The 57,671-nt window shown below is 55.3% G+C and carries 50 protein-coding genes (2 of these 50 running past the window's edge); 22 read left to right on the forward strand and 28 right to left on the reverse strand.

The window, feature by feature from the left end:
- Positions 1-366: the 3' portion of a J domain-containing protein gene (locus D6851_RS01050; protein ID WP_120323468.1), read on the forward strand. The gene continues 216 nt to the left of window position 1, outside the view; 366 of the gene's 582 nt are visible here — the last part of the coding sequence; the start codon falls outside the window, past its left edge; its stop codon occupies positions 364-366.
- A gap of 101 nt (positions 367-467) precedes the next feature.
- A complete protein-coding gene (gene cobS / locus D6851_RS01055) occupies positions 468-1,457 on the forward strand; it encodes a cobaltochelatase subunit CobS (RefSeq protein WP_420797082.1) in 990 nt (329 codons plus the stop codon).
- 45 nt (positions 1,458-1,502) lie between these two features.
- Here cobS and truA read toward each other — a convergent pair whose 3' ends face one another.
- Together truA and fmt are read right to left on the reverse strand one after the other, a co-directional pair.
- Positions 1,503-2,252, reverse strand: a complete 750-nt coding sequence (gene truA, locus D6851_RS01060) for a tRNA pseudouridine(38-40) synthase TruA (protein ID WP_120323020.1) — start codon at positions 2,250-2,252, stop codon at positions 1,503-1,505.
- Between the two features lie 55 nt (positions 2,253-2,307).
- Positions 2,308-3,213 (reverse strand): methionyl-tRNA formyltransferase, encoded by a 906-nt coding sequence (fmt, locus tag D6851_RS01065; RefSeq protein WP_120323021.1) that lies wholly within the window; start codon positions 3,211-3,213, stop codon positions 2,308-2,310.
- A 53-nt stretch (positions 3,214-3,266) separates the two neighbouring features.
- Here fmt and recR point away from each other — a divergent pair, with 53 nt between their 5' ends.
- Entirely contained in the window at positions 3,267-3,863 is a 597-nt protein-coding gene (recR, locus tag D6851_RS01070; protein ID WP_120323022.1) for a recombination mediator RecR, read from the forward strand.
- 96 nt (positions 3,864-3,959) lie between these two features.
- A complete protein-coding gene (locus D6851_RS01075; RefSeq protein ID WP_120323023.1) occupies positions 3,960-4,136 on the forward strand; it encodes a YegP family protein in 177 nt (58 codons plus the stop codon).
- A gap of 5 nt (positions 4,137-4,141) precedes the next feature.
- Here D6851_RS01075 and D6851_RS01080 read toward each other — a convergent pair whose 3' ends face one another.
- Positions 4,142-4,759 carry a DJ-1/PfpI family protein gene (locus D6851_RS01080; RefSeq protein WP_120323024.1) on the reverse strand — a complete coding sequence of 206 codons (618 nt, stop codon included), beginning with the start codon at positions 4,757-4,759 and terminating at the stop codon, positions 4,142-4,144.
- A gap of 141 nt (positions 4,760-4,900) precedes the next feature.
- On the opposite strand from D6851_RS01080, the gene D6851_RS01085 reads away from it, so the two are divergent.
- The 6 genes from D6851_RS01085 to D6851_RS01110 all read left to right on the forward strand — a co-directional run bounded on the left by D6851_RS01085 (position 4,901) and on the right by D6851_RS01110 (position 12,620).
- Positions 4,901-5,467: a peptide deformylase gene (locus D6851_RS01085; protein ID WP_120323025.1), complete on the forward strand. Its 567-nt coding sequence runs from the start codon at positions 4,901-4,903 to the stop codon at positions 5,465-5,467.
- 251 nt (positions 5,468-5,718) lie between these two features.
- Complete coding sequence (locus tag D6851_RS01090) at positions 5,719-6,960, forward strand: lipoprotein-releasing ABC transporter permease subunit (protein ID WP_120323026.1); 1,242 nt, start codon at positions 5,719-5,721, stop codon at positions 6,958-6,960.
- A complete protein-coding gene (locus D6851_RS01095) occupies positions 6,953-7,651 on the forward strand; it encodes an ABC transporter ATP-binding protein (RefSeq protein WP_120323027.1) in 699 nt (232 codons plus the stop codon). Before D6851_RS01090 ends, D6851_RS01095 begins: the two co-directional genes overlap by 8 nt.
- A gap of 76 nt (positions 7,652-7,727) precedes the next feature.
- Positions 7,728-8,003, forward strand: coding sequence for a hypothetical protein (locus D6851_RS01100; protein ID WP_120323028.1), 276 nt, complete (start codon positions 7,728-7,730; stop codon positions 8,001-8,003).
- A 165-nt stretch (positions 8,004-8,168) separates the two neighbouring features.
- The gene (gene dnaE, locus D6851_RS01105; RefSeq protein ID WP_120323029.1) at positions 8,169-11,636 is read left to right on the forward strand and encodes a DNA polymerase III subunit alpha; all 3,468 of its coding nucleotides are present in this window, start codon (positions 8,169-8,171) and stop codon (positions 11,634-11,636) included.
- An 84-nt stretch (positions 11,637-11,720) separates the two neighbouring features.
- Entirely contained in the window at positions 11,721-12,620 is a 900-nt protein-coding gene (locus D6851_RS01110; protein WP_120323030.1) for a CHAD domain-containing protein, read from the forward strand.
- Positions 12,621-12,658: 38 nt separating this feature from the next.
- Here D6851_RS01110 and D6851_RS01115 read toward each other — a convergent pair whose 3' ends face one another.
- Positions 12,659-13,729, reverse strand: coding sequence for a PA0069 family radical SAM protein (locus tag D6851_RS01115; RefSeq protein ID WP_120323470.1), 1,071 nt, complete (start codon positions 13,727-13,729; stop codon positions 12,659-12,661).
- Positions 13,730-13,771: 42 nt separating this feature from the next.
- The gene (locus D6851_RS01120; RefSeq protein WP_238473875.1) at positions 13,772-15,016 is read right to left on the reverse strand and encodes an Nramp family divalent metal transporter; all 1,245 of its coding nucleotides are present in this window, start codon (positions 15,014-15,016) and stop codon (positions 13,772-13,774) included.
- Between the two features lie 199 nt (positions 15,017-15,215).
- On the opposite strand from D6851_RS01120, the gene D6851_RS01125 reads away from it, so the two are divergent.
- Positions 15,216-16,025, forward strand: coding sequence for a hypothetical protein (locus tag D6851_RS01125; RefSeq protein WP_147395400.1), 810 nt, complete (start codon positions 15,216-15,218; stop codon positions 16,023-16,025).
- 58 nt (positions 16,026-16,083) lie between these two features.
- On the opposite strand, the gene D6851_RS01130 is transcribed toward D6851_RS01125, so the two are convergent.
- The gene (locus D6851_RS01130) at positions 16,084-18,498 is read right to left on the reverse strand and encodes a TonB-dependent receptor (protein WP_120323033.1); all 2,415 of its coding nucleotides are present in this window, start codon (positions 18,496-18,498) and stop codon (positions 16,084-16,086) included.
- 311 nt (positions 18,499-18,809) lie between these two features.
- On the opposite strand from D6851_RS01130, the gene D6851_RS01135 reads away from it, so the two are divergent.
- Positions 18,810-19,889 carry a TauD/TfdA family dioxygenase gene (locus D6851_RS01135; protein WP_120323034.1) on the forward strand — a complete coding sequence of 360 codons (1,080 nt, stop codon included), beginning with the start codon at positions 18,810-18,812 and terminating at the stop codon, positions 19,887-19,889.
- Positions 19,890-19,973: 84 nt separating this feature from the next.
- On the opposite strand, the gene D6851_RS01140 is transcribed toward D6851_RS01135, so the two are convergent.
- On the reverse strand, positions 19,974-20,570 hold the full coding sequence (locus tag D6851_RS01140) for a nitroreductase family protein (RefSeq protein ID WP_120323035.1): 597 nt from the start codon (positions 20,568-20,570) through the stop codon (positions 19,974-19,976).
- Positions 20,571-20,722: 152 nt separating this feature from the next.
- Positions 20,723-21,559 carry an oxidoreductase gene (locus D6851_RS01145; RefSeq protein ID WP_120323036.1) on the reverse strand — a complete coding sequence of 279 codons (837 nt, stop codon included), beginning with the start codon at positions 21,557-21,559 and terminating at the stop codon, positions 20,723-20,725.
- Positions 21,560-21,726: 167 nt separating this feature from the next.
- Here D6851_RS01145 and D6851_RS01150 point away from each other — a divergent pair, with 167 nt between their 5' ends.
- The 7 genes from D6851_RS01150 (at position 21,727) to D6851_RS01180 (ending at position 30,993) form a co-directional block, all read left to right on the forward strand.
- Positions 21,727-22,647 carry a ribokinase gene (locus D6851_RS01150; RefSeq protein WP_183029937.1) on the forward strand — a complete coding sequence of 307 codons (921 nt, stop codon included), beginning with the start codon at positions 21,727-21,729 and terminating at the stop codon, positions 22,645-22,647.
- A gap of 81 nt (positions 22,648-22,728) precedes the next feature.
- Positions 22,729-23,853 carry an LLM class flavin-dependent oxidoreductase gene (locus D6851_RS01155; RefSeq protein WP_120323038.1) on the forward strand — a complete coding sequence of 375 codons (1,125 nt, stop codon included), beginning with the start codon at positions 22,729-22,731 and terminating at the stop codon, positions 23,851-23,853.
- On the forward strand, positions 23,846-24,502 hold the full coding sequence (locus tag D6851_RS01160; RefSeq protein WP_120323039.1) for a cysteine hydrolase family protein: 657 nt from the start codon (positions 23,846-23,848) through the stop codon (positions 24,500-24,502). Before D6851_RS01155 ends, D6851_RS01160 begins: the two co-directional genes overlap by 8 nt.
- On the forward strand, positions 24,490-25,776 hold the full coding sequence (locus D6851_RS01165) for an MFS transporter (RefSeq protein WP_238473876.1): 1,287 nt from the start codon (positions 24,490-24,492) through the stop codon (positions 25,774-25,776). Before D6851_RS01160 ends, D6851_RS01165 begins: the two co-directional genes overlap by 13 nt.
- Positions 25,777-25,873: 97 nt before the next feature.
- Positions 25,874-27,145, forward strand: a complete 1,272-nt coding sequence (locus tag D6851_RS01170) for an MFS transporter (RefSeq protein WP_120323040.1) — start codon at positions 25,874-25,876, stop codon at positions 27,143-27,145.
- 2 nt (positions 27,146-27,147) lie between these two features.
- Positions 27,148-28,548, forward strand: a complete 1,401-nt coding sequence (locus tag D6851_RS01175; protein ID WP_120323041.1) for a zinc-binding metallopeptidase family protein — start codon at positions 27,148-27,150, stop codon at positions 28,546-28,548.
- Between the two features lie 117 nt (positions 28,549-28,665).
- Positions 28,666-30,993: an acetamidase/formamidase family protein gene (locus D6851_RS01180; protein ID WP_120323042.1), complete on the forward strand. Its 2,328-nt coding sequence runs from the start codon at positions 28,666-28,668 to the stop codon at positions 30,991-30,993.
- A gap of 19 nt (positions 30,994-31,012) precedes the next feature.
- Here D6851_RS01180 and D6851_RS01185 read toward each other — a convergent pair whose 3' ends face one another.
- The 9 genes from D6851_RS01185 to D6851_RS01225 form a co-directional block, all read right to left on the reverse strand.
- Positions 31,013-31,825 carry a TauD/TfdA dioxygenase family protein gene (locus tag D6851_RS01185; protein WP_120323043.1) on the reverse strand — a complete coding sequence of 271 codons (813 nt, stop codon included), beginning with the start codon at positions 31,823-31,825 and terminating at the stop codon, positions 31,013-31,015.
- Entirely contained in the window at positions 31,818-32,819 is a 1,002-nt protein-coding gene (locus tag D6851_RS01190; protein WP_120323044.1) for a bile acid:sodium symporter family protein, read from the reverse strand. Before D6851_RS01190 ends, D6851_RS01185 begins: the two co-directional genes overlap by 8 nt.
- Positions 32,820-32,894: 75 nt before the next feature.
- Entirely contained in the window at positions 32,895-33,803 is a 909-nt protein-coding gene (locus D6851_RS01195; RefSeq protein ID WP_183029938.1) for a helix-turn-helix domain-containing protein, read from the reverse strand.
- A gap of 97 nt (positions 33,804-33,900) precedes the next feature.
- A complete protein-coding gene (locus D6851_RS01200) occupies positions 33,901-34,992 on the reverse strand; it encodes an acetamidase/formamidase family protein (RefSeq protein ID WP_120323046.1) in 1,092 nt (363 codons plus the stop codon).
- A 49-nt stretch (positions 34,993-35,041) separates the two neighbouring features.
- Positions 35,042-35,824: a 4,5-DOPA-extradiol-dioxygenase gene (ygiD, locus tag D6851_RS01205; RefSeq protein WP_120323047.1), complete on the reverse strand. Its 783-nt coding sequence runs from the start codon at positions 35,822-35,824 to the stop codon at positions 35,042-35,044.
- Between the two features lie 147 nt (positions 35,825-35,971).
- Positions 35,972-36,457: a VOC family protein gene (locus D6851_RS01210; protein WP_120323048.1), complete on the reverse strand. Its 486-nt coding sequence runs from the start codon at positions 36,455-36,457 to the stop codon at positions 35,972-35,974.
- Between the two features lie 191 nt (positions 36,458-36,648).
- A complete protein-coding gene (locus tag D6851_RS01215; RefSeq protein ID WP_120323049.1) occupies positions 36,649-37,845 on the reverse strand; it encodes an aromatic ring-hydroxylating oxygenase subunit alpha in 1,197 nt (398 codons plus the stop codon).
- Between the two features lie 382 nt (positions 37,846-38,227).
- Positions 38,228-39,844, reverse strand: a complete 1,617-nt coding sequence (locus D6851_RS01220) for a GMC family oxidoreductase (protein WP_120323050.1) — start codon at positions 39,842-39,844, stop codon at positions 38,228-38,230.
- Between the two features lie 101 nt (positions 39,845-39,945).
- Positions 39,946-40,833: a M48 family metalloprotease gene (locus tag D6851_RS01225; RefSeq protein ID WP_120323051.1), complete on the reverse strand. Its 888-nt coding sequence runs from the start codon at positions 40,831-40,833 to the stop codon at positions 39,946-39,948.
- Positions 40,834-40,951: 118 nt separating this feature from the next.
- On the opposite strand from D6851_RS01225, the gene D6851_RS01230 reads away from it, so the two are divergent.
- Positions 40,952-41,233 (forward strand): hypothetical protein, encoded by a 282-nt coding sequence (locus D6851_RS01230; protein WP_120323472.1) that lies wholly within the window; start codon positions 40,952-40,954, stop codon positions 41,231-41,233.
- Between the two features lie 134 nt (positions 41,234-41,367).
- Here the strand turns inward: D6851_RS01230 and D6851_RS01235 are convergent, their stop codons facing one another.
- The 11 genes from D6851_RS01235 to D6851_RS01285 form a co-directional block, all read right to left on the reverse strand.
- The gene (locus D6851_RS01235; protein WP_120323052.1) at positions 41,368-42,876 is read right to left on the reverse strand and encodes a Ppx/GppA family phosphatase; all 1,509 of its coding nucleotides are present in this window, start codon (positions 42,874-42,876) and stop codon (positions 41,368-41,370) included.
- On the reverse strand, positions 42,873-45,020 hold the full coding sequence (locus D6851_RS01240) for an RNA degradosome polyphosphate kinase (protein WP_183029939.1): 2,148 nt from the start codon (positions 45,018-45,020) through the stop codon (positions 42,873-42,875). The genes D6851_RS01235 and D6851_RS01240 overlap by 4 nt, the downstream gene beginning before the upstream one ends.
- Before the next feature lie 123 nt (positions 45,021-45,143).
- On the reverse strand, positions 45,144-46,136 hold the full coding sequence (gene virB11 / locus D6851_RS01245) for a P-type DNA transfer ATPase VirB11 (protein ID WP_420797083.1): 993 nt from the start codon (positions 46,134-46,136) through the stop codon (positions 45,144-45,146).
- Positions 46,137-46,206: 70 nt separating this feature from the next.
- On the reverse strand, positions 46,207-47,322 hold the full coding sequence (locus D6851_RS01250; RefSeq protein ID WP_238473879.1) for a TrbI/VirB10 family protein: 1,116 nt from the start codon (positions 47,320-47,322) through the stop codon (positions 46,207-46,209).
- The gene (locus D6851_RS01255) at positions 47,322-48,095 is read right to left on the reverse strand and encodes a TrbG/VirB9 family P-type conjugative transfer protein (RefSeq protein WP_120323475.1); all 774 of its coding nucleotides are present in this window, start codon (positions 48,093-48,095) and stop codon (positions 47,322-47,324) included. The genes D6851_RS01250 and D6851_RS01255 overlap by 1 nt, the downstream gene beginning before the upstream one ends.
- Positions 48,096-48,109: 14 nt before the next feature.
- Positions 48,110-49,285, reverse strand: coding sequence for a TrbL/VirB6 family protein (locus D6851_RS01260; RefSeq protein ID WP_120323054.1), 1,176 nt, complete (start codon positions 49,283-49,285; stop codon positions 48,110-48,112).
- Positions 49,282-51,705: a VirB4 family type IV secretion/conjugal transfer ATPase gene (locus D6851_RS01265; protein ID WP_120323055.1), complete on the reverse strand. Its 2,424-nt coding sequence runs from the start codon at positions 51,703-51,705 to the stop codon at positions 49,282-49,284. Before D6851_RS01265 ends, D6851_RS01260 begins: the two co-directional genes overlap by 4 nt.
- 22 nt (positions 51,706-51,727) lie before the next feature.
- The gene (locus D6851_RS01270) at positions 51,728-52,012 is read right to left on the reverse strand and encodes a VirB3 family type IV secretion system protein (RefSeq protein ID WP_120323056.1); all 285 of its coding nucleotides are present in this window, start codon (positions 52,010-52,012) and stop codon (positions 51,728-51,730) included.
- A 12-nt stretch (positions 52,013-52,024) separates the two neighbouring features.
- On the reverse strand, positions 52,025-52,342 hold the full coding sequence (locus D6851_RS01275) for a TrbC/VirB2 family protein (RefSeq protein WP_120323057.1): 318 nt from the start codon (positions 52,340-52,342) through the stop codon (positions 52,025-52,027).
- Positions 52,342-52,953, reverse strand: a complete 612-nt coding sequence (locus D6851_RS01280) for a lytic transglycosylase domain-containing protein (RefSeq protein WP_420797071.1) — start codon at positions 52,951-52,953, stop codon at positions 52,342-52,344. The genes D6851_RS01275 and D6851_RS01280 overlap by 1 nt, the downstream gene beginning before the upstream one ends.
- A 169-nt stretch (positions 52,954-53,122) precedes the next feature.
- Positions 53,123-53,494: a tetratricopeptide repeat protein gene (locus D6851_RS01285; RefSeq protein WP_120323059.1), complete on the reverse strand. Its 372-nt coding sequence runs from the start codon at positions 53,492-53,494 to the stop codon at positions 53,123-53,125.
- Between the two features lie 288 nt (positions 53,495-53,782).
- Between D6851_RS01285 and D6851_RS01290 the strand changes: the two genes are divergently transcribed.
- Positions 53,783-55,402, forward strand: a complete 1,620-nt coding sequence (locus tag D6851_RS01290; RefSeq protein WP_238473880.1) for a hypothetical protein — start codon at positions 53,783-53,785, stop codon at positions 55,400-55,402.
- An 80-nt stretch (positions 55,403-55,482) separates the two neighbouring features.
- On the forward strand, positions 55,483-57,671 hold the 5' portion of the coding sequence (locus D6851_RS01295; RefSeq protein ID WP_120323061.1) for a TonB-dependent receptor domain-containing protein. It continues 496 nt past the right edge of the window; the window shows 2,189 of its 2,685 coding nt (coding positions 1-2,189); it begins with the start codon at positions 55,483-55,485; its stop codon lies off the right edge, out of view.

Consider the following 57,671-nt stretch of genomic DNA (forward strand, 5'->3'; position numbering starts at 1 on the left):
GCGCAGTCCCCGGCTTCGGGCTGGCGGACGCAGAACCGTGTCTATTCGGGCATGGGTGGCGATATGCCGCGCTGGGCCGATTACGATGATCCGCTCGATGCGATCAATAACCGGGCGCGCGATATCAAGCGCCGTGCGGCGGGCGCACAGGCCGAATATAACCGTTTCACGCCGCATGAACGCGAAGCGCTCAATGTCATGGGGCTGGGCGCCGATGCCGACCGGCAGGGCCTCCGCCGACGCTATTCTGAACTGGTGCGCCGCTACCACCCCGATCGCAATGGCGGTGACCGGCAGCATGAAACCCGGCTTCAGCGGGTGGTCGAGGCCTATCAGCTCTTGCGCCGCGCGACGGCTTTTGCCTGAATGCGGGGATGGCAGATACCAATCGAGCCGGGCCGGGACCGGATCATTTGCGCGCTTTCCATGTTGCAGCCGCTCGTCTGCACGTCTACGCAAGCGCTGCGATGAATGATATGACCGATACGAAATCCGACCAAGCCGACACCACCGTCCTTGCCGCTCCCGACATCGAAGTCGATGTCCGGCAGACTTTCGGCATCGATATCGACATGAAAGTCCCGGCTTTTTCCAAAGCCGATGACCGCGTGCCCGATACGGACGACAATTATGTCTTCGACCCGGATACCACGCTGGCGATTCTCGCCGGCTTTGCGCATAATCGCCGGGTGATGGTGCAGGGCTATCACGGTACGGGTAAATCGACTCATATCGAACAGGTCGCCGCGCGGCTTAACTGGCCCTGCGTGCGGATCAATCTCGACGCGCATATTAGTCGTATCGATCTGGTCGGGCGCGATGCGATCGTACTGCGCGACGGTTTGCAGGTTACCGAATTTCGCGAAGGTCTGCTGCCCTGGGCGCTCCAGCATCCGGTGGCGCTGGTATTCGATGAATATGATGCGGGCCGCCCCGATGTGATGTTCGTGATTCAGCGCGTTCTGGAAACGGCGGGCAAGCTGACGCTGCTCGATCAGAACCGGGTGATCCGCCCGAATCCCTATTTCCGCCTCTTTGCGACCTCCAACACGGTTGGCCTTGGCGATACGAGCGGGCTGTATCACGGCACGCAGGCGATCAATCAGGGCCAGATGGACCGCTGGAACATGGTCGTCGGGCTCAACTATCTGCCCGCCGAGACCGAGCTGAACATCGTCTCGGCCAAGACCAGCCTCGACAAGGAAACGGTCGCCAATATGATCCGTGTGGCCGATCTGTCGCGGCAGGGCTTCATCAATGGCGATATTTCCACCGTGATGAGCCCGCGTACGGTGATTAGCTGGGCGCAGAACACTGAAATTCTCGGCGATCTGGGCTTCGCTTTCCGCCTGTCCTTCCTCAATAAATGCGATGAGGCGGAACGGATGCTGGTAGCCGAATATTATCAGCGCGTCTTCGGTCAGGATCTGCCCGAAAGCGTGGTCGGACGGGCCTGAAACACAATATCGTCATTCCCGCCACGGCGGCGGGAATGACGCATTTTAGCTTTCTTGCGGATAGATGGCTTTCACGAAATAGAGCCCGTCGGGCGGGGCATTGAGCCCCAGTGCCTGACGGTCACGCGCGGCGAGTGCTTTGCCGACCTGCGCGACATCCCACTGGCCCTGGCCGACAAGCGCGAGGCAGCCGACCATCGAGCGCACCTGATGATGCAGAAAACTGCGCGCTTCGGCTTCGATAATCACCCATTCACCGGCGCGCCGGACACAGAGCCGGTCGAGCGTCTTTTCGGGGCTCGCCGCCTGACAATGGACCGAGCGGAAAGTGGTGAAATCATGTTTGCCGACCAGCGCCTGCGCGGCTTCGTGCATGGCCCCGGCATCGAGCGGGCGTGACACCTGCCAGGCTTTGCCCCGGTCGAGTGTAAGCGGCGCGCGGCGGTTGCAAATGCGATATTCATAAGCCCGGCCGATGCAGGAAAAGCGGGCATGCCAGTCATCGGGCTTTACCTCGCAGGCGGTCACCGCCACCGGATCGGGGCGCAGTTTTGCATTGAGCGCTTCCATCAGCCGGAATGCGGTGATGTCTTTCGCTATATCCATATGGCTGCGCATGGCGAGGGCGTGAACGCCCGAATCGGTCCGTCCGGCGCTATGCAGAATGACCTCTTCGCCAGTAATGGCATAAGCGGCGTCTTCCAGCGATTGCTGGACACTCGGCCCATGCGCCTGCCTTTGCAGACCCATAAAGGGGGCGCCGTCAAATTCCACGGTGAGGGCGAAACGGGTCATGCGCAACGTCGCCTTGCGGTCCGGTGCTGGAACGATGAAACCAGAAAACCGGGCATCACAGAAGCACGGTTCCCACCGGAATTTTTCTGCCGCGCAGAAAAGCCGCTGCATCCATAGCCGGCTTGCCTGCCCGCTGAATGCGGGTAGGGCGCAGCGCGGCATTGCCGCAGGCGATGGTGAAATCCTCATCCAGCACGGTGCCCGGTGCGCCGTTTACGCCGATTACATGGGCGGAGAGGACCTTGATCCGCTCCCCGTCGAGCTGAAACCATGCGCCGGGGAAGGGGGCAAAGGCGCGCACTTCGCGTTCGAGCTGTTCGGCCGGTCTGGTGAAATCCATCCGCGCTTCGTTCTTGTCGATCTTGGCCGCATAGGTCGCTTCCTTATCGTCCTGCGGCACTGGATGGAGCGCATCGAGATCGATCAGCGTGCCGACCATCAGTTGCGCGCCCAGTTCGGCCAGTTCCTCGGTCAGTTCGCCCGCCGTCTTGTCTTCGATCGGAGTGCGCACCGTGGCAATCATATCGCCGGTATCGAGACCCTGTTCCATCTGCATGATGGTGATGCCGGTGACCGGGTCGCCCGCCAGAATGGCGCGCTGGATCGGTGCCGCCCCGCGCCAGTGCGGCAGCAGTGAGGCATGGACATTGAGGCAGCCATGAGCGGGCGCGTCGAGAATCGGCTGCGGCAGGATCAGGCCATAGGCCGCAACCACTGCCAGATCGGCTTCGAGCGCCAGAAATTCGGCCTGCGCGGCGACATCTTTCAGCGATACCGGATGGCGCACTTCGATCCCCAGCCTTTCGGCTTCCACCTGCACAGGGGAAGGCTGCAATTTCTTGCCCCTTCCCGCGCGGCGCGGGGGCTGGGTGTAAACGGCCAGAATCGTATGGTTCGCTTCGGCCAGAGCGGTGAGGGTGGGCACCGCAAAATCGGGCGTTCCCATGAAGATGATGCGCATATGCTGTGGCGAGGCCCTTCCTAAAATGCTTTGAACGCCCTATCTGCCGCTCCATGGCATCGCAAGAGATCGAGGCGCTTTCCGCTGTATTGTCCCGTCTGCCGGGGCTTGGCCCGCGTTCCGCAAGGCGGGCTGTTTTGTGGCTGGTCAAACGGCGTGAAACCGCGCTTCCGCAATTGCTCGATGCGCTGGCGGCGGTCCGCGATACGCTGGTCGAATGCGATATTTGCGGCAATATCGATACGCAGAATCCATGCGGTATCTGTGCCGATCCGCGCCGCGACCAGCGCCAGATCTGCGTGGTGGAGGATGTTTCCGATCTCTGGGCGCTCGACCGGGCGCGGCTGTTTACCGGGCGCTATCACGTGCTGGGCGGGCGGCTTTCGGCGCTGGAAGGCGTCCGGCCCGAGGATCTTGCCATCGGTTCGCTGATCGAGCGTGTACGGGCCGGCGGTATCGATGAAATTGTTCTGGCGATGAATGCCACGCTCGAAGGGCAGACCACCGCCCATTATATTGCCGAGCGGCTGGAAGACTTGCCGGTGCGTATCACCCAGCTCGCCCATGGCCTGCCGGTGGGTGGCGAACTGGACTATCTCGACGAAGGCACGCTGGCGCAGGCCCTGCGGGCGCGGCGCCCGCTCGGCTGAACGGGCTTTGTCCGCCTGCGGTTGAACTGTGCCCGCCTGCTGTTGACAGGGGCGGTCCCCCCGGCAAATCTGCATTCTCCAGCAAAGGAGGATGATATGGCGCATAAATTCGAAATCTATAAGGACAAGGCAGGCGAATTCCGCGTGCGGTTCAAATATAATTCCGAAATCATGTTTTCGACCGAAGGCTACTCTTCCAAGGCATCGGCGCAGAATGCCATCGATTCCATCAAGACAAACGGCCCCGACGCTCCGGTCGAGGACAATAGCTGAAGGGGTCAGGCGGCCAGCTCGCCGGATGGCAGAAAGGGCCCGATCGCAGCCATAGCGCGGTCGATAAAGACCTGCTTTTCGCCTACCGGCGCGACATAATGGATGGCGTCGGCGGCCTCCTGCCGTCCGGCTTTGCGGGCGATCATCCAGCAGGCGAGATATTGCGCTGCAAGGCAGCCGCCCGCGCTGGCGACATTACCATGCGCGACGAAGGGCGTGTCGAGCACATCGACTCCGGCTTCGATAACCCAGGGTTTCGTGGTGAGATCGGTGCAGGCGGGCAAATCGCCTGTCAGGCCCAGTTTTGCCAGCAATAATGTGCCCGAACATTGCGCACCGATAAGCTGGCTCGAAGGATCGAGCCGGAGGCGGGAGAGCAGCCTGTCATCCTGTGCAATCTCGCGGGTTTTGATACCGCTGCCGATAATCACGGCATCGGCATCCTGCGCGAATTCCAGCGGTTCCTGCCGTTTGATGGTGACGCCGTTCATCGATGTGACCTCCGGTTCCGGGCAGGTGATGCGCGCTTCCCAGCCTTTGGCGCGCAACCGGTTGAGGATGGCGGCGGCGACGAAAGAATCCAGCTCGTTGAAACCATCGAATGTCAAAACGGCGATTTTCATGCGGAATTCCTTTCAGTTTCGCGGCCGGGCGCAATAGTATGAAAGCCGTTCGGGCAGCAAGTCGGTTTCCGGCCAGGCTGATCGAAAATCCGGCGCACACAGCCGCTTGCGCCCGGCGCAGGAGGGTCTTATCTTAGAGCCATGGCTATTCGTGAAATCCTGGAAGTGCCGGACCCCCGGCTCAAGACCGTGTCCAAACCCGTCGAGACTTTCGATGAGGAGCTGAAAGTGCTCGTCGACGATATGTTCGAGACGATGTATGATGCCCCCGGTATCGGCCTTGCCGCGATCCAGGTTGGTGTGCCGCTGCGCGTGCTGGTGATCGATCTGCAGGAACCCGATCCCGAGGCGGAGCCCGAACAGTGCGATCATGACGGTTGCGGGCATGACCACCGGCCGGTGGTGAAAAACCCGCGGGTTTTCATCAATCCCGAAATTCTCGATCCGAGCGAGGATCAGGCGACCTATCAGGAAGGCTGCCTGTCGGTCCCCGATGTTTTTGCCGAAGTGGATCGTCCCGCCACCTGCCGGGTGCGCTGGCACGATCTCGACGGGAATGTTCAGGAAGAGGATATGGAAGGGCTGATGGCCACATGCATTCAGCATGAGATGGATCATCTCGAAGGCATTCTCTTCATAGACCATCTTTCACGGCTCAAGCGCAATATGGCGCTTCGGAAGCTGAGCAAGGCACGCAAGGCCGCCTGACTTTCCAACAGGTTTTCGACTGATCGAAAAGCGGAGGGACACGATTTCCTCCGCTTTTTCGTTTGGGGTGTGGGCGCGGTTGCCGGCCTGGCCATGTTTTGGGCCGTTCTGGCCCCGTTCAAAAGCCTTCTGGCCCTGTTCGGTGCCGTTCTGGCTCCGTTCAGCCGGTGGGCGTCAAAGCGGTTGCCTCGCTGCGATCCGCCCCCTAAACACCGGCGCGAAATGTCCCAAACCAACGCAAAGCCAGTCGTTTGATCCTCTCTCCCTTCGAATGGACCATAGCCAAGCGATATATGCTTCCTGGACGCGGCGAAGCATTCATCACACTGGTTGCCGGTATCAGTCTCGCCGCCGTCATGCTGGGGGTTGCCGCCCTCGTCATCGTGATGAGTGTGATGAATGGATTTCGAGCGGAACTCCTTGATAAGATTGTCGGTTTAAACGGTCATGCGATCATTCAGGCCTATGGCGGACGGCTGAATGACTGGGAGGATGTGCTGGAAGATGTCCGCAAGACGCCCGGTGTGGTCCGCGCTTCTCCCCTCATCGAACAACCGTTACTCGGCAGCTTCAACGGAAGGGTTGAAGCGGTGCTGATCCGCGGCAATACGCAGGACGATATCGACCGGCTGAGCGACAATGTGGTGAGCGGGGATATGTCCACGCTGAAGCCCGATGTAAACAATGTCGCCATCGGTTCGCGGCTTGCCATGAATCTCGGTGCCAGAGTGGGGGACACGATCACCATCATCAATCCGATGGGCCGTTCGACTCCGTTCGGAACTGCGCCGCGGCAGATCGGCTATACGATTACCGCGATTTTCGAAATCGGTGTCTACGACTACGACCAGTCCTTTGTCGTCATGCCGATTCCTAACGCGCAAACCCTTCTTTTAAGCGGAAATTCCATCGGTATGATCGAGGTTCAGACGGTCAATCCGGACACGGTCGACAAGACACTGGCTCCGCTGAAAAACACGCTGGCCGGGCAGGCTGTCGTTTCCGACTGGAAGGAAATCAACGCCTCATTGTTCGAAGCGCTGGAAGTCGAACGGGTGGCGATGTTCTTTGTCCTGTCGATCATCGTGCTGGTGGCAGTGTTCAATATCCTCTCCTCTCTCATCATGCTGGTTCGTGCGAAAACCCGCGATATCGCGATCCTGCGCACCATGGGCGCAACACGACGATCCTTGCTCAAGATTTTCGTAACCACCGGTTTTGTGATCGGAGCAATCGGCACTGTAGCTGGCCTTATACTGGGCTTTATAGTGCTCTATTTCCGTCAGGGCATTGTCCATTTCATGGAAATCGTAACCGGGCAGAGTCTGTGGAACCCGGAAATCCGTTTTCTCACCACCCTGCCATCCAGAACCGACCCGACGGAAATTATTGCGATTACCGCGATGGCGCTGATCCTCAGTTTTCTCGCGACGCTTTATCCGGCCCTGAAAGCGGCCAGCACCGACCCCGTTCAGGTATTGCGCTATGAGTGATAATCCCGTGTTTTCCGGTGCAGAGCCGGTGGTTCGCCTGAGCAACCTCACGCGCAGTTTCGAGCAGGGTGGCGTGCGTATCGATGTGCTGCGCGGCATTGACCTGACCATTGCACCCGGTGAAATCGTGGCACTGCTGGGGCCATCGGGTTCGGGCAAATCGACTATGCTGCAGGCCGTTGGTCTACTGGAAGGCGGTTTCGGCGGAACGATTGAGCTTGTTGGCACCGATGCCAGCAAATTGTCGGGTGATGAGCGCACCGCCTTGCGGCGCAATCATCTCGGTTTCGTCTATCAGTTTCACCATTTGCTGAGCGACTTTTCCGCCATAGAAAATGTCGTGCTTCCGCAATTGGTAGCCGATATCGGCCGTGCGGACGCCGATGAACGCGCGGCAAACCTGTTGAGCAAGCTGGGGCTGGCAGAGCGTCTCGACCATCGCCCGAGCCAGCTTTCAGGCGGAGAACAGCAGCGCGTGGCAGTGGCTCGTGCTCTGGCAAACCGCCCGCACCTTGTGCTGGCGGATGAACCTACGGGCAATCTGGACGAAGCCACGGCGGATAAGGTGCTGGAACAGTTTCTGGACCTTGTGCGCGGACAGGGAAGCGCGGCATTGATCGCCACCCATAATGAACGTCTCGCACGGCGTATGGATCGTGTGGTAAGATTACATGAAGGCGTGCTGACCTGAAACGGTCCTGAAGATTTAATAAACAAATTCAGTTTGATGCCTTTGGGGGCATGGAAAAGGTAGAAGGAGATAAACGATGACCGACCATCCCAGCACTTATAATGGTGGTGCCGGTGCAACGGGCGAAATCGACTGGGACGATCGTGCCTCGATCCACCTGAAGGATGACGGTCGTGGGTTACTGGACAGCATGAAGGGCCTTTATCGCGGCACACTTGCGGAAATGGTCCGGCATGTGATGCAAATGCCTGAAACCGAAAGGGGCAATTATGTGATCCAGAAGGCCGGCGATCACCGGCTGGATCTTCATGAAATCGCGGCGCTTGCGGCCCGGCCGGATTTTCCTGGCTGATCCGGGTATCTGGCCGTTGAACGGGAAGGGCGATGCAGGAGATGCGTCGCCTTTTTTGTATTTTCCAGACATTGAGGTTCATGAGAGGGAAGAACTCACAAGGTTTTCCCCAATCGTGCTCCTTCCTCACTTGATCGCAGGGGCAGAGGGCAGCAAATTACTGGTATGGCTCATGCACCTTTTGTCCCCCTTCGCATTCTCTCCTCCTATTCGATGCTGGAGGGAGCTATCGATCCGAAAGACATTGCGAAGCTTGCAAGGGAGCATGGATTTCCGGCCATCGCCATCTGTGACCGAAATGGCCTTTACGGAGCGCCGATTTTCGCCGGGGCCTGCAAAAAGGAAGGCATTCAGCCGATTATAGGCACGCTCCTAGGTGTTTCACGAGGCGATGGCTTTGCAATCGATTATCTGCCGCTTTATGCGCAGAACGAAACGGGCTGGAATAATCTATGTTATCTGGTCAGCAAGGCGCATCTTGAACGTCCTCTCGAACTCGAACCCCATGTCCTTTATTCTGAGCTGGAGGGGCATACAGAGGGTGTAATCGCGCTTACCGGAGCGAGTGAAGGCGCAATCACCAAGCTGTATGCCGAAGGGCAGAGAGATCACGCCGAAGAAATTGCCGAAAAGCTGATCTCTTATTTTCCCGATCGTCTTTATGTCGAGATTGCGCGCCGCGGACATCCGGTGTCGGATGCAGCCGAAGATGCGCTGATTGCGCTCGCTTACAGCCGTAATCTTCCGCTTGTAGCGACCAATCCGGCTAATTTTGCCGAGCCTTATATGCATGCCGCGCATGATGCCATGCTGTGCATTGCTCATTCGACACATCTCGATACGGAAGATCGATTGCATTCGGAACCGGAAGCCTTCGTCAAAAGTGCTCAGCAGATGGAAGAGGACTTTTCCGACCTGCCCGAGGCTTTGATGAATACGCTGGTCATCGCTCAGCGTTGTGCTTTCGCTCCCCCGAAGCGCAAACCGCTTCTGCCCAGTCTGGCCGGAGACCGGGAAGGGGAAGAACGTATGCTCGCCGAAGATGCTCGCCGGGGCCTTGCCAAACGGCTCGAAGTCTATCCTGAGCTGAGCGATGAAGACCGCAAAATGTATGAAGAACGGCTCGAATATGAGTTGGGTATCATCATTCGGATGGGTTTTCCGGGTTATTTCCTGATCGTTGCTGACTTTATCAAATGGGCAAAGGAACAGGGCATCCCTGTCGGACCGGGGCGCGGTTCCGGGGCCGGTTCGCTGGTGGCATGGTCACTGACGATTACCGATCTCGACCCGATCAGTCTGGGGCTGCTGTTCGAACGGTTTCTTAATCCCGAGCGTGTGTCTATGCCGGATTTCGATATCGACTTCTGCGAAACGCGGCGTGGCGAAGTAATCCGCTATGTGCAGAATAAATATGGCCACGATCACGTGGCGCAGATCATTACCTTCGGTAAGCTGAAAGCGCGCGCTGTGCTGCGCGATACAGGCCGTATTCTACAAATGCCCTATGGTCAGGTGGACCGTTTAACCAAGATGGTACCCAATCACCCGACCGATCCGTGGACTCTTGAGCGTGCGCTTAACGGAGCGGCCGATTTCCGGCGTGAATATGACAATGATAATGAGGTGAAACGCCTCATCGATCTGGCCAAGCAATTAGAGGGTTTTCCACGCAATTCGTCGACACATGCAGCTGGTGTGGTAATTGGAGACCGGCCGCTTAATCAGCTTGTGCCGCTTTATCGCGATCCACGTTCGGATATGCCGGTGACCCAGTTCGACATGAAGTTTGTCGAAGACACAGGTCTGATTAAATTCGACTTTCTTGGCCTGAAGACATTGTCGGTTCTGCGCAAAGCTGTCGATCTGCTCAAGCGGCGGGGGATCGATGTCGATCTGTCGCATATCCCGATGGACGATTCCGATGTTTTCGAGCTGCTGAAACGTGGCGATACGGTTGGTGTATTCCAGCTGGAATCTGAAGGAATGCGCCGTACACTGGCAGCGGTAAAGCCGACCAAATTCGAAGATATTATTGCGCTCGTATCTCTCTATCGGCCCGGCCCGATGGATAATATTCCGCTATTCGGAAAACGTAAAAATGGCGAAGTGACTATTGAATATCCGCACGAAAAACTGGCGGGTATTCTCGAAGAAACATACGGAATCTTCGTGTATCAGGAACAGGTGATGCAGGCTGCGCAGATTCTGGCCGGTTATTCACTGGGGGACGCCGATTTGCTTCGTCGCGCCATGGGCAAAAAGATACAGGCGGAGATGGATGCGCAACGCATTCGTTTTTGTGAGGGCTGCAAAGAAACTTCCGGAATTGAGAAGAATAAGGCGAATGAGCTGTTCGACTTGATCGATAAGTTCGCTGGTTATGGTTTCAACAAATCCCATGCTGCAGCTTACGCCTTGCTCTCCTATCAGACCGCCTGGCTAAAAACGCATTATCCCGAGGAATTTTATGCTGCGGCAATGTGCTTCGACATGCATCAGTCGGAGAAACTAGCTGTGTTTGTCGATGATATGCGCAAGAACGACGTTATTATCCTCGGACCTGACATGAACGCCTCCGAGGCGGAATATATAGTTGAGCAGACGCAGGACGGATATGCCGTCCGCTATGGCTTGGCAGGCCTGCGCAATGTGGGCGAAAAGGCAATGGATGCTGTGGTCGCCGAAAGGGAGAAAAACGGGCCTTTCGCGTCGCTTGAGGATATTTTCCGTCGTATGCCGCCAGGAGCGATGAACCGTCGCCAGCTGGAAGGTCTTGCAGGAGGCGGGGCGTTTGACAGTCTCGAACCCAACCGGGCCAAGGTTCTTGCGAATGCCGATATGCTTCTGGCCGTTGCAGAAGCTTCTGAGCGTGATCGCAGCAGCGGTCAGGGCGGATTGTTCGGCGGCGATGATCATATCGAGCCGGATTTGCGACTGGTCGATGCCGAACCATGGAGCCGCAACGATCAGATGGCGAATGAGAAAGATGTTTTCGGTTTCTATTTTGCTGCCCATCCAGTGGAACAATATCGCGCGGTTGCCTCCGGAAATGGCGCGCGGTCTTATGCCAGCCTGATGGATGGGGGTGCCATTGGCGGACGTTCGCAGGCAGTGATGGCGGCAATGGTTGAAGGCGCCAGCAAGGGGAAAACACGGCGTGGCAAGGATTTCGTGAGAGTGGATTTCTCCGATAGTTCCGGGCAATTCAGTGCTGCCTGCTTCGAAGAAACCCTGGTTGAATCTTTCCAGAAATGGGCTGCCGATGGTATGTGCGTTCTCCTGAACGTGGAGCTTGACAGTCCCAGCCCGGAAGAACCTCCCCGTGTGACTATTCGCGGCGCGCGGCCTTTGGATCAGGTAACCAGCAGTGCCAGGATGCGATTAACGCTTGAAGTTTCCAGCCTGGAAGCCCTGCAGGAATTGCGGCTGGCTTTGCGGGAAGGGGATACCGGGCGCGGAGAAGTTCTGGCCCGGCTCAAGCTTGGCTTGGGGCAAACACCTCTGATGCGTCTCGGTAAAGACTTCGCGATTGACGGCAATCTGGCGGAAAAGCTCGCAGATATTCCGGGTCTGGCGAATATATCGCTGACAACACGGCAAGGGGCAGGTTCTCTCCGTCTGGTTGCCTGACGGCTCTGCCCTTGCACATTGCCCTTTTTATGGCGAGTATTATGGTTCCGGGGTTATCCCGTCATTACAGGGAACTGTCATTCGATGGCCTATCGATTTCGCCGCAAGGACAAAACGGTCGAAACAGGTATACGTCGCATAGCTCGTGAGCAGATCGATAAGGCTATCGCATCGATCGACAGTGAGGATGATGATGCAGAAATCATTCATGCCATCCGCAAAAGGTGCAAGAAATTACGGGCATTATTGAGGCTCGTTGGACCCTCTTTCCCTAAATTTCAGAAGGAGAATCGTATATTCGCCGATACGTCCGATCTGGTCGGTGATTTGCGCCATCCGGATCTGATGGAGCGGACCTACAGGCAGTTGGTGAAGACTTACAACAAGGAACTGAATTGTAAGTCTTTCCTTTTGATCGGTGAGAATATCAAGGCGCAGCGCGAGGCCGATCTCAGCCGGATGGATATCGATGCAAGGCTGGCAGCATGTCGCAATCGTTTCCGTGAAGCGAGCAAGCGCGTCGCCTATTGGCATCTCGAAGAAGAAGGCTGGGAAGCGCTGTCGGCTGGTGTTTTGGGGGTGTATGAGCGGGCTTGCGCGGCTCTTGATGCAACGAAGTCTGATAATGGGAATGCCTATTACGAATTGCGCAAATGGATGAAATATCATCGCCACCATATGCGTATTCTCAGGCCAATTGCGCCGACCGTCTTTGCCGAAAGAGCAAAACACGCCCGAAAACTGACGAAGCTGTTGGCGGGACATAACAACTTGCTGCTGTTCGAAGATCGTCTGCGGTCCGAGCCAGCGACCTATGGTGCCGATGAGGATATCGAGGCCATTCTTATTCTCGCCCGGCGTCAGCGCATCGTACAGGATGCGGAAATCAGCCGCGCGGCGCATAAGCTGCTGCAATACGAACCGGATGACTTGTCCCGCAAATGGGGAAAAATGTGGGCTGAATGGGCGGACAAATCCCAATAATATCTGCTTTTGCCAGCTGGTGTTTCGCAATCGCCTTCTCAAAAGAGCGACATTTGTCCTTCCAGTGCAGCGGGTTGAAAAAGACTGCAATCGAGGCCGAATTGCGGTTTCCCAAGGCCAGCACGTTTGCAGGCAAGCCGGAAACGGGTTCGAAACAGGTCCGCCCAGACACCGTTTGGGCGCATTCTCGTTCCAAAATCAGGATCATTGTCGCGGCCTTGTCGCATCGAGCGGATAATGCTCATGACTTTGCCTGCTCGATCAGGAAAATGGGTTTGCAGCCATTCGCGGAATAATGGGGCGACTTCATGCGGCAGACGCAAGGCTATCCAGCCTGCCGATGCTGCGCCTGTTTCGGCGGCTTTGGTAATGATCGCTTCGAGATACTGATCTGTAATGCAGGGAATGACCGGTGCGACTGAACAATGTGCCGGGATACCTGCTTCTGCCAGTTTGTTTAAGGCTGCAAGTCTCTTGCCAGGGGAGGCAGCGCGCGGTTCCAGCAGCCTTGAAAGACGAGAATCGAGGCTTGTCACTGAAATCGCCACGGCGGTCAGTTTATGGGTTGCGAGTTCACTGAGCAGATCCAGATCGCGGAGCACACGGTCGGATTTCGTGGTTATCGTCACCGGATGACGGGCCACCAGACAGGTTTCCAGAATTTGTCTTGTGATCCGATAACTCGCTTCGATGGGCTGATAGGGATCCGTATTGGTGCCCATTGCGATCGGGCGAGGACTATAGCGCTTATTGGTGAAGGCCGTTTGTAAAAGCCTTGCTGCATCGGGTTTAGCGAAGAGCTTGGTTTCAAAATCCAGGCCGGGTGACAAATCGTGCCAAGCGTGACTGGGTCGGGCAAAGCAATAGATGCAGCCATGCTCGCAGCCACGATAGGCATTGATCGAACGGTCGAAGCCGATATCGGGCGATGCGTTGAAACTGATGATAGAGCGCGGAAATTCTTCCGTCACTTCAGTACGAAGCTTAGGGGCCGGGCCGTCTATAGTGTCATGCGCATCCAGCCAGTCTCCATCCAGCTCGGTTTCAGGGAGAGAAAAACGAGCGCTTTTGCGATTATTCGTTGAGGCGCGGCCACGTTGAATCGGCATGTTCGAATAGGAACATAAAAAGAACAAAAGAGCAAGCTGTGTTCAGTGAAGAAGCTGCCAAAGTTGTTGCCCGGCAAGCAAAATGAACAGAATGGAGGAGCCGCCCAGAACCAGATTGGCCATCCAGCCATTGCGAGCCGGTTCAGGTACTGTACGTGAATTAAGCAGAAGAATCAAAGTGATAGCTAGAAAAGGCATAAACAGCGCCCCGAAAGCGCCATAAGCTACCACCAGAAGGAAAGGCCGGTCGGCAAAAAGCAGTGCCATAGGTGGAAAGGTAAGCCACAGAAGATAGGCACGAAAGGCAGGTGTTTGTTCTCTTGTTGACGACATATCATCGCTGTCGCCTTTGGCGTGATAATACCAGTCTGCAAAAAACAGGCTCATACCATGCCATACACCGAAGACGGAGGAGAGCGCAGTTGCCGCAAAGCCGATCAGGAAAACGGTGGCTACCACAAGGCCGAACCGCTCTTCCAGTATGCGCGACAGATCGAGAAGCCCATCTTCGCCAGATTGTAACGCAATACCTGCCGAATAGAGCAATTCGGCTCCCACGATCAGCATGGCAACCACAAAAATGCCGGTAACGATATAGGCTGCAGCATTGTCGATCCGCATTAAGGGTATCCAGCTTGCCCCTTTCCACCCTTTGACTTGTACCCAATAGCCATAGGCAGCCGTAGTCACTGTGCCTCCAACCCCGCCTATCAGGCCCAGCGTGTAAAAGAGTGCGCCGTCAGGGAGAGAAAAAGTGAGTCCAGACAAAAGGTCGGGCAGATCTGGGGTCACAAGAATGGCCAGTCCGACCATGACCACGAACATGACACCGACCATGATCTTCATCACGGTTTCGAAGGTCTCGTACCGATTGAACAAAACAAAAGTAAAACCGGTCAGTCCGGTCAGGATTGCCCATATTGGGAAAGGCAAAACAGGAAACAGTGCAGCCAAAGGCAGGGCGATCGCTGTTGCGCCATAGAGGAAACCCCAGAGAATGACATATATGCCGAAATACCAGCCAGTCCAGCGACCGAGACTTTTCCAGCCTGCCAGTATGGTTGAGCCGGTAGCCAGATGGTATCGGGCCGAGCCTTCCGACAGCGCAATCTTGACTATGCAGCCGAGAATAGCGGCCCAGAGAAGCGTATAACCAAAACGCGAACCGGCAATCAACGTAGCTACAAGATCGCCGGCACCCACACCCGTTGCCGCCACAACGATGCCAGGCCCGATCTGGCGCCAGTTCGGGCGAACCTGCTGCATGGCGGATGCCTGATTGTTCATCGTTTGCTTTCCCATCCAGTCTGCGTTCCTGCCCTGCACCGGTCTGTTCCACAAGCCCGACCATGATCGAAACGTTAACCATTCGAGGCGTCATCACTCGTAGCAATACGAGAGGGTATGTGAGGCTGCTGCTTATAGTTAATATCGCATTCCCTGTTCTGCACATCATTCCCGGTGTGCGCCGAGAACAGGGAATATCATGTCGAAAAACTCCATCTTATGGTGCACTGGGCAATGCGCTGATCAACGTCTGTCCTTTGGCAGGGCCGTCCTGTTGACGGCGGGTTCTGCGCTTTGCACGATGGCACAACCCGCGCTGGCCGCCAGCGGGAAGCAAATTGCTAATTTGCAACAAACTGTTTTCTATTCATCTGCTTCTACACCAGCATCGATGCGCGATGTAGGGTCCGCCAGTGAAGGGGACCGGATCGTCTTTGTTCCGTCCGCACCGAATTTCCCAATGATGTCAGCGATGCAGGATATTGCCGGGTTTGATCTTGCAAAAACACTCGATCACCCTTCATCGCCTGCTTTTTCTTACAGTTCCGCGCGTTTCCGCCAGGAGGAGCGTATGATGCTTTCGATGCAGGTGCTGGATAGTCTGCCAGAGCGCATCGCCTACGCAATGCCGGATAATCAGCAGGAAAAACTTGCTGAATTGCCCGAAGCGGCAAAGCCTGAAGTGGTTGTGGAGGGGAAAGGTGATGAACGGGTACGCTGGAAGGACATCAAGACTTATGAATACGCCTATCAGACGCTCAATCTGATCGATGCTGTCCAGACAGTGACACTGCTGTCGCAGGATGGTCATCACGAAGCCAACCCATTGCTTGGTAAAGATCCTTCGACCATTGAAGTGATCGGATACAAAGCTGCAGGAGGTCTCCTCCATTATGGGCTGACTCGGTTTTTGCTAGCGAAATCTCCACAGCACGTGAAGTTGTTTCAGCAAGTCAGTCTGGCAATTCAGGGCGGGGTGGTCGCCTGGAACATGCAATTCGCATTTTGATAAAAAAGGGGCGCGGCATATTGAATGCCACGCCCGCGAAGTACCGAGTTCCGGGTGGTTAGAACTCGAAACCGACTGAAAAGATCGCTTGCCGTGGCGGGATGTAGGTTTCCATCGTCTGGGCACTGCCATAAGGATCGGAGAAGCGTGAATTCACGCCTTCCACGTCAAACAGATTGGTTACCGTGAAAGAGAAATCCAGCGGGAAATCTTCCGGTGCATATTTGAAGAAGAGATTGACCTGCTCATAAGAAGGGGTGGTGTCGAATTCCGAGTTGTTGAACAGGCGGTAGCTATATTTGCCGCGATAAATGATCTGTGCGCGAGCTGTGAAGTCGCCACCGGCAATCACGTTATTATAGGTGATCGCCGCCTGACCGGTGAAATCAGGCACTTTGGGAACATCATTACCGTTGATGTTCTGGCGGGCGTTATCACGAGCAACCGCTCCTGCATAAAAATTGTCCCAGAAAAGCCAGTCAGGAAAACCAGCTGCATTTTGGGCATCGGCCGCAGAAGACGGATCGAGCGCGTAATAATCCTTGGTAAATTCCCCGTGGAGCAGGGAAGCTGAACCGTCTATCTTCCAATGATCGTTCAACAGCCAGAGGCCTTCCAGCTCAAGGCCGTAAATTTCGGCTTTGGGAGCATTGCTTGTACCTTCACCATACGGAATAGGGTCTTCTTCCAGGAATTGAAGATCGTTATAGTCGTAATAGAAGGCAGAAAGGTTTAACTGAGCAGTTCGGTCAAGGAACTGGTTTTTTGAACCGATTTCGAAGGAATTAACCGTTTCCGGCTTGTAGGTTGGTGCGATCGCATCTTCCCAGCCTAATGCGAGATAAGCGCTGTTCCCGCCGGCTGCCGATGTGTTGATACCACCCGGCTTAAAACCGCGCGTATAACTGGCATAGATCATGTTGTCCGGTGTGAACTTATATTCGAGTGCAAATTTGCCAGTCCATTCCGTGGTGGAATAATTCTGCGTCGGAACAGGCTGCAGATAGGGGCCGGTTTCAGAAATATCGCTATTTGTGGCCGTTTCGCCCGTATATTTATCCTTATTGTAACGCAGGCCGGCTGTGACAGACAGGCTATCGGTCAGATCCAGGGTGCCCTGGCCGTAAATAGCCCAGGCCTTGCGTGTGATCGAAGACAATTCAGCATAGGTGATGTTGTCGATCAGCGGGTTGGTTGCTTCTGTGTCGGGAGACAATACGGGCGGAACCAGATTATCGTCCGATCCACGATATTCGAGCACATATTGTGAGTTCTTGGAGTGCAGGTAGACACCGCCAACGATCCACTGAAGCGGACCATTCCCGTTGGAGGACAGATTGAATTCCTGCGTCCAGCTCTTGGTGTTGCTTTCCCATGTCGAAACATGGTCGTAGCGTGTGCCGCCATAAAGCAGCGGGTTGAACGTCAGATCATAGAAAAGATCGGCTGTCAGTCCGTCGGCATCCCATGCCTGATCGGAATAGAGCTTCTGATAGCTGGTGATCGATTTCGCTGTGGCAAAGCCCAGATCGAGAGCCACTGTGCCATAGTAAAGGTCTGTATCTACTGTAGCATGGGCGGGAAAATCCTGCGTCAGTTCACGAGCATCGTCATTGGGATCGAGAATGTTCTTCTGCGCCGGGCCATGCGTATCGCTATCATATTGCGTTGCGTTGAGCATGATAGAAAGCGTATCGGTGGGCTCCCATTGCGCAGCGACGCGCCATGCTGTGTTGTCTTCATCATCCAGCTCGTAATCGCCGTCATTGTCGCCCACCACATCGGTGGCCTTGGCAAACCCGTCATGCGAAGCATGCTGAACATAGCCGCGAACGGCAAGCGTATCGCCTATGGGCACATTGAGTCCGACATTGCCCTGAATGAGCCCGTAATTGCCGAAACCGATATCTCCCTTTGCTTCGGTCTCGCCGATCTTGGGCTTGTTAGTCACGACATTGATTGTTCCACCTGTGGAACCCTGGCCGAACATCGTTCCTTGCGGGCCGCGGAGCACTTCGACCTGACCGACATCGATGAAGGCTGCACTCGCTGCAATGGAGTTGAAAATATAAACGCCGTCGACGTGATAGGAGACGCCCGGCTGCGTGTTGGTGTTTTCCGGCGTTTCCGATCCGATACCGCGAATAGAAATAATGCGTTCACCGCCACCACTTTTGGCAACGACCAGGCCGGGTACCACGCCATTGAGGCCTGTAATGTCCTGAATGTTACCTTGTTCGAGCGTGTCCGCGTTGAGCGCTGATACGGCGAGCGGTGCGTCCTGCAAAGTGACGTCGCGTCTTTCGGCTGTCACCACGATCGTACCGATCTGTCCCTGATCGGCGGCTGTGGCTGCTGCCGACACAGGTGCGGGGGCAGCAGCCGCTGTTTCCGCGAAAGCTGTTCCCGGAATGAGCGCGAATAGAGAAATCCCCGAGGTTAGGAGCGCTTTTCTGCAAAAATCATTGGTCATGGCTTGATCCCCCAAAATTGGATACCATCCTCCCGTGCCGCATTCATATATGTACGGCTTGACGATCTCATTGAGCCATGTGTTCGCCATCCAGTCTTGAACCCCGGCGTAAAAGTAATTGACGAAAAGCTATCCTGCTTGATGATTTGTTCAGGGGTGCAGCAGATAGTGCGTCGCCAAGAAACTTGTCCTGCACAGAGCAACAAGACCTTGCTGCATTTTTCGGGTATCTGCGGTGGAAGATCAGGGTGCGATCGGGCATAGCGACATGCCATGGCACCATATGCACTTCATATATAGAGGAACTGCGCATGACAGTGATGGAAACCCTGCCGGAAGTGACCACAGATGCGGCCTGGCGTGGTGATCAGCTTAGTAAATCGCAGGACTGGATCTACCAGCTATCCGACGCGCAAGTGACGGAACTTGAGAATCTTGGACACAAATTCATGGCGGATGACCCTGATCTGCGTTTCGTGCAGAAAGAGGATTATCCGCTGATTGAATGTGCCGGAGCCGTAAAGGAATGGGGCCATGACGTCGATTATGGCCGGGGTTTTGTCCTTGTTCGCGGCTTGCGCACAGAGTTGTATTCTGACGCACTATCCTCTGCGATCTACTACATTCTCGGCCTTTATATGGGCGATCCTATCCGTCAAAACGAGATGGGGGATTTGCTGGATCATATTTACGCAACTTCGGACAAGACGATGGACGATCCGACAGCCTTGTCGTCCAAGGTGCGTGACAAGCTGGTCTATCATTCGGACAGTTCGGATATCGTGGCGCTGATGTGTCTTCGTCCCGCTCGGGAGGGCGGATTATCCTGCCTCGTTTCAGGTGCAGAGATTTACAATGAAATTGTACGCCGCCGCCCCGATCTTGCGCCGCTATTGCTTGAGCCTTTCCACTGGGACTGGCGCCGCCAGGACCATGAGGCACCAGCCAATACTTATACTTCGCCGATCGTCAGCATGGAGGAGGGGGTTTTCTCCATGTATGCCGGTTCGCTCTATATCCTGACTGCACAGGAATACCCCGAAGCACCAAAACTGACTCCCGAACAGGTCGAGGTGCTCGAACTGTTCGACACGATTACCTATGAAGAAGGTATGGCCATTGCCATGGACTTCCGGCCTGGCGACATTCAATGGCTGTCGAATTATGCTGCGCTTCACAGTCGTACCGCTTTCGAGGATTTTCCAGAGCCGCAACGCAAGCGGCATTTGTTGCGGCTTTGGCTGCATCGTGATTCTGATCGTCCGGTAGTGGAAGGCTTCGGTAAAAATGGGGTGGTGCAACACCGTGAAGCACCGCGCGATGGCGGGGATGAACATAAGGACGCGCATTTTCACATTCGGGAAATCGCTGTTCCTCGTCTGATATCCTGATCTCTAATCCGTCTAGTGCCATTAAAAAAAAGGGCGGTGTCCTCTTACAGGAGCCGCCCTTTTTACAGAAGGAGCTTAAAACTCTTAGGCTGAAAGTGGCCCGTGATGAGCAATTTCAGTGAGTGGTTTGCGATCGCTGGGAAGCTCCCTTTCTCGTAAACCGTCGGGCAAAGTAGCAGCATCGCCCATTTTTCCAACGGCAATGGCTGCTTCGACCTTATAACCTTCTGATATATTAAGAACATTAGCCGCTTTGACGGTGTCAAAACCAGTCATTCCGTGGACATGTAGCCCGTCAAAAGTCGCTTGTAATGCCAGTTGCCCCCAGGCAGCACCAGCATCGAAGGAATGGCTAAGCGATTCCGTTTTAGGAGTGCCGTTGGCTTCGCGCATATACATATCGGAAATGACGAAAATCAGAGCCGATGCTGATGATGCCCAGCTCTGGTTGAATGGGATAAGAATGTCGAGAAAGGCGTCCCAATTTTCGTCCCCACGCAACGCATAGCAGAACTGCCAGGGCTGGACATTGTAGGCTGAGGGTGCCCATCGCGCAGCTTCGATCAAACGCAGGACAGCAGTTTCCTCAATCGGCTGCTCGTCAAAAGCGCGGGGAGACCAGCGTGCGGTGAAGACCGGATTGATAGCATGCGTCGCGACGCGAGGCGATTGATTGCTCACATTTCCTCCTTGATGAGTGATTTTTCCAGCACGGCGCTGATCTAAGTATTTTGTCTGATATCAAGCAAAGGCTGTCATTTCTTTCACGATAGTTATGCTCCTAAATCATGCCAACTGGCTTTGTGAATGGCACGGTTTGGGGCTTATGCGCTCTATTCTTTCGGGAAGGCTGTTGAGAGGGACCACTCTCTCCATTTGTCCATTTCCTCCTCAACCAGATCGAGATGTTCACGCGTATGAAGAAGAGCATCTTCTCCAAGGAACAGATGCTTTGGTGGATCGGGCAGGGCAACGGCGTTCAGAATTGCCTGTGCAGCTCGTTTCGGATCGCCACGCTCCTTGCCGCCTGCTTGTGTGAGAATATCGCGATTCTGGCGAACAGGGCTGTTTTCATAATCTTCAATCGGATTATTGGCTTCTGCCAGAGCTGAACCGGCAAAACCTGTACGAAAGCCTCCGGGCGCGACATTGGTAACAGTAATGCCGAAAGATTCGACTTCCTGCGCCAGAGTCTGCCCGATACATTCCATTGCATATTTGCTAGCGCCATAGATGCCTGTGCCTCCCCAAGGGGCAAAACCGCTCATGCTGGTGATATTCACAATATGTCCTGCGCGGCGTTGGCGCATTTGCGGTAGTATGGCCTGTATCATTGCGATTGGCCCCATCAGATTAACTTCGAAAAGATGGCGGATCTGATCAAGTGGTGTTTCCTCTATCGCGCCTGTCAGCCCGAAACCGGCATTATTGACCAGAATATCGATCTCTCCGATTTCAGGCAGAGCATCCATAACGGTCGATCTGGCAATTTCGGGCATCGATAAATCCAGAAGAACTCCTCGTGCCCGGTCGGGAGCCTGCTTTTCGAAAGCTTCCTTGTCTGCAATCTTGCGCATTGTTCCTGTAACAGTGTCACCACGTGCTAGCGCTGCTTGCGACAGAGCTTCACCAAGCCCACTGCTTACGCCTGTCATGAACCAGTTGGTCATTTGAAATCCCCGTTCCAATGTATCGGGACAGTACGGCTTCTCCGATGCGGCGCTCTTTGCAAGTGTTCCAGCAAAACTTGGCCAGGGGCGCACAAGAAGGGTCTGCACTTGCCCGTTTCTGTAAAGCCATGCTTGATCGCGGAGGATTGTCGACAGGTGGAGTATACATGGCAGTTGAGTTACTCGGATCGATCAATGTGGATATCGTTACGGCCCTGAAGCATTTGCCGCGACCGGGTGAAACGGTTCTGGCGCGCAAAACCGAGAAACTTCCCGGTGGGAAGGGCGCTAACCAAGCTGTTGCGGCAAGCCGTTTCGGTGCCGATACCTATATGATCGGGGCAATTGGCGATGACGGGGACGGTGAGTGGATGGAATCCATACTGGCAGAGAACGGAGTCCACTTTCTGCCGGTATCGCTCAATGGCCAAGTGCCAACAGGAATGGCTTATATTGCTGTTGATGAAAAAGGTGAAAATCAGATCATAGTGGCACCGGGTGCCAACACCGCGATTGCGTCTGAAAACATTGGGCCAGCAATACCCGGTACGCGAGTTTTTCTCGCTCAACTTGAAGTGCCGCTCGATGCCATCGCGGCTTTTTTCCAGCCTGACCGTGTGGGGCATGGCCTGCGTGTGCTGAATGGCGCTCCTGCTGTACCCGAAGCCCGAGTATTGTTTCCGGACACCGACGTGCTGATCCTCAACCAGACTGAACTGGCTGCATATTGCGAATTGTCGGAGGTTTCCGGCGTTGAAGATGCGCTGGCTGCGCGGCAACTTATTACAAGGGAAGATCAATGTGTGGTGGTCACGCTGGGGGCCGGGGGAAGTTGTGTCATTCGGCGCAATTCTCATTACCATGCTCCGGCTATGAAAGTTGTTCCGGTCGATACAATCGGAGCGGGTGACTGTTTCGTTGGAGCTTTGGCTGCTCTCTTGGATGAAGGTTCGCGGATAGAGGATGCGCTGCCGCTGGCCAATGCAGCCGCAGCGCAGGCTACGCAGGTTTCTGGCGGTGTTCCCGCTATGCCAGTCCGCGCTGCCGTGGATGCCGTTATGGCCAAGCTTCTAGGTGAACCAACATAACATGCGCCTGCCATCAAGAATGAAGGCAGGATGAGAATACCTTAGCTTCAAATATGGAATCCTGAACAGGAGCTTCTTTCAATGACCCAATATTCACCGACGCCTTATGGAATCCCTTCGGACCATGGCGGTAAGGACTTCGGTGTCTTTATGCCGATTGCCAATGGCGGCTGGATTTTGTCGGAAAACAAGCCGGAAATTGACGGATCTTATGCCTATAATCGGCAAGCCGCCATTCTCGCTGAAGAAGCAGGCATGGATTTCATCATGGCGATGGCCAAATATCGCGGTTACGGCGGCAAGACCCATCAATGGGATTCGACGATCGATTCCGTTGTTGCCATGGCAGGCCTTGCTGAAGCGACCAGCAAGGTAAAAGTCTGGGCTACAATCCATACTATTCTGCAGAATCCTGCAGTCGCGGCGAAGATGATTGCCACACTTGATCAGATTAGCGAAGGCCGAGCCGGTCTTAATTGCGTGACTGGCTCCTATAAGGGTGAATTCTCGCAGATGGGAGCCTGGCCCGAAGATGTCGATCATGACCAGCGTTATGATCTGGCTTATGAATGGATCCGCGCGATTAAGGCTCTTTGGACCGAAGATTCGGTAACACAGAACGGCAAATATTTTCAGCTCGAAGATTGTCAGTCCTGGCCCAAGCCCAAGAAAAAACCGTTTACGGTTTGTGCGGGTACGTCAGCAAAGGGAATGCGCTTCTCGTCAGAAGAAATGGATGCGATATTCCTTTCCGGGGGAGATCCTGAAAAGCTGGCTAAGGCTAGCGCAGCAGCAAAGGCAGATGCGGCCGAACTCAACCGGTATATCCGCACCTATTCGATGATGACCATTGTTTTTGGCGATACGGATGCGGAAGCCGAAGCGACGGCGCAGCATTTCCGCGAAGGTTTCGATGAAGAAGCATTGCACGGAATGATGAGGGCTTACGGCTTTCTCGACAGCGAAATCGGTAAAGAGAACGATTTTACCAAAAAAGCGCGTTCAAGTTTCATGGCACCGCATATCACCGGTACGCCCGGAACAATTGTTCAGAAATTGACTGAACTGTTTGCCACGGCAGATACAGATGGGCTGATGTTGATCTTCCCCGATTACATCAAATCGCTGCCGATATTCGGCAATGAAGTTCTGCCTGCCTTGCGCGAAGCCTTTCCGGCCAAGACAGTGGCCGGCGCCAATGCCTGAGACAGTGTGCGACCTGCCTCATGTCGACACTGCTGTTTTGCCGGAGATGCTCGATCCGGCACGCACAGCCTTGCTGGTGATCGATATTCAGACCGACTTCGCCGCACCCGAAGGGCTGATCGGCGAAGCCGGTGTCGATCTGACTTCGGCGCATCACGCAATCGATAAAATTGAAGAACTGATTCCGATTGCAAGAGGTGTCGGAGCAACCGTTGGTTTTGCGCGCGTTGTAACCTCAGCTGAGACAGATTCAGTGGCGCTCAAAACGCTGATGCAGCGTCGAGGGCGCTCTGGAGAAGAAGCGATTTGCCGGGCAGAGAATGGAGGAGCGGATTATTATCGTGTAGCCCCAGAACCGGGCGATATCGAAGTTTCAAAATTACTGTATAGCAGTTTTTCCGGGACTGATCTTGACGAGCAGTTGAAAGCGCGTGGTGTGGATACGCTGGTCATCACCGGTCTTACAACCGATTGCTGCGTGGATAGTACAGCTCGTGATGCGTTTCATCTGGGATATCATGTGTTCATCGTCAGTGATGCCTGTGACGCCTATGATCCGGACTTGCACCATCATTCTCTGAATGTGCTGGAAAAGAACTGTGCTCTTCTGACCACGACTGATGCGGTTAAGGCCGCATGGCAGAAATGATGGCCACCGGGAACGTTTCAGCTCGTTTGGCTATAGCTGGGTCTCAGCGCGGCGTGCTTTTTGCTGCGATTACGGGTAACATGCTTTGTGCAACCGCCACCGTTCATTCGGTCTTCGGTACATTTCTTGTTCCGTTATCCGAAACTTTCAACTGGACACGGGCCAGTATTTCGGTGGTGCTGGCCATTATCGCGCTCTCTTCCGCTATCGTTTATCCGCTGGCGGGACGGTATGCTGATAAGCATGGTACACGCCGGATGATCCTGTTCGGCAATTTGCTTTTTGCCTTATCGGTGGCGGCTCTGGCTTTCACGAATGGCAGCTTGCCGCTCTTTTACGCGACGTTTCTGGCTATTGGAATTTTTGGCGGACTTCCCAGCACTGCGATCTTCTCCAAACTCGTGGCCGAATGGTTTCGCGACAATCGCGGGACGGCATTGGGGATCAGCGCCGGGATCGGTAATGGTATCGGGGCGGTTTGTCTGCCGATCATCGCAGCCTTGTTGGTTGCGCATGCCGGGTGGCGCATTGGCTATCTTGGTATCGCGCTTATGATTGCCGGAATCGGGACACCGATTTATTTCCTGTTTCTTCATGACGCACCGGGTTTTGGTGAAAAAACGGAAGAGCAGGAAGGTGACGGAACTGATCCTGTCGGGGGACTGTCGATAGCTGAGGCTGCGCGTAAATCCAGCTTCTGGCTGATTATGCTGGCCATCGCGTCGGGGGGAGGGATTTCTACTGCCATTCTCAGTCATGTCGTGCCGATTGTTGGTGACCGGGGTTTTGGTCTGGCGACTGGTACGGCTGTGGTCAGTGTCTTCGCGCTGGTAGCCAGCCTGTGGCAGATTGTGACCGGTCGCTTGCTGGATCGTTCGAGCGGTCCGCGGATTGTCGTGCCCATGTATGCATTGGCGATTCTTGGCTTATTTCTGCTTGAATATGGTGCTTCTTCACCTTTTCTGATTGCTGGTGGAATCTGTCTAGGCATCGCACTGGGGTGCCAGTTTGGCTCTTTGCCTTTTTTCATTGCCCGCTATTTCGGCTTGCGCCATTTCGGCGCCATTTTGGGGGTTATGTATTCTGCCGTTATTGCCGCGCAAGGAACAACTCCGGTGCTGCTCGATATGGCATTCGATCGCTATCAGACTTATCGCCCGGCTATTCTTATTGCCATGGTGGTGATTGCTGCTGGCAGTCTGCTTTTATTGTTGCTGCCATCCTATCGTAATCAAATCGGAAAAGGTGCGCCGGTTATGACTGTTTCGCACTGAGAACGTTGCCAAGGGGGAGGGCGTTAAGGATCAAGACTGAATTTTCCATCGCCTCCATCCTTCATGAAAGGTTGGTAACCAAAGAAAGACTCGACCCATGGTATTCAAAGGTCCGTTAAAATATTTGGTGCTTTTCGCATTCAGTGCTCTGTTCTTTATGCTGAACGCCTGCACTTTTAACGGCCTTGGTGTCGTTCTTCCCTATATGGTGCAGGAGCTTGGTTGGGCTTGGGCCGTGGCCGGTCTCGGTTTTACTTTTCTGGGTCTTTCCTGCGGTTTGGCTAGCCTTGCGCCGGCTATTGCAATCCGCAAAATCGGTATTGCCAAAACCATGTTGCTAGGTGGAGCGGTGTTGGCTGTCGGGTTTATCTGTATGGCGATAGCGCAAAGTTCTTATACGTATTTCCTCGGCACCATTTTGCTTGGCATCGGATTTGCTCTTTGTGGGACGACTGCCGGGGTGAATGTGGTGTCTCATTCTTTCCGCCGCAGTTCAACGGCAGTGGGCATCTACTTTACCGCCGGGGGGCTTGGTGCAGTGGCAGGCCCGCTGATTGTCTATGCTACTCAGGAATGGACAGGTGAGTGGCGCTATTACTGGGTGGGCGCGGCGGTTTGCGCGGTGCTGCTGTCCATCTTTGCAGCGATTGTAACGACTGACCGTCCGAAACTGCAGGATGAAGAGGATGACAGGCATGTGGACCGAGAGTCAGGGGGATGGACTGCCCGATCTGCCTTGCGCACTGCGCAATATTACATCGTAGTTGGTGCCTATACAGCGTTCCTGCTGATTAATACGACCGTGCACGGCTTTGCAGTCCAGCATCTTTCCGAAAGTGGGTTGACGATGGGTGGCGCGGCAACTGTCATGAGCGCGATTGCTTTGGTAAGTGCTGCTGGATCGGCTGCAGCCGGTCTCGCTGGGGAGCGAATGACACCGCGTCATGTAGCTATGTTGTCGCTAACAGCGACAGTGATAGGCACGCTTGCACTGATCGGAGGGGGCAGCTGGTTCACCATTCCCGTTACGGTACTTGGTCTTGGGATTGGTTTTGGTTTTAGCTATGTCAGTACGGCCATGTTGCTGATCGATCTGTTCGGAAAACGCCCTAATCTGGAGCTTTATTCGATCATGAGCCTGATCTCGACAACTGCAGCTATCGGCCCGGCCCTAGGTGGCATGGTTCGCGATGAGAATGGAAGTTTCTCTGTTGTTTTTCTCGGCTGCGCAGCTCTTGGTTTCATCTTCCTGGTCCTGCTTACATGGATGCGGCGACCAGAAGAACCAGAGCTATTGCTCGATCCGGCTTTGGATGATGCCGGTCAGCGCGCGGTGACGGACACGGCACAACCAGTATTGGCAGCATAATCATGGCAGATACAGAAAAGACAGATGGAACGGCCTTTGCCAATCCGCAAGCAGCCCCTTATGCCGTTACCGCGGAAGAGAGGGAGGCAATTGCTGAAGCCATTGATAAGGACGAACTGGTAGCGCTGGCGCTCGAATTGGGAAATATTCGATCCCGTTCGAAGGAAGAGGCCGAGGCAGCGAAATTTGTCTATGAATGGATGGAACGTGAAGGGTTCCATCCGCATCGATGCGGCGCGACGCCCGAACGACCCAATATTATCGGCGAATATGGTGGGACGGGCACTGGAGCCAATCTGCTATTTACAGCACATCTCGATACCGAAAGCCCGAGTGGGGATGCCACGTTAGACCGCTTTCGTTATCGCAATAGCACTTTAAGAGACCCGGAATGGACGCAGTGCTGGCTCGATGACGAAGGGCGGTTGCGCGGTTATCCGATTTCGAATGATCGTGGGCCGATGTCATGCTTTCTGATGGCGGCGAAAGCCTTGCGCAAAGCGGGGATCGGGTTGGCGGGTAAAACCTGGCTGACAGCCTGTCCTGGTGAAATTGGCCCGGAACCGATCGAAGAATACGAAGGCATTGATTTCCTGGGAAAAGATATCGGCGCGCATTATCTGTTTCATCATGGCGGTGTGGCGCCGGACTATGCCATAGCAGCGGAAGGTACCGATTTTGGAGCAACATGGCATGGCGGCGGCTATGCTGTGTTCCGGGTTCGCGTTTACGGGCAGGGTATGTTCACTCCTATCCTTGAAACGCCGGAAAAAGTGTCGGATCATCCCAACCCTATTTATCGCCTTGGTCCGGTTATTGGCGCGCTTCATAATTGGGCGCGCGAATGGGAACGCAGCAGTATTTACGAGGGGCCGGGCGGCATTTCTCATCCCAAAGTACAGATTGCCTCTGTTCGGGCCGGTAATCCGCTTGAGTATGGCGCTGGCACAGAAGTTTGTGCGCTCTATATAGAAGTCAGCCTTAACCCGAAGCAAAAGGCTGCCGATGCCCAGCACAGCATTCTGGCCGCTATGCGTAATGCGAATGTGCCGGAATTCGATGTTGCCCCTGTCGTTGTACGCCATGGTTTTGAAGCTGATGCTAGTGAGGTGGCCGCGCTTTCAGGGGCAGTTGATGCAGCGACGCAACTGGCGCGAGGGACGCGACTTGAGATGGCGCATCCGGTCTATTCAAGCATGTGGCGCGATCACAATGTATTCAATATGCATCGTATTCCGGCTCTGACGACCGGCATGCCACGCTGGCGTCCGACGCCTGAGGATATGGTATCCTCCACACTAGTCTATGCTTTGACAATGCTGGCGATTTGCGGTCGCGGTGAAGCTCCGGCAGGGGATCGTGGACCGTCTACTGTTTACGGCGAAAATGAGACACCCTTTTAGGTTGTATGTCATATTACGCGCATACAAATTGACGCTGAGCTGCTAAAATGTAACAATTGTTATGTCTTGGCTTCGTCCAGGGCCAAAAATGCCGGCACATACGGCTGAGCTTGAATAATGGTTGCGACTTTGCGTTTTACGACAAATGCTTATCCCAAGGAGGACCGGCTTAAGGCATGGCGCTTTGCATTGCAGCGCTTGTCAATCACGGTTCAGGCGGCTGCGGAGGACTCGCTTTATGGCGATCTTGTACAGATCCGTAGTAGTCAGGGAATATCTTTTACCCGTTTAACGGCGACAGCACAGGAATATGTTGTCGATTTCAGCGATGCGCCGGGGTCTATGTGGCTCGCTATTCTGCTCGACGGTTCGGTCGATGTCTTGCATGAAGGCGATGAATGCAAGCTGGAAGATGCAGACATGGTCTGCGCGCGTTCTGATGCTGTTGTACGCTATAAGCTGCCTGGCGAACATCGCTTGCTTATCGTGCATATTCCTAAGGCCGCTATTGACCAGCGTTTGAAAACACCCATGCCGGAAAAACCGCGCCATATTGCTGCGGAATCGGGGACTTCCCGCGTGCTTTCGGGTATGTTGCGTTCGCTCGCCGAGATATTGGCGGACGCTACTGCTGATCAGCTTGGCCCGGTCGAGCTTGCTTTACCAGAGTTTCTGGTTGCCAGTCTGCTTGATAACGCTCCACCGCGTGCGATGGGTGGTGCGGCCGGGGTTCGCGCTGCTTTGTTGGAGCGGATTTTCCAGACGATTGAAATGCGTTTGAGCGATCCCAATCTGAACTATCAGCAGGTTGCCAGCGAACATGGTATTTCGCCCCGCTATTTGCAGAAACTGTTTGAAAGCATCGATGACAGCTTCGGCCATTATGTGAAGGTAAGGCGGTTGGAGCGTTGTCGTCTTGATCTGCGCAGTCCGCTCCATGCCCAAAAATCTATTTCGGATATTCTCTTTCAATGGGGTTTTAATGACAGCGCCAGTTTTAGCCGCGCTTTTCGCGAACAATATGGCATGTCTCCGCGCGAATATCGCAAGATGCTCGATATTGATGATGAACAGGATGAGCAGGTCATGCGTCGCGGGCGGCCCGCTAACAGCAAGGGCGGTAAGGACGAAGATGACAATTTGGCGCTCGATACTCCATCGGAAAACAGCGTGGAAGGTGATCCACGTGATGACGGGCAGGTGCGGCATCATTATCTGCCCGTCAGCCCAGAAACGATACACTGGGGCTTTTTCAATCGTTCGCTGAAACCGGTGCTGACGGTGCGTTCGGGTGATTTTATCACGGTCGAAACACTGACGCATCACGCCAATGATGATCCCGAACGCATGGTCGAAGGCGATAAGGGTGTCGAAAGCGTTTATCGCTGGACCAAGGATGGCAGAGCGGTGGAGCGGCGAGGGGCAGGGCCGATGGATGCCAGTGCGCTCGGGCGCGGGCCGGGTGAAGGTTTCGGTGTGCATATTTGCACCGGGCCGATTGCTATTCCTGAGGCTGAGCCGGGCGATGTCATTGAAATTCGGGTTCTTGATCTGAAGCCGCGCCTCAGTGGAAACTCAAGGTTTCAGGGCAAGGCATTTGGCAGCAATGCGGCGACATATTGGGGTTTTCATTATGAGGATCTGTTGACCGAACCGCGTCAGCGCGAGGTCATTACGATCTATGAAGTGAATGGCGATCCGGGGCGCATTCCCACGGCCCATGCAGTCTATAATTTTCGCTGGACGCCACAAACTGATCCGTCCGGTCATGTGCATGCGCGCTACGATTATCCCGGTGTTCCGGTCGATCCCTCGACCATCGAACGTAATTATGACATTCTCAGCAATGTCGAAATTCCTATTCGCCCGCATTTTGGCGTGCTTGCGCTGGCACCGGCATATTCAGGAATGGTGGACTCGGTTCCACCGGGGCCTTTCGGCGGCAATATGGACAATTGGCGTACCGGACCGGGATCGAGTATTTATCTGCCGGTTCAGGTGCAAGGCGGCCTTTTATCACTGGGTGATCCCCATGCCAGTCAGGGCGATTCTGAGTTATGTGGTACGGCTATCGAATGTTCGATGACCGGCCTTATTCAGGTCATTCATCATCCTGCAGGTGGGATGCGGGACCACTTGCGCGACCTCGATTACCCCCTGATCGAGACAAGCGATGAGTGGGTCATTATGGGATTCAGTCAGACCGACTATCTCAAAGAACTGGGCGAAGACGCTCAGAGTGAAATTTATAAGCGCGCTTCGATCGACAGCGCCATGCGTGATGCATTCCGCAAGACACGCAGGTTTCTGATGACGACAAAAGATCTCAGTGAAGATGAAGCGATTTCACTGATGTCTGTGGGCGTGGATTTTGGGATATCGCAAGTGGCTAATGGCAATTGGGGGGTTCACGCAGTTATTCGCAAGGGGCTGTTTACTGCGTGAACGGTTCTTCGACCTTACCTCAATAAGGTTTGTCGCCGGCTATCGTAACGCGATAGCCGGAGCGCGTGTCCGGAAAATAATCCCATGTCGCGAAATGCTGGGTGCAGCGGTTATCCCAGAAAGCCACCGAGTGCGGTTGCCAGCGGAAACGAACCTGAAAGTTCGGATTCTTTACATGGTCGAACAGGAAGCGCAGAACGGCATCGCTTTCAGCTTTGGGAAGCCCTTCGATTTTTGTGGTTTTGGATGCATTGACGAACAGGCATTTGCGTTGTGTCACCGGATGTGTCCGGATCACCGGATGGACGTTGCGCGGATATGTCTTCTCCACATCGGGAAAGAGTTCACGATAAATATGGTTGGAATCATGCACGGCCTGAAGTGGTTCAAGAAAAGACTTCATCTGGTCTGACAGCGCGTCATAGGCCTCGTACATACTCGACCACAGCGTATCGCCTCCTTCCGGCGGCAATGTGTGCATATAGAGAATGCTGCCCATGGGGGGAGCGGCATCCTCGCTAAGGTCAGAATGCCAGTCTTCTCCTGCCACGAAGGTGCTGTTCTTGTCAGCATGAATACGGACTATCTCAGGATAGTCTTCCAGCCCGGATACGCCACTGTGATAGGCAAGGTCACCGAAATACCGCCCGAAGCGCATATGAGCTTTATGCGTCAACTGCTGATCCCTGAAGAAGATGACCTGATATTTCATCAATGCATCATGCAGCATGGACTGCATATTATCGCCCAGCGGCTCGTTGAGATCGACACCGAAGATTTCGGCTCCGATCTTGCGTGTCATTGGACGAATATCGATTCCCTCATCAGGCATTAACAGTTTCCCTTTCGGTCTCTTCGGAGGCCGCAAAACGCCGGGCATAGGCCTGAGCGAGGGCGGCACAGACAATCAATTGCATCTGGTGAAATAACATCAGCGGCAACACCATGAGGCCCACTTGAGCGGGTGGGAACAGTGCGCCAGCAATCGGTACGCCGCTGGCAAGACTTTTCTTCGACCCGCAAAAAACCAATACGGCTTCATCTTCATGTTTCTGATGAGTCAGTCGTGCGAGCATACAGGTAAAGATTAGTACTGTACCCAGGAGAAATCCGTCGAGCAGCAGAATCACGACAAGGTCGCTCAAGGCGAAACGCGACCAGAGTCCTTCAACCACAGCGGCACTGAAAGCGGTATAGACAACCAGCAGGATAACACTCCGGTCGGTTCTTCCGACCAGCATTTTGTGACGATCGACAAAGCCGCCGAGCAAAGGACGCATCAGATGGCCTGCTAAGAAAGGTAACAGTAAAGTACTGCCGATCTTGATAAGAGCGTCGAGAAAGAAACTGCTATCGGCGCTGCCGCCATTAAGCAGGAAAGCCGCTAGAACAGGTGTCAGCACGATACCCAAGACATTGGAAAGCGATGCGCTGCACACAGCTGCTGGAACATTGCCATGCGCCATGGCCGTCATTGCAATCGACGACTGAACAGTGGAGGGCACGATGCAGAGAAATAGAAAACCCCCAACAATAGCCGGATTAAGCCAAGAGCCGAGAGCGCTGGTGATGCCAATGCCGATCAGTGGGAACAGGATAAAGGTTGTCGCCAACACCATCAGATGCAACTGCCATGCACCAAGGCCGGCAATCACCGCCGAGCGGGAAAGTTTGGCACCATGAAGGAAAAAGAGCAAAATAATACCGGCATCGGTCAATCGGTCGAACCAGATGGCCGCTTCACCCCGCGCAGGAAGCAGAGTCGCAAATCCTAAAGTTGCAATCAGCAACAGCAGAAAGGGATCGAGCTTGAAGCGCGAGAGCATTGGAAGGGGTTGTCCTGTGATAGTGAAAACTGTGTGCCACAAGACACATGCAGCGTCTTGTCGCTGCATGTGTCCCTATTTGTCTGAATACGTTCCCGATTGCTTCGGTTCCAGTGCCTTCATGCGGGCATCGCGCGGCGTTTCTTCATAGCGGGCGCGAAACGCACGGCTGAAATGGGCAGATTGATTGAAACCCCAGCGGAAAGCGATTTCCGATATAGAAAGCTGGGCATGGAGTGGGCTGACGAGATCGGCACGGGCACGCTCCAGTCGACGATTCTTGACATAATTGGTGACCGTCTGGTCGCTGCGGGCAAAAAGATTTTGTAAATAGCGCGTCGAAACACCTTCATCGCGAGCAATAGAACCAACGGACAATTCGGGATCGCCAAGCTGCGTTTCAATGCGGCGGCAAATCCGGTCAAGCTGGCGGGCCTTAGCGGCCGCCGCTCCTCCGCGTCCTGCCGTTCCAGCTGAACTGGCCAGCGCTGCAACGAGCAGTTCCGTAAGAGCGCTTTCAATCGCATTCCATTCCCCGGAACGGTCTGTTGCAAGACTCTGGGCGATACTGCGCAATAAGGCGAGAAGACCGTGTTCCAGCACTGTCTCGGGGGACACAACTGTGACAATAGCCTCCATTGGAGCTAGCAATCTGGCATCAATCGCTACGCGCGGAATGCGCAGAAAAAGTTGCCTCCAGGGGGCTGTAAAAGTGAGACGCGCATCGACACCGGTAGCCCCGAGGATCAGATGATCCGGGGTTAGTGCAGTTTCTCCATCGGAATGGACCAGACATGCTTTCCCATCGAGGAGAAGACCAAGCCACAGGCTTGTCTGATCGTCTGGCAAACGCCCCGCGATGGATTGCGGTCCGCCTGAAACCAACGCGAATTCGAACCCCATCGGAGAAGTAAGGGCTAATACCGAACCGGCATCCGAAGGCTCGGCACCCGGATCGTCAAACGGCAGGTGCAGCCTGCGCATTGCGTCAGACCATGCCTTCGCCCGACGTTCGGCCGGAACCGCCCGGGCATCGAATGTCCAGGCGGGCGGCCGAGCGTCAGGCGCTGACGTTGCGGGATTATTCGGGATCTTTGACACTGCCTTTATTCGGAAAAATGCCGCGATCGATCCGCACATGGATACCCTGCGTGCCGTCAACAACCTGAGTGACACCAAAATCGGCGGCGACGCTCATCAGTGAATAAGCATCTGTTCTGGAAAGACCCTGATGCTCGTTGAGCAGATGGAGCATATCCATGGATGCCCCTTTCATCGCTTGGTCGAGGTCTTCACCAAATCCATGAACAATCCAGTGCTCAGGCGTTTCGAGCAGGGGAGACGGGAATTTGAAATCTTTGCGTAACACGATCTGGAAGAGCACATCGAGCGATGCTTCGATTGCAGTGCCGGAGATCTCTCCGTCTCCCTGACTGACATGCGGATCGCCAATCGAGAATAAACCACCCTTGACTTGAACCGGATAATACATGCGCGAATTGGCACCAATCCGCCAGTTGTCGATATTACCACCATGTAGCCCCGGCGGAATGGTGCTCACCGGGGCATCGACAGCCGGAGCTACGCCGGCAGTGCCGAGATGTGGTCTTGCGGGTATGGTTATCCCTTCGAGGGCTGGAGAACGGTCGCAATGGGGGCAGTGGGTAATGCGACCGGGGATCAGATATTTCTCTTCTACATCATAGGCATAGAGCGCCTTGGCCGTGTTGGCATTGGGGTCGAGTTCGTAAATGGTTACACGCTCTGTTTCGTCGAACTCCTCATAGAGATGCCCCCAATTGGCCTGAAGGTTCGAACCGTAATTGAAGCGTGGGCTCATCTGGAAATAGCGCACTTCGAGCATATCGCCCGGCTCGGCATCTTCTACGAAAATAGGGCCGGTCATGATATGAACACCGGGGGCACGGGTGGAGGGATCGATCTCTGTAAAGATACGCTGAATGTTCTCATCAAACATCAGTTCGGGATCGTCCCCGGCGTGATGAGTGACGGCTTCCGCATGTATCAGGTCGCCGCTTTTGACGGTCAGCGCTGGCTTTAATTCGGGTGAGAAGAAGCCCCAATGCACTGTTTCCGGTGTTGCCTTCAGCCTGTGAAGCGCGGCAGGCTTAACCTCCTTGCGCTGGCTACCATGGTCACAAATCAACGCCATATGCGTTCCCCTGAAGTTTGGTGAGAAGAGAAAACGGCTCGCATGTCAGTTAGTCCGCGCCGATGAGGATGCTCGTCATGCCGAGCGAGCTGTGTTGGATGAAATCGGGGTCCAGTTCGGCTTTTTCGCCGGCAGAACGGGCGCCGAGAACGTATAAGAGGGGCCAGAAGTGGTCCGGAGTGGGCGCAGAACGGCGTGCATCGTCACCCAAAGCGGCGAAGTTGATGACGGTCTCCGGCTGATCTTTCAAAACGGCATCGAGGATCGTCGAGTTGAAACGTTCGGCCCAGTCATAGGGAGGTGAATTCGGATCGCCCCAATCCATGGCCGGAAGGTTGTGCACGATGTTGCCCGTACCCATGATAAGCACACCTTCGTCGCGCAATGGCCGGAGGCGCTTTCCGATTTCCCAATGCTGCGCCGGAGAGAGATTGGCGTCCATGCTGAGTTGGATGACCGGAATATCGGCTTCCGGATAGGCATGGACCAGAACAGACCATGTACCGTGATCAAGGCCCCATTTCTGATCCGGTACGATCTGCATCGGGGCGAGCAGTTCACCCACACGTCTGGCAAGGTCGGGTGAGCCGGGCGCCGGATATTGTACATCGAACAAGGCCTGCGGAAACGCGCCGAAATCGTGAATGGTTCGCGGCTGTTCCATGGCAGTCACGCCGGTACCGCGGGTGAGCCAATGGGCAGAAATACACAGAATGGCTTTGGGCTTGCCGATCCGGTCGGCGATCTTCTTCCAGGTGGCCGTCGTGTCGCTCTGCTCGAGAGCGATCATTGGGCTGCCATGGCCGAAAAAGACGATCGGCATGCGGCTCATTCATATATCTCCATTATCCGGACACTTTCTAAAAACCTATATGGTTCGTCGACCTGTGTCGTATTCACCCTTTGACAGTGACCTGAGGCGAGCCAGGATTCTTGTATCTGTGCGCACAACATGTTGGCCCGCCTCTCGGCCTGTCGCTTATTCGCGCGTGTAATCGTCAGGAATCTGAGGGTTTTCGCCGCCTTTGACCCACAGAATGATTTCGTTGCCCCAAGGGTCACGGAAAGCATGGTTCAGGCCGTTGAACTCTTTCCAGTAATGCTTGCGCCAGAGGATTTCGGCACCGTTTTCCTCGGCGCGTTGCAGAATCGCTTCGGGCGAATCATTTTCATCGACAAGCACCCAGATGCGCGGTTTGCGGCCATCGGTGGTGAGTTTGCGCGGTTCGACGCCATCTGGATTGGGGTGAGGGCGCGTATTGGCGACGTTGGAAATGCCGAGGTGAAGATTGCCGATCTCGCTATCCGATCCGTCTTTATTCTTGAAATTTCCACCCGGAACCATGCGATGAAACACGCCGGAGGGACGCGGATCGTTTTCCCAGCCAAGAACCTTGGCATAAAATTCTCCGGCCGCAGCAGGATCGTCAGAAGGGAAATCAACGAAAATCAGTGAATTGGCCATATAATAGCGCTCCGCCTTGTGAGGTTGGACATCCGTATGAACAGCAAAAGGGCTATCAGTGCTGGCGTGATTCTCCCTGTCACCCGGCGCACGAAAGTTTGATTGTGCGCTTTCATGCAAAAGGCCGGCACCCTTACGGGGCCGGCCTTTGTGGTGCTCGCACTGATGCGAAGCTAAGAAAACTGGCGGCTTTATGCGTGTAGCTTGGTCACCGGGGCAGATGGCCCGCGCTGGCGGTCCCATTCTGCCCAGTAGCGATCCACCAGCCACTGATTGAACTGACGCTGGGCATCTTCCTGCCAGCTATACCGGCCGCGCGGCGCAAATTTCGACCCCAGGCCCTGTTGCACCATCAGGTCGACATGCAGATCTTGCGCAACGATTTCGCCTGTCGCGTCGTCGTTGATTTTGAGCTTGTGCTCGTAAAGCGGATCCTTGGTTGCGTCGGGATGGAACAGGCTTCCGAAGGTCAGACCATGTTTGCCGGGCGAGCGGGCATCCATGATGAGATAGATGCAGACATCATTGAGTACGACCAGCGACAGACTTGGCGGCAGATTGACGAATAACAGACGGTTCTGCTCTTCCTCGGTCAGTTTTGGGAAAACCGGGAAAAGGGCCTTTTCTGTCGGGTTGAAGCCAGCATTGGGGTGGGTGGAGCCGTTCAGACGGTAATAGCCTGCCGTTTCCCGCGGTACTTCGGGGAAGCTGGCGAGAGAGCTGGGCACGAAATCGTGCAGCCCCTGATGCAGGCGGCTGGCGTGATAGCCGTCATTATTGTTTTCGAACTGAACCTTCCAGTTCCAGGCATATTCGTGTGACTGCGGTTCGGGGCCACGCAGATTTTCGAACTCGTAATTGGCAACAACGGGTTCAAGCGGTTCGAGGCGCGAAGCCAGTGAAGTGGCTTCGGGATCGAAATTGACGAAGATGAAGCCGTGCCAGACTTCGATCTTGAGTTTTGGCAGATTATGCTGCGCCTTGTTGAAATCGCAGGTCTTGCTCATGGCCGGCGCGCCAACCAGTTTGCCGTCCAGATCGTAGGACCAGTGGTGATAGGGGCAGATAAAGCCGCGTGTATTGCCCTTGCCTTCGGCCACCAGCATGGCGCGATGCTGACATACTGCCGACATCGCATTCAGTTCACCCTTGCGTCCCCGTGCTATGATGATCGGTTCATTGGCATGAGTGGTGGTGAAATAATCGCCTGCATTGGGGAGCCATTCATCGCGACCGACACAAAGCCATTCGCGATAGAACAGGGCTTCCTTCTCAAACCGGTAGAATTCTTCGCTTGTATAGCATTCGGGCGGGAGGGTTTCGGCTTCCTCGGTTGCCTTGATCGAGCTGGCGAAGCTGTCAAAGAACTGATCGGTCAAGAGGGTCATTCTGTCATTCCTTCGCATTGGAATTCACGATGCACTGGCGGGGCATCAAAACCGGAACGTCCAGCAGTTCCGGTGCAAATATCTGATCGGCGCCCTGTGATTTGTATGCGTTTCCGTGTTTGCACATCATCGCCCCGGGATTGCCGTGCACAATCGGATACCGCCATCCATCGCAGTTTCTCCGTTATCATGGTCTGCATTTTATGCGCGGCGAAGGGAAATGGCTTTGCCTGATGCGACCGAATTCTTGTTGGCTATCGCATTTAGGATGCAATTTTGTGCACTGGCAAGCGTCAATTAACGTAGAGCTCCGATTCAAAAAAAGCCCGCATCCCAGAGGGAGCGGGCTTTCGAAGCGTGTCCAGTATTCTTGTGTGAGAGATTACCGCCCTGTCGGGCGTCCCAGAATCATATCGGATGCCTTTTCCGCAATCATGATCGCCGGGGCGTTGGTATTGCCGCGAATGATATTGGGCATGACCGAAGCATCTACCACGCGGAGCCCTTCAATACCGTAAACCTTTAGTTCGGCATCGACGACGGCATTCCTGTCCTCCGCAGTACCCATGGCGCAGGTGCTGGTGGGGTGGCCACCACTCATCACTGTCTGGCGCAGCCAGCCATCGATAGCTTCATCGGAGACCGCATCGGGCCCCGGTGCCAGTTCCATATCGACATAGGACTTAACCGGTTCGGTGTTGAAGAACTTGCGCATTGTGCCGATCGTTTCACGCAGAACCTTACGGTCCTGCTCTTCGGCCAGAAAGTTGAGCGTGATTTTCGGCAGTGCTTTAGGATGGCTGGACCCAAGCCGCACATGACCGCGGCTCTCGGGGTTGAGCAGAATGGCCCCGGCTGTGAGCTGATGTCCGACACCCTTATGGATTTTGGGAAACCATGGATGGGCCTGATAGGAGGTATGGCTGACCTGTAGTTGCAGATCGGGGCGCTGATTCTCATAACTTGAGCGGAGAAATCCCTGTACGGTCAGCGGGCTCTGGGCAGGGAAACCTTTGCCTGAAAGCTGCCATTTGACCACGGCCAGTGCCAGACGATCCAGGCGGAGCTGGTTTTCGAACGTATTTTCTTTCGCGGCCTTCCAGAAAGTGAGGGCGATGGCATGGTCCTGCAAATTTTCTCCCACACCCGGCAGATCCCTGACCGGTACGATCCCATTCTCCTTGAGGTGCTCAGCCGGGCCGACACCGGAGAGCATCAGAAGTTGCGGAGAATTGAAGGCACCGCCTGAGAGAATAACTTCACGATTGGCGTGCAGTTGCTCAATCTGTCCGTTGCGTTCGAATTCGACACCCACCGCGCGGCCATTCTCGATCAGCACACGGCTGACCATCGCCTTTGTGATGATCTGGAGATTGGGGCGGCGTCTGGCAGGATCGAGATAGGCGGCAGCCGTGCTGTGACGGCGGCCCTTGCTGATCGTGCAATCGGGAATACCGAAGCCTTCGGGTTCCGCCACATTGAAGTCATCGGTTTCGGAATAGCCCAGTTTTTCGGCAGCCTCGATAAAAGCGGGATAAAGCTCCGGATGCGTTTTCATGGGGGTAACGTCGAGTGGTCCCGATCCACCATGTTCCGGCCCTGCACCGCGCCAGTTGGTTTCGGCACGTTTGAAATAGGGCAGAATGTCCTTGTAGGACCAGCCTTTGAGACCCGCATCGGCCCAGCTATCGTAATCTGCAGCCGCACCGCGAATATACATGGTGCCGTTAATCGAACTGCTGCCACCCAGAACCTTGCCTCTCGGCAGAGGCTGAACGCGACCGTCCATATGGGGCTCCGGTTCGGTCATGGTGCCCCAGCCGAAACGCGGTTCCATGGATGCTTTCATCCAGGCCATTGGCATGGATATCAGCGGGTGTTTGTCGGAGCCGCCGGCTTCAAGTAGGACGACTTTGACGCTGGGATCTTCACTGAGCCGGCTGGCCAGAACACAGCCCGCACTTCCGGCGCCCACAACGATAAAATCGCACTCAGTCATTGTCATCCTCTCCTTGGCTGAGCCACCGCTTAAGATATCCGGGCCGGAAGGGGAAGGCGATGCAGGGCCTTTGCGGCAATTTTTGCTGAATGAGGAAGTGTTCAGCACGTATCCTTTTGTGTGAATTCTTTCAGCATACGCAGGCGGCTTTTTGCGGAGCGGTGATCCCAGCTGCGGAACATGCCCAGCCAGTCCTGCTCGTCGAAGCGCCGCCAGTAATCCAGCGCCAGATTCACGTCATAACCGGCGCATAGCGCGAGATGCGCCCCGAGCTTGTCCGCAGCATCCTCCTTTTTCTTGCCGCGAATGCGTTTGCGATCCAGTTCATCGCCGAGAATAATGTGGGACAGCTCGTGCCCGGCGATCAGTGCCACTTCATCGTCGTTACGAGTAAACTGCATGAAGCCGGTGGACAGAGCAACGCCATTGGCATCGCTATAGGCGTCGATACCGTCTTTTATCTTGAGGAAAATGCGTGCCGAGCAGGTCTTTTTCGGTTGAACCCGAATATTTATCGGCTGGCCGTTTCTTAAAACCCCGAAACTGGCCGGCCTGTCGACCGGTAATTGGTCGATCATGGCAACGAATCGGTCTGCGATGAGCGAATCTTTTTCTATTTCGGGAAAAATTTTTTCGATGCGAACGCCATTTATCGATTGAATCTGGTCATTTACATGAAAGTCGGCATTGGCCGCCGGGCTATCAGGAGCAATGGCGATGATCTGGAGAGAGTTGCCTAATCCGGTTGTCTTCCGGACCAGCGCGCGATCGTCTTCGGAATAGGCCGCAATATGGTCGATAGCCCAGCCGAAACCGGCGGATTGAGCCGGACAATCATCTTTTGCGACTTGCCCGAGGCGCCACTCGACTTCGTTAATCCGTGCCAGTTGCTGTTGCAAAACGACAGGCCATGCTGGCGGTGCGGACTGGGCCTGAGCCGGTGAAAGGGCGAGTATAAGGCTCGCCAGAAGGCAATATTTCCAAACCATGATTCAACGCCTTAACATTTATTAGTCCTTACCTTGCACCTTTCGCTGCACTGCGATATATATTCCAATACGCAGAGTGCGCCGAATTTGGCACACTCTATTAATGGAAGGAGCCAATATGTTCAGGAACTTTCTGATTGGGGCGGCGGCCCTCGGTCTCGTGGCAGCTCCGGTTGCTGCGCAGGCCGGTACTCGTGCATCTGCATCCGTTCCGGTTGCAAATGCAGCTACCCAGTCGGCGGTAACGTCGTTTGGCGCTCGCAGCAGCACGTCCGTTAAGAAGGACGAAAAAGTTGTGGGTGCTCCGATTCTTTTCGCGGTTCTCGGTGTTGCAGCTGTGGCTGCTACCGTGGCTGTCGTTGATGATGACGACGATGACGATATTTCGGCTGGTACCTGAGTATTAGACGCAAATTAAGGGAAGGCCGGTCAGTGCTAAGGCATTGGCCGGCCTTTTCTTTGGCTGGTCGAAATGATGAAAGGCCTGCTTTATAACGCAGGCCTTTCGTTGTGATGCTTTAAAGTGGAGTTCATTCAGCGCGGTTCGGGCTGGCCAATGCGGATATCGGCGTCGACTTCCAGCCAGTTTGCCAGCCCTTTGAGATCCTTGCGTACAGAATCGCCGGCAAGATCGGCATGGCTTTCTTCGAACCAAAGGCGAAGGCAATCCTCTTCCAGCCGCAGGGCGCTGCCCAGCATGGAGGAACGCGTACCGCCTCCCATACGTCGGCAGAGCCTGACGGCGAGCCCCCAGGCAATAGCGGCGGAAAGCGATTCCTTATCGCTGATTGAAGTGATTTCTTCCGGGATTTCCGTCTGACCGCAGGATGCCAGCAGTGCCGCCGCAAGCTGGGCGCGATCAGCGACAGTGAGGCCGATCCAGCGCTTATGGAGCGCCCAGTCCAGCGCATAACGCTGACGCAGATTAGGCTCGATCCGGGAAAGGGCGAGACCAAACATGGTGCTGGCGAGCCTCAGCCGTTCTGTATTATGGTTCGTATTACGGGCAATATCGGTGCTCCAGCCGGCCAGCATTGCGGCCCGGGTGATGGTACCCCCGCGCGAGGCGGTGAAATGCGTAACACCGGCAAGCAGAGGGTCCTGTGCCTTCGCTTCGGGACTGAGCTGTTCATACAGTAAACCTTCGCGCAGACCCCAGGCGGAGAAGACTACGGCATCGGGTCTGAGTTCGCTCAGCATGATACGGAGCATGGCCGCAGCATCGGGAAGGGAGGCAGCGCGGGAAGATGAAACGCCTTCAATCGCGGCGAGATCCTCCGGCTCCGACCGGGCGACTTTCTTGGCGATCTTATCGATCTCTTCAGTGCTCAGAATAAAGCCATGCGGATCGATAATCGGCGAACCGAGCCGCCGCAGCGCATAATTGGCAAGAGCGCGCCAGGTGCCGCCCACCATATAAAGAGGGCCCGGATGGGCCGCAGCCCAGCCTGCACTTTCGAATGCTTTGTGTATGGCGGTCTTGAAACTGTCCATGCCGTCTTTGCGCAGGCCTGGCAGACGCAATGTGCCGAGCGGAAGGCTGCATCCATGATGCGTTTCGTCATTCTCGATAGCGATCAGTTCGAGACTACCGCCGCCCAGATCGGCCACAACACCTTGTGCACCGGGAAAGGCGGAGATGACACCCGCAGCTGAGCTGCGTGCCTCTTCCTCTCCTTGCAACAGACGAGGAGAAAGGCCGATGGCACGAACCCGGTCGAGAAATTCAGGGCCATTTTCAGCATCACGAGCGGCCGCGGTAGCGACCGTTTGCACGTCCTTGATCCCGAGATCTTCAAGCAGAATGTGGTAACGGCGTAAGGCTGAAAGGGCGTTTTCTGCCGCTTTTTCCGGAATGAGACCGGTTTCTGCGAGATCGCGCCCAAGGCGGGCAGATACTTTTTCGTTCATCCAGGTAATGGGAGAACGCAGCGGCCCTCCATACACCACCATCCGGACGGTGTTGGAGCCGATATCGATCACCGCGCGATCGGGAAGTTCTTCACGAACCTGATGCGAGCGGCTGAAGGATTTACGTGTCATATAGCGCCCTTGCGCAACCTCAATTTGGGGACCGCCCCTGCAGACAGGGCTGCGCCCCTTCCTGACAGTGACGGATTGTTCATGAAATAATCGTGGCAGTTGAAGCCGTCACCTTCACTGTGCAGCCGTGAATAGCTGCCATCTTCGAGAAGCTGCCAGCTTTGCTCTGTATCGAGCAGATTGGCGAGAAGGACCTGTTCAAGCACCTGATCATGAACCGTTGCGTTACGGATCGGCACGAGGGTTTCAACCCTGCGATTAAGATTTCTCGACATGGCATCGGCCGATGAGATGTAAACACGTGCCCGGCCACTCGGGAGCGAATAGCCATTCGCAAACGCCCATATTCGGCTATGCTCCAGAAAACGCCCGATAATCGATTTGACCTGGATATTCTCGGAAAGGCCCGGAATACCCGGGCGCAGGCAGCAAATACCACGCACGATGAGCGTAATTTCTACCCCTGCGGCGCTTGCCGCATAGAAACGGTCGATCACCCCCTTTTCGGTTAGCGAATTGAATTTGGCCCAGATGGCAGCCGGTCGTCCGGCCTGCGCATTTTCAATTTCATGATCGATCAGCTCGTAAAGCTTTTCGCGCAGATCGATGGGAGAGATTGCGAGGGCTTCGGTTTTATGTGGTTCGACATAGCCCGTCACGAAATTGAACAGCTTGGCGGCATCGCGGCCAAGCTTGGGATCGGCAGTGAAGAAGCTGAGATCGGTGTAAATTTTGGCAGTTACCGGGTGATAATTACCGGTCCCGAAATGGCAGTAAGTACGATAGCCGTTCTTTTCCTGCCGAACGACCATGGAGACCTTGGCGTGGGTCTTCCAGTCCACGAAGCCGTAAATGACCTGAACGCCTGCACGTTCGAGCTGCGATGCCCAGTGGAGATTTTGCTCTTCGTCGAACCGTGCCTTCAACTCTACAACTGCAGTCACCGACTTGCCGGCTTCAGCAGCGGCAATCAGTGCGGCGATGACCGGGGATTGATGGCCAGCGCGATAGAGTGTCTGCTTGATGGAGACGACTGCCGGATCTTCCGCCGCCTGGCGCAGAAAGTCCACTACGACTTCGAAGCTCTCATAAGGGTGGTGGATGATGATGTCTTTTTCACGGATCGCAGCGAAACAATCACCATCATGTTCCATTACACGTTCGGGATAGCGTGGGCTGTAGGGTTCGAATTTCAGATCCGGGCGATCTTCATCCACTACGGCTGCCAGACGCGCTACTCCGAGCATGCCTTCGACTTTCGTGACAAAGGCGTCTTCCAGGCCGAGCTGTTCGCGCAGTAGCTTTTCTGCATCTGGATCGAAATTGTGATCCACTTCCAGCATGATAACGCTGCCCCGGCGACGACGCTGAATGGCGCTGCGGAAATAGCGCACCAGATCTTCGGCTTCTTCCTCCACTTCGATATCGCTGTCGCGCAGAACGCGGAACACCCCGTCACCCTCCACGCGAAATCCGGGAAAAAGCAGATCGGCAAAACGGCAGATCACGCTCTCGATCGGAATATATGTCGCGTCTTCGCCCGGCGTGCGAATAAAGCGCGGGATGGCATTCGGAATCAGTACCATCTCGACCAGCTGGCTTTCATCCTCCAGCCGGGTGAGATTGAAGAGAATGCCCATTCCCATATTGGCGACAAAAGGGAAGGGATGGGCAGGGTCGATTGCCTGTGGCGTGACCACGGGTACGATATGATCGATAAAATAGCGCCGCAGCCATTGCAGATTTTCAGCGTTGATGCGCTTTTCATCGGCAATGTGCACGCCCTGATCGGCCAGCAATTTCCACAAGGAAACCAGCGTTTCCTGCTGAGTATTTTCCAATTCTCGCACCTTGGTACGAATGGCTGCGAGTTGCTGCGACGGGGTACGCCCGTCAATGGAAGTCTGCTCGATCCCTCGCCGTGCCTGCCCGGCGAGCCCGGCCACGCGGATCATCATGAATTCGTCGAGATTGCTGCCCGAGATAGACAGAAACCGAAGACGTTCCAGCAACGGATAATTGGTGTTACCGGCTTCGGCGAGGACCCGTTCATTGAAGGAAAGCCAGCTCAGTTCACGATTGAAATATTTGTCCTGAGGCGTGAGCGTATCGTCGGGAAGCGTGTGGGGTGCCGGTGAAGTCATTGCATCCATCGATTGATCGAGTTGGCTCGTCTCTGGCTAAGGGTTACTACAGTTTTTTGACGTTCACTATAGAATGGTGCGTTTTTGCGCCGTTTTCTATCGGCTGAACGGGAGGCGGGTTTTTCAGAGCAGGTCGCTGCTGCGGGCAATCGCGCTGATGCCTCTCCTGCCCTCGCTCCGGCCTAGCTGAACGATTACGTCAATCACCGAGCTGGCATAGGAAATCGTGTCCTCACGTGTCAGGCCTATGCCGGTTTGCATGACCATGAGAGCGAGTTGTTCGAGTGCACCGCGCAGGCTGTTGGCGTGAATGGTGGAAAAACTGCCGGGATGGCCCGTATTGATGGCGCGTAAGAAACTGACACTTTCGGCACCGCGCAACTCGCCCAACACAATGCGATCGGGGCGCAAGCGTAAAGCGGCCTGCAGCAACTCATTGGGTGTCACTTTGGCTTCACCCAGTTCGCCTTTAACTGCAACCAGTCCCACGCCGTTGGCACCGGGTAGCCGCAATTCGGGTGTGTCTTCGACCAGAACGACGCGTTCTTCGCGCGGGATTTCTCCCAGCATCGCATTGAGGAAAGTGGTTTTGCCGGTAGACGTACCGCCGGAAATCAGGATCGTCTTGCGTGCAGCAATCGCCGCACGAAGAAAAGCGACAGGCTCTGCCACCGGATCGGGCATTTCCGGCTCCGCCGTGGGCGTCAGCGGACCGGTATCGTAAGCATCGAGCGGCAGGTCGAGCCGGCGATGGCGCCGGATCGCGACAGCCCAGTGCTTTCGCGTTGCAGGCGGACCGCAAAACTGGATACGAGCACCATCGGGAAGCGTCGCTCCGAGCAGAGGATGTTCACGATTGATCCCCTGATGGCTGACACGCGCAACCTGTTCGGCAAGGCGCTGGACCAGCCGATCGTCAATATCGGAGTCCTCAATCCGCTGCATACCGGGATGCGCTGCATCTTCGATCCAGATTTCCCCCGGTCTGTTGATCAGAATTTCCGTCACCGTGTCGCGATCAAGCCATTGCCGGAAAGGAGCGAGATAAGCGTCGAGATAGACACTCTGGCCGGTAATAGCGGGCTGTTCGGCAAGCGGCTGTGCGTCATCCGACACAGTATTCGGCGCTGCGCCGTCTTCCATGCGCATCGTGGCGAGATTGTGCAATTCTGCGGTCACAGAAATATCACAGACGTGGCGCACGTGAAAAATCGAGATCACGCGCGGTGAAAACCCGGATCGGTTCGCCCTGACGGACCCTTACGGTCGGGCCGATCTGGCTATCTTGTGCAACCGCCGCGGCTGCGGCACTCTGGCCGCCGCCGCCCAGCACCACAGCTGCATTGCCAGTGGCGAGATTGGACAGACCGCCGATCACGGAAAGGAGCATAGCGGAACCGAAGCGCTTGAAGAAATGGCTGTCCACCTTGCCCGGTAGTCCAGCCGTACCGTCGAAACCGGTAGCGGGTGAAGCGAGTTGAACCGACACGCCATCGGGGCGTATCAGACGTGTCCAGATGACATAGGCCCGTTTCTGGCCGTTTTGCAGGCCGGACTGATATTGCCCGATCAGACGTGAACTGCGCGGCACCAGCAGGCGGCTGCCATCATAGCTACGTACATCCTGGCTCACCACAGCCCGAACGTAACCGGGAACATCGGTGTTGATGGCAGTTTCCAGTATTGCCGGAATGAGCGTGCCTTGCGTAACGGTTGTGGCCGGATCGACATCGGCCCGCGCCTGTGCCGGGCCGCCGCCCACACCGCCTATACGGCTGGCAAAATCGAGCGCGGAATTGCCGCTCGCTTCCGCGGCCGTTGCGTTACCGGATGCCGGAGCGGGCAAGTTACTGGCATCGAAAACTACGGTGGGCGTACTATAGGGATTGGCGGCCTGATTGGTCGCTTCCTGGGGCGGCTGTGCCAGAACGGGCGATGGTGCCGGATCGGTCTTCTTCAGTGGTGCGGGGGCGGCTGTTTTTTCTTTGGGCGGCTGCTGAACCGGTGCCGGGGCGGGAACGGTAGCTGCCTTCTGGGGCGCAGCCTGTGCCGCGGAGCTGCTCTTCGGGTCTTCCATACGTGCGGCATTGAGGCCCCAGAGCGTTGCTGCGCCGAGCAGTGCGACAAACCCGATTCCGGCCGCGAGGCCCAGCGCATCCGAACCGCCTTTACGTGCACCGACCTGCGGATAAGCTGTTCGGCTGGCGAGATCGATTACTTCTGCGGGCGTATCTTCCCGTGGATCACTGTCGACCTTTCTGGCTGCATTGCCCTTTTCAGGCAGTCGCATGGCAAGGCGCATTACTGGATCTCCTCAGCGCGGGCAAAAGAGCGTGTAGTGTCCCGGCCGGATTCGCGGACGGGGCCGTTATTTATAAGCGTTGCTGTGTTGGGGCCGGAGCGCAAAATAATTTCGCGCGGTACGCCATCGACCACGATGACATCACCACGAACGGCAAAATTGACCGGGCCTTCCGTACCTTCATGGTCTTTGACCAGAATGGCCGGAACCGGACGCCCGACAGGCCATGTCAGGAAGGTTGAATCTCCATCATCATAGGCTTCGACCGGCAACAGCTTTTCATCGCCCGAGCCTGCCCATTTGCGATTGATGTCCTGCGGATCGATCACGGCATAGGGATCGGTCGCAGCGGCCATTTCCACGGGGCTGGCTTTCTCCGAGGGTATGGGAGGCCCCTTTGGCGCAGGCTCGACTTCTTTGGGATAGGAAAAAGCCAGGACATAGACGGGCGTTCCTTTACCTGCTGCGTCCAGATCGAAAAAATAGGTATGCTGGTCTGTAACGACCGTCATATTGGTCATCGCATTGGCTTCGATCGGCTTTACGAAGAGCAGATTGGCGCGCTTGTTCGGAGTAACCTGCCAGGCATTGGAATCGCCGATGGCTACGTTCTCAATATGCTCGTCTTCATTGAATTTGATTGTGGCCTGTACATTGAGATGACCCTGAATCCGGACGACTTCGTCGGGATTATAGAGATGATCGATGAGGCGGGGATCGGCTGCTGCCGGGCTGGCGAACGAAAGGGCGAGAGCGCCACAGACGGTGCTCATCAATAATCCGCGTTTCATTTCAACTTCTCCGAAAAGCGGGCCGGGCTTGCGCGAAAGCGGCTGCCGACGCCTTTGGCGCGGGACAAAGGGATGGAAGAGGTGGCTGGAGCAGATCCGTTCTGGCCTGCAGAGCCACCTGTGATGATTCTTGTGGTACGCTGCGTATCCGACTGCGTCGGACCACTGTCATTCGCGGCGAATGCGGCCATCGTGGCAGGTACGCGTATCTGGCGATTGTCACGCATCGGTGAGGCACGCTGTGCCGAAGCTGTTACGGCTACGGAACCGGATGGTCCGGTCTCTGCCGTTGTTTCACGACCATGTCCGGCAATGCCGAAAACGTTCCAGCCACCGACCATGGTACCGGCCGTTTTCATGACCAGCGCCATCAGTGCCAGATGCACCGCCCCGATCATGAAGAAGGCCATTGCTGCGCGTGGGTCGATCTGCCCCGGCACAGCAGCAAGGGCGGAAAGGACCGGCACCGATAATTCGAGCATCAGAGAACCGGACAGAACCGCGAAAAGCGGTGTCAGAGCCAGCAGAACCACAGCCTTCAGCCAACCGGCAAACAATCCGCGCGTTGCTGGGAACAGCGCCAGCACAACGAAAACCGGGCCAAGCGCCAGCAGAACAGCAAGCGCGATTTTTACCGTGACCAGAACGCCTACCGTGCCGAGCAAAAGCAGTGTGCCCCCCAGCCACAGCAATCCTTCGGGTGAAAAGGTCGATGCGGCATTTTCTCCGGCTTTTCCTGCACCACCCGTGGCCTCGATCAGCGCTCCGAAAACAACGTCGACTTTGGCTGCAAAAATATCGGTAGCGGAGCCTTTGGTGCCCATCAGAATGCCGGCAATTTCATTGGGAGCGCCGGTCGCCAGATTCCAGACCACGCCCTGATAGGCGATCCAGCTGGTCGCGAAAGTTAACACAAGGCCGATTGTGATCATACGGGGCGTGAGGCTGGAAATGCCAATCCGGCTGCGTCCGGTAATGAGAGAAAATGCAAAAAAGGCTATGTAAAGTGTGAGCAGAATAGTCAGCGCGGGCATCAGCGCGCCATGCGTACCGAAAAGCCGCCCGAAAGCGGCGCTGGTCATGTCATTGGTTATGCAATCGACTGTATGGAGCGAAGCGGCCACTCCGCCCCCGACGTTCTCCATGGCAGTCTGGCAAGTGGCATCGCTCATTCTGCGGCCTCCCAAATGCCATAGCCATCTTCATCTTCAGGGTCGCCTGGCCATGCACGACCTGTCAGAGCAGGGAACCAATTGGCGGGATCATCGCCGACTGCTCCGCGGATCGTATCGAGGCGGCGTACAGCGCTTTCCCGACCCGAAAGAATGGTCAGCACCTCGGGGGCACCCGAAAGATCGAGCCGGGCCACTACGCTGGCATCGGGCTGTCTCACAAGGAAGCAGCGGCTATGAGCGGGCAATGATCTTATGAGTGCCAGCTCGTGTTCGGTCAGACCGAAACCGTCGCAATAATCTTCGGGCCGTGCCCGCGAATTGGGCATGAATATCATGGTGGCGGTCTGTTCCACCAGTGCGGTCGATATTCGGCTTTCGAGCGCATCGCGTGCGCTCTGTGTAGCGAAACCGACTAGCGCATTACGTTTCCGCAGCGTTTTCAGCCAGTCGCGAATACGCGCAGCAAACACTTCATCATCCAGCGCTTTCCAGCCTTCATCGATCAGGATCATAGTCGGCTGACCATCCAGACGCTCGTCGATACGATGGAAAAGATACATCATGACCGACGTGCGCAAGCGCGGATTTTCGAGCAGTGCTGTCATGTCGAAACCGAGAACACGCTCGCTCAGATCGAGTTGATCGCTGGCATTGTCGAACAGCCAGCCATGCTCGCCATTGTCGATCCATGCCCCGAGCCGGTCTGCCAGATCGCCCGGTTGCGGACGGCGGGCACCGGAAAGCAGCTCACGGAAATGGCGCAGACGGCGCAGTGAGGCATCATTGGCATACGCTGCGTCGACAGCGGTTGAAATCATGGCCAGCTCTTCTGGCCCTTTCGCTTTCAGTAAAACACCGAGCCAGTCGCGAAGGAAAGCACGATTGGAAGGAGTGTCGGGCAAGGCCAGCGGATTGAAGCCGGACGGTTCGCCAGAATGAATTCTGTCATAGCGTCCGCCAATTCCACGAATAAACAGTTCGGCTCCCCGGTCCTTGTCGAACAAAATAGTTCGTGGACTGAATTTCTGCGCCTGTGCCGCGAGAAAATTCATGACCACGGTCTTGCCCGAACCTGAAGGGCCGATCACGGTAAAATTACCAAGATCGCCATTGTGGAAATTGAAGAAGAAAGGCGTTGAGCTGGTGGTTTGCAGCAGCGTGACGGCATCGCCCCAGTGATTGCCTTCGGCCTGACCCAGAGCAAAGCCATGCAATGAGGAGAAGCTGGCCATATTCGCGGAGGAAATCATCGCCCGGCGAACGAGATAGGTTTCATTTCCGGGGAATTGTCCCCAGAAAGCTGGCTCCAGATTAGTATCTTCACGCACAGCGATAGCGCCTGCATCGGCCAGAGCAGCGGCACAGGCCGCGCTTGCATCGTCCAGCTTGGCGAGATCGCTTTCCCGGACCTGAACCGTCAGATGATGATCGCCGAATGACACTGCCCCATTACCGAGCTCATCGCGCGCTGCGAGCATATCGGCCCGTTCGGATTGCGCTTCCTCATCTGCTGAACGCAGACGGCGCAATGAAAGATCGATTTTCTCGCGCGCAGTCTGGCGCTCCTGTGGTGCGAAGCTCTCTGTCACTGTCATTTCGAAAGGCAGGCGCAGCAGCGGATCGATCAGACCGGGCGATGTCGCCTCGGGATAATCCTTAAGGCTGAGAAGCGTAGCGAAATCGCTGCCGCTCGCACCTCGCAGTTCCATTGCGTCGAGGCCGAAACTGGCCCGCCGATAAGGCAGCATATGCCCGATATCAGCATCGTCCATTGGCCGCCGGACAGGCCGCATCTCGCCATTATAAAGCGCGCTGAGCAATTCCAGCAGTTCATTATTCGTTTGACCGCTCGGCCCGTTATAATCACCCAGCATTCGCGCACCGTAATCGCCGAGTGAAGCCGCGAAAGATTGCGCTGCAGCGCGCAATGCGCGCAGATCCCTGGGATCGGCTCCCACTTCATCCTTACCCCGGCGTTGCCACATCTTTCCGAGTTTTTCGGCAAAGCCGGCCTTTCCGCGGGCCGGGCGACGAATCAGCGTGACGAACTGGTCATTGATGAAGAGCGACCCATTGGCGAGCTTTTCGCGCCAGCGGCGGTCGATGTGAGCCGAAAGCGGATCATCAAATTGCGCATCCAGCTCAACTTCCACACGGCGGCGGATCACATGGTGATAGAGTACGAACCGCGCATCGAGACTGGAACGCAGCATGACTTCGCGCGTGGCGGCATGGGCATTAAGCGCGTCGGTATCTTCGGTTTCGAACAGCAGGCCGGGCACTTGCAGGGCGGTCATCAAAGAACCGTCACGTAACTGTATCGTCTGATCGTCAACCAGCCGGGTATATGGCAGACGATCGCCTGCCTGAGCTTCTTTGGCTGCCCAGCTCGCGGCTCCAAGCCATTTTTTGGACATTGTCGGCCCCCTTCTGCCGCGCTTAGACGGCGTAGCTATTGCAGCCCCAGCGCTTCCAGTTCTTTACGCGTGGGCATTTGCTGACCTTGGTAATCCACAAGTCGAATATGCGCGGTTCACGCAGGCAGGCAAAATAGCCGACTGCGTGAATGCCAAGTGCCACCGGCAGTGCGAGGAAGCTGCCTGTGATCAGGAACAACTCTGTGGTGACCGCAGCGTTGATGATGAAATAATTGTAAGTCACGCCCGCAAACATCTGCGGTCGTGTCAGACTGCGATGAACCCGATGACGGATGAGGTGTGACACCGCTCCTGATCCTCAGCCGACCGCAGCGGCGGATTGAATGCCTGTCACGATGGAGGCGGCGCCGAAAAGCACAAAACAACCGATGATGACAGTGGCGCCGAAACGCCAGTTCATCCGGCCGGTGAGCATCATGAAGCCCACAGCGGCAACTGCCATCACCGCAACCGCCGTGGCGACATTGCCGAGCAAAGTACCTTGAATCCAGCCAAGTGCTGCAACGATCGGGCCCGAGCCCTGTGGGTCGCCGACATTTTGAGCGAAGGCTACTGAAGGAAAAAGAAGGGCTGCAAGCGCCAAGAGGCCGCGGGCAGGGCGGGAAAATGCACGCATCAATTGCTACTCCGGGAATGGTCGGCAAGTCGGCCCATGACCGATGCGACATAGATTTTTGTCTCGCGAATTTCGGGAATGCCGTCGGCGTCGAGCACACGGCGCGGTCCGGCATTATAAGCGGCAAGAGCTTTTTCGATATTGCCGTCAAAGCGGTCAATCTGTTCGCGCAGATAGCGTGCACCGCCTTCGAGATTGGCAAAGGGATCGCGTGGATCGACACCCAGTTCGCGCGCTGTATCGGGCATGAGTTGTGTCAGGCCGCGAGCACCAGCGGAAGATATGGCATCCTTGCGCCAACGGCTTTCCTGCCAGACCAGTGCCTCGATCAGCGCTGGGCTGAGGTCGAAACGAGCGGACAGCTCCGCTACTTTGGCCGAATAGGCTGGTGGAATAGCTGCCGAATGGCGGCTGGTATCCGCAATCGCATTATCAGGCAGATCGAATTGAGCCCCATCGGCAGGACTGTCCTGTATGAATGCTTTGGCTCTGGGGCCGGAAATCCATGTTGGGCCTTGTGCATCTATCTCCAGCACGTCGGCATAAGCTGGCCGAGCGAGCAGACCCGCAGCCAGTATGATAGCCGATATTGTCCAGTTTGATAGAATCACCTTGCCCTCCGTCACCTCGCTTTGCGTGACGTGGATGACAAGCTCATGACAGAGCTGCGATGCTTTTTGACCGGTTTGTCGTAAAATAACACCCGCAGGGATTGAGCCCATGCGGGTGCAAAATTATCAGCGGAAATGAGGGTGCTGAAAGTGTTATCAGTTATGCCGTCTATCGCATGGCAATAGCTGTGCGGCTCTCCAGATTGGTCAATGCCGTTCGCGCGACAGCGCGTGAATCCATCCAGCTCCCGTCAGCCAGTTCCATTTGGTAGCGTGTGTCACTGGCCAGTGCTGCGCGGAAGAATTTAGCTGCTTTACGATAATCGCCAGCCTGTGCATGCGCTGTACCGAGATTGATAAGCCGTGCCGGATCGTTGGCGTAGGGCGATTGTTCAAGTGTGGCGATAGCCTGGTCTGTTTCGCCAACGAGCAGTTGTTCATAAGCGACGTCGATCTGCTCAGGTGCCTTTTGTTTTTCCGCGATGACGGCGGTGGGGGCAATGGCTGTGGTCAGCAGCGAGGCGAGCATAGTTCCGATCATTTTGAATATCTCCCGATACTGTCTTTCTATGCTGGCAAGCTGCGCCTGCTTTCGGATAACTGCAATAAAAATGTAATAATGTAATTAAACTGTAACATTTGAGTTTGTCAAAGTGGTGCTGCTGGAATTTGAGTATAAAACTCTTTTTGTCATATTTGACATAAGACAGACTTATATCGATATTTCAAAATACAAGCATCTTTGCAAAGAAACTGTCACCTCAAACGCCTAGCTGGCGATTCGCGATCAGAATTCGCGAAACTTGATTCTCAAGGTTGGGGGACCCCAGTGAAATTATTCACCCGCTCGCTCGTCATTGGCGCCAGTATGCTTGCACTTTCCGCATGTGGCCCTGAAGAAATCTCGTCGCCCGGTTCGGGCGGAGATGTCATTATCAATCCATCACCGACGCCTGGGCCGACGCCGACACCGACGCCAGGCTCATCCGGGTCCTATACGGCTGCAGAGAGCTGCCCGGATATCGGCGATCCAGCTGGTTTAAGTGACGGTGGCGTTATCAATGTTCCTGGAGGTACGGTTCGCAGTTGTGTGCTGCCCGGCACCTTTACAGTCAGTTCAAGCCTTCCGCAGACCGAAGACAACGCGAAAGTTGTTTATGAAATTTCCGGTGCTGTGAATGTCGGCGACGATGCAGATGCGGATTATGAAGATGGCGAAACGCCGGCCACGAATGTGGTTCTGACTATCGATCCGGGCGTGGTTCTCTTTGGCGGTACCGGCAACAGTTACATGGTGGTCAATCGCGGCAACAAGATCAACGCTGTCGGTACTGTCGATGCGCCGATCATCTTTACATCGCGGCAGAACATTCTCGGCAATACGAGTGATGACGTCGACGGCCAGTGGGGTGGCGTGATTTTGCTTGGTCGCGCTCCGATCAGCGATTGTGGGGCGACCGGAATTACGGGCGGCACCGCAGAGTGCGAAAATCAGATCGAAGGCGTAGCGACCGGTGGCTATTTCGGCGGCGATCAGGATGCCGATAATTCTGGCGTCATGAAATATTTCCAGATCCGCTATTCGGGCTTCGCTATCGCCAAGGACAATGAATTGCAGTCCCTGACAACGGGCGGCACCGGGCACAATACTGAGATCGACTATTTTCAGTCGTTTAACAGTTCCGATGACGGCATGGAGTTCTTCGGCGGTTATGTGAATATGAAGCATGCCGTTGTGGTCGGAGCGAGCGATGACTCGATCGACACCGATTTCGGCGTTCAGGCCAACATGCAATATGTCATCGCCGTGCAGCGGACCAGCACCGGTAATGGCATGATCGAAGCCGACAGCAGTGAAAATCAATTGCGCCCGCCGCGCCAGGATACGCGTATCGCTAATGCTACCTTTATTCATCAGTCAGGATCGCCTGATGCTGCCGGGCTGCGTTATCGCGGTGGTGCTGACGTTTCGCTCGTCAATACAGTCATGAATGCCAGCTCGAACACCTGCCTCGACATCGACCAGGCTGAAACGTTCCAGTCCGATTCTGACCGTAACGATGCCACCGACCCGGCACCGGATAATGGAGCTCCGTTCTTCTCTGCTGTGTACATGCAGTGTGGCACGGCATTCACTGATGATGGAGATGCGGACAAAGCCGAAGCAGCTTTTGGTGCTACGTCCAATGACGCCTTCTCAGGTGGTGTGGCGAGCAATGCCAGTTTCACCACAACGCTCAACATGACTTTCATTAATGGGACCAATGAGAACGGCGCTGCCTCTTGGGATCCGTCAGTGTTCAACCGCAATGGCTTCACCTTCGACAATGTCGGGTACATCGGTGCTGTGCGGGATGAAAATGACACCTGGTACCAGGGATGGACCTGCGACAGTTCAATCGCCGATTTCGGTTCGGGATCGAATTGCGCAGACTCGCCCTTCAACTGATCCGGCCAGCCAATCCAGAACGAGGGGGTGGCCGTCTCAGACGGCTACCCCCCGTTTTATCGTAATTATTGGGGGACCTAATGACCAAGCTGTCTTGGCTTAGCCGCACGCTGCTTGTTACCACCGCCCTGGCAATGCCGGGCATTGCTGCTGCTCAGGATGGCGGCACGACATTGCCGCCTCAGCCGACCGATGAAATTGCGGCCGATCCGACGCAGTCAGAACCGGGCGATACGCTTCAGAACCAGACACGTAGCGCTCCCGATGTATCGCTCGGCGGCGAAATTGTCGTTACCGGGCGGGTGCGGCGAGACGAAGTTCGTTCCTCGGATCAGGTGCTGAGTGTTCTGTCCACCGAAGATATCGCCCGTAGCGGTGAGGGTGACATTGCCGGTGCGTTATCTCGCGTGACCGGACTTTCGGTTGTTGGCGATGGTTATGTCTATGTTCGTGGTCTCGGTGATCGCTATTCTCTGGCCATGCTGAACGGCTTGCCTTTGCCGAGCCCCGAGCCGCTCAAGCGCGTCGTTCCGCTCGATATTTTTCCAACCAACGTTGTGGCATCTTCACTCGTTCAAAAGACCTATTCAGCCAATTACCCAGGTGAATTCGGTGGCGGTGTTATCAATCTGACGACAATTGCCATTCCGGAGGAATCGTTCCTCTCTATTGGAGCGGGTATCGGCGGTAATACAGAGACGACAGGGCATTTTGGTTATAGTTATTACGGTTCCGGGGATGACTGGACAGGATTTGACAATTCGACCCGAGACGTTCCGCCCAATCTCAATGCATTTTTCGCCAGCGGGAATCGTCTGAGCCAATTCGATACCGATACGGATGCCATTATTCCAGAGCTTGTGAACCGTGATCTGTCTCTGACTCAGAAACTGGATGAGGTTCCGGTCGACTGGTCTGGTTCACTTACTGGTGGTACGGCTTTTGATGTCGGAGATGCCCGCGTCGGAGTGATCGCGACAGCATCTTACAGCAATGAATGGCGTACCCGCGATATTACCCAGCAAACTGCCATTAGTGGTGAGCTGTCAGCATTGCGTTATGATGGTCGTTCGATCAATACAAACAACAATATCAAGGTAAACGGCCTGCTCGGCCTTGGTGTAGAACTGGGACGTCATAAGTTCCGTTTCACTAATCTCTATATTCGTGACACGATCAAACAGACGCGAATGCGGGATTTTGACGATAATGATAGCGGTTATACCAATTTTCAGCAGAATACGGCTTGGTATGAGCGTCAGCTGATCGATTCCCAGTTTGTCGGTGAAATGCATTTCGGCGATTTGGGGATCGATATTCGCGGCGGCTATGCCAATTCCCAGCGGGAAGCGCCGTTTGAAAGCAGCTTCCTCTATGTGAAGAGCAATATTGAGAATGACCCGTTCGGCGATGTATATGTCAATCGTCTCGATAATGGGGCCAATGGATCGGCAACTGTGTCTTTTTCGGACCTCAACGAAGATCTTTGGTCAGGTGGGATCGATTTCAGTTATCTGCTTACTGATCGCCTCGGGATGAGCGCGGGCTATGCCTATACCGATACATCGCGTAAATCAGCCCGGCGTGAATTTACGGTTACCGCTCCGCAATCAACTCCCACGGGTGTTTTCGCTTTGCGACCCGACTTCCTCATTGCTCCCGCACTGGTTGATTATTTCGATTACTCTCTGATTGAGCTGACTGAGAGCTCTCCCGGGTTTGCCGGAACGCTGACAGTTCATGCCGGTTATGCAAAACTCAACTGGGAGCCGATTGATTACGTAACTCTGGATTTTGGCGTTCGGTATGAAACAGCTGAACAGATGGTTCGGAACCTGAACGTCTTTTTCGACCCGGTTGTTGATCCGATTCGGTACAATAAAGACAACGATTACTTCCTGCCGAGCGCGACGATTACCTGGGAAGCCATGCCTAATCTGCAATTGCGGGCGAGCGCTTCCAAGACCATTGCACGACCGCAATTCCGCGAATTATTACCGGTACTATATTACGATCCGGAAACGAACCGTTCCTATCGTGGTAATCCGCTTTTGCAGGATAGCGAGCTGATCAATGCCGAACTGCGTGCGGAATATTACCTCGGGGGCGGTGAAAAAATATCGCTGGGCGGTTTCTTCAAGAAGATCGATAACCCGGTCGAAACCTATATTCAGTTCAGCGCCAACGGTATCAACGGTAATTTTGCGAATGCACCTGAAGCGCAGCTTTTCGGGGTTGAGGTGGAAGGCGTGAAATATTTCGACCTGTA

This window comes from Altericroceibacterium spongiae (assembly GCF_003610805.1).
Taxonomy (GTDB): Bacteria; Pseudomonadota; Alphaproteobacteria; order Sphingomonadales; family Sphingomonadaceae; genus Altericroceibacterium; species Altericroceibacterium spongiae.

Coding starts and splice junctions, on each gene's coding strand:
- D6851_RS01255 (WP_120323475.1), bottom strand. CDS start 48,095: ATGAGCACCGTCTGTGGCGCTCTCGCCCTTTCGTTCGCCAGCCCGGCA.
- D6851_RS01250 (WP_238473879.1), bottom strand. CDS start 47,322: ATGCGCCTTGCCATGCGACTGCCTGAAAAGGGCAATGCAGCCAGAAAG.
- D6851_RS01285 (WP_120323059.1), bottom strand. CDS start 53,494: ATGATCGGAACTATGCTCGCCTCGCTGCTGACCACAGCCATTGCCCCC.
- D6851_RS01075 (WP_120323023.1), top strand. CDS start 3,960: ATGGCGCATAAATTCGAAATCTATAAGGACAAGGCAGGCGAATTCCGC.
- D6851_RS01080 (WP_120323024.1), bottom strand. CDS start 4,759: ATGAAAATCGCCGTTTTGACATTCGATGGTTTCAACGAGCTGGATTCT.
- D6851_RS01210 (WP_120323048.1), bottom strand. CDS start 36,457: ATGGCCAATTCACTGATTTTCGTTGATTTCCCTTCTGACGATCCTGCT.
- D6851_RS01180 (WP_120323042.1), top strand. CDS start 28,666: ATGGTTGCGACTTTGCGTTTTACGACAAATGCTTATCCCAAGGAGGAC.
- D6851_RS01160 (WP_120323039.1), top strand. CDS start 23,846: ATGCCTGAGACAGTGTGCGACCTGCCTCATGTCGACACTGCTGTTTTG.
- ygiD (WP_120323047.1), bottom strand. CDS start 35,824: ATGAGCCGCATGCCGATCGTCTTTTTCGGCCATGGCAGCCCAATGATC.
- D6851_RS01235 (WP_120323052.1), bottom strand. CDS start 42,876: ATGACACGTAAATCCTTCAGCCGCTCGCATCAGGTTCGTGAAGAACTT.
- D6851_RS01230 (WP_120323472.1), top strand. CDS start 40,952: ATGTTCAGGAACTTTCTGATTGGGGCGGCGGCCCTCGGTCTCGTGGCA.
- D6851_RS01095 (WP_120323027.1), top strand. CDS start 6,953: ATGAGTGATAATCCCGTGTTTTCCGGTGCAGAGCCGGTGGTTCGCCTG.
- D6851_RS01145 (WP_120323036.1), bottom strand. CDS start 21,559: ATGACCAACTGGTTCATGACAGGCGTAAGCAGTGGGCTTGGTGAAGCT.
- D6851_RS01170 (WP_120323040.1), top strand. CDS start 25,874: ATGGTATTCAAAGGTCCGTTAAAATATTTGGTGCTTTTCGCATTCAGT.
- D6851_RS01225 (WP_120323051.1), bottom strand. CDS start 40,833: ATGGTTTGGAAATATTGCCTTCTGGCGAGCCTTATACTCGCCCTTTCA.
- D6851_RS01215 (WP_120323049.1), bottom strand. CDS start 37,845: ATGACCCTCTTGACCGATCAGTTCTTTGACAGCTTCGCCAGCTCGATC.
- cobS (WP_420797082.1), top strand. CDS start 468: ATGAATGATATGACCGATACGAAATCCGACCAAGCCGACACCACCGTC.
- D6851_RS01110 (WP_120323030.1), top strand. CDS start 11,721: ATGGCCTATCGATTTCGCCGCAAGGACAAAACGGTCGAAACAGGTATA.
- D6851_RS01190 (WP_120323044.1), bottom strand. CDS start 32,819: ATGCTCTCGCGCTTCAAGCTCGATCCCTTTCTGCTGTTGCTGATTGCA.
- D6851_RS01155 (WP_120323038.1), top strand. CDS start 22,729: ATGACCCAATATTCACCGACGCCTTATGGAATCCCTTCGGACCATGGC.
- D6851_RS01185 (WP_120323043.1), bottom strand. CDS start 31,825: ATGCCTGATGAGGGAATCGATATTCGTCCAATGACACGCAAGATCGGA.
- D6851_RS01240 (WP_183029939.1), bottom strand. CDS start 45,020: ATGACTTCACCGGCACCCCACACGCTTCCCGACGATACGCTCACGCCT.
- D6851_RS01195 (WP_183029938.1), bottom strand. CDS start 33,803: ATGCGCAGGCTGCACCTGCCGTTTGACGATCCGGGTGCCGAGCCTTCG.
- D6851_RS01085 (WP_120323025.1), top strand. CDS start 4,901: ATGGCTATTCGTGAAATCCTGGAAGTGCCGGACCCCCGGCTCAAGACC.
- D6851_RS01130 (WP_120323033.1), bottom strand. CDS start 18,498: ATGACCAATGATTTTTGCAGAAAAGCGCTCCTAACCTCGGGGATTTCT.
- D6851_RS01100 (WP_120323028.1), top strand. CDS start 7,728: ATGACCGACCATCCCAGCACTTATAATGGTGGTGCCGGTGCAACGGGC.
- D6851_RS01220 (WP_120323050.1), bottom strand. CDS start 39,844: ATGACTGAGTGCGATTTTATCGTTGTGGGCGCCGGAAGTGCGGGCTGT.
- D6851_RS01115 (WP_120323470.1), bottom strand. CDS start 13,729: ATGCCGATTCAACGTGGCCGCGCCTCAACGAATAATCGCAAAAGCGCT.
- D6851_RS01150 (WP_183029937.1), top strand. CDS start 21,727: ATGGCAGTTGAGTTACTCGGATCGATCAATGTGGATATCGTTACGGCC.
- dnaE (WP_120323029.1), top strand. CDS start 8,169: ATGGCTCATGCACCTTTTGTCCCCCTTCGCATTCTCTCCTCCTATTCG.
- D6851_RS01120 (WP_238473875.1), bottom strand. CDS start 15,016: ATGAACAATCAGGCATCCGCCATGCAGCAGGTTCGCCCGAACTGGCGC.
- recR (WP_120323022.1), top strand. CDS start 3,267: ATGGCATCGCAAGAGATCGAGGCGCTTTCCGCTGTATTGTCCCGTCTG.
- D6851_RS01265 (WP_120323055.1), bottom strand. CDS start 51,705: ATGTCCAAAAAATGGCTTGGAGCCGCGAGCTGGGCAGCCAAAGAAGCT.
- D6851_RS01135 (WP_120323034.1), top strand. CDS start 18,810: ATGACAGTGATGGAAACCCTGCCGGAAGTGACCACAGATGCGGCCTGG.
- D6851_RS01200 (WP_120323046.1), bottom strand. CDS start 34,992: ATGGCGTTGATTTGTGACCATGGTAGCCAGCGCAAGGAGGTTAAGCCT.
- D6851_RS01125 (WP_147395400.1), top strand. CDS start 15,216: ATGTCGAAAAACTCCATCTTATGGTGCACTGGGCAATGCGCTGATCAA.
- D6851_RS01275 (WP_120323057.1), bottom strand. CDS start 52,342: ATGCGTGCATTTTCCCGCCCTGCCCGCGGCCTCTTGGCGCTTGCAGCC.
- truA (WP_120323020.1), bottom strand. CDS start 2,252: ATGACCCGTTTCGCCCTCACCGTGGAATTTGACGGCGCCCCCTTTATG.
- D6851_RS01165 (WP_238473876.1), top strand. CDS start 24,490: ATGGCAGAAATGATGGCCACCGGGAACGTTTCAGCTCGTTTGGCTATA.
- fmt (WP_120323021.1), bottom strand. CDS start 3,213: ATGCGCATCATCTTCATGGGAACGCCCGATTTTGCGGTGCCCACCCTC.
- D6851_RS01260 (WP_120323054.1), bottom strand. CDS start 49,285: ATGAGCGATGCCACTTGCCAGACTGCCATGGAGAACGTCGGGGGCGGA.
- D6851_RS01175 (WP_120323041.1), top strand. CDS start 27,148: ATGGCAGATACAGAAAAGACAGATGGAACGGCCTTTGCCAATCCGCAA.